Raw genomic sequence first — 57,671 nt, 5'->3', positions numbered from 1 at the left:
GGCACACGGGGCACAAGCCGCCCGGTCGCGTCGTCCAGGTCGTACCGGTAGACCGAGTCGGTGCCGAGGTCCACCGCGAGGAGCGGTGCCCGGCCGGCACCCGGCGAGACCATGTGGGCGTGCGCGCCGTCCTGGCGCTCCGGGTCGGGGCCGTGCCCCTCGTGCACGACCAGGTCGGTGCGCTCTCCGGGCACGCCCTGCGCGTCGAGCGGGAAGACCGCGACGCTGCCGCTGCCGTAGTTGGCCGCCACCAGGTGACCGCCGTCGGGCAGCACCGCCAGGTGACAGGGCTCCGCACCGCCGGTCGACCGGCTGCCGAGCGGGTCCAGCCTGCCCTCAGACCCGACCCGCCAGGCGCTGACCTCCCCGTCGGTCAGCTCGTTGACCGCGTAGAGCACCGGGTGGGTGGGGTGCCGCGCCAGGAAGGAGGGGGACGCGGTCACCGCCACCGTGCCGAGCGGGGTCAGTGCCCCCGTCGTCGGGTCGCGGTGTGCCGCGACGATGCCGCTGCCCCGCCCACCGCTCTGCGCGGTGTAACCCCCGATGTGGACAACCTCACCCTGACCACTCACGTCCGACTCCTCCGCTGGCGTCCCCCGCTGATCCAACCAGAGGCTGCCCGCGTTGCCCGGCCCTTAACCGGCTTTCCGGCCCGGATCTCAGGCCGCCGGCACCGGCTCCCCGCGCTGCCGGGCCACATGCTCGACCAGAGAGATCAACACCATCTTCCCGGACTGCCGGTCCCGGGCGTCGCAGAGCACCATCGGCACGTCCGGGTCCAGGTCTAGCGCCCGGCGTACGGTCTCCAGGTTGAACCGGCGCGAGTCGTCGAAGCAGTTCACCCCCACCACGAACGGGATGCCCCGCTGCTCGAAGTAGTCGATGGAGGGGAAGCAGTCCGCCAGTCGACGGGTGTCGGCGAGCACCACCGCACCGAGCGCACCGAAGGCCAGCTCGTCCCAGAGGAACCAGAACCGGTCCTGACCGGGGGTGCCGAACAGGTAGACCTGGAGGTCCTCGTTGATGGTGATCCGGCCGAAGTCCATCGCCACCGTGGTGGTCGACTTGCCCTCCACCCCGGAGATGTCGTCGGTGCCGATCCCGGCACCGGTCAGCACCTCCTCGGTCTGCAACGGGCGGACCTCGCTCAGGGCGCTCACCAACGTCGTCTTGCCAGCCCCGAAGCCTCCCGCGATGAGGATCTTCAGTGCCAGCGGGATCGTGGTGCTGGTGCCCACATGGTCATAGCGCACGGAGTCCACTGACCACCGCCTTGAGGATGTCGTCGTCGGGAAGGATGCCGGCTGCCGGCGGCTCGTGCACCGCGACCAGGCCTTCAGCCAGGAGATCACCGAGCAGGACCCGCACCACACCGACCGCGAGGTCCAGCTCGGATGCCAACTCGGCCACCGACACCGGCCGGCGGGACAACGTGACCAGCCGTCGGTGCTCCGGCAGCAGGTGCGGGTGGCTCGCCGCGTCGACGTCCGATCCGGCCAGCACGAACGCGACCAGGTTGAAACCGTCGACGGCGGAGCGTACCCGCCCTCTGGTGAGTGTGTACGGCCGCACTACCGGGCCGGCGTCGCTGTCCAGCCACTCGTGCTGCGGCCCGGGCGGCTCAGTCCGCATCACCGGTTCCCACCGACGATCGGGCCGGCGCGGCGAGGCTCTCCCCCACCCGGATGACCAGCATCGCCATCTCGTACGCGACCAGCCCGATGTCCGCGTCCGCGTCGCTCACCACCGCCAGGCAGGCACCCTGCCCGGCTGCGGTGACGAAGAGGTACGCCGATTCCATCTCCACGACGGTCTGGCGGACCGGGCCGCCGTCCACGTGACGGCTGGCGCCTCGGGCCAGGCTGGAGAAGCCGGCAGCGAGGGCACAGAGGTGCTCCGCGTCGGAGCGCTCCAACTCGGCCGAGCAGCCGAGCAGCAGACCGTCGGCGGAGAGCACGACCGCCTCCCGGGCGGCCGGGACCCGTTGCACCAGCTCGTCGAGCAACCAGTCGAGGCCGGCGCTCTGCTTCGTCGAATGCCGCACTAGGCGTCCCTCTCAGTCGCGGTTGGGGAGTTCGGCGGTCGTCGCCGGGTCGGTGGGGTCAGCGGTGGCCGCCGGGCCGCTCGGCGCCGGCGAGGTGATCACGGTGGCGCGTCCGCGTGCCGTGCCGGCCTGGAGGGCGGCCATCACTCGGCGGACCTCCTCCGGGGATCGGGGCGAGGGGGTGTCGGTGACGGTCGACCGGGGCTGGGCGACGGGAGTGTGGCGTCGCACCCGGCGGGGCAGGCCGTCCAGCCCGTCGTCGGCCGCACCGGCGGACGATTGCGCCCCCGCGTCGCCGGTCCCGTTCGGCGCGGACGCGCCCGAGGTCGCCGCCCCGGTGGTGGAGGCAGGTGACGGCGGGCCGGCGGGCGGTGTGGCGGCGGCGGGCGGGGACGTGGACGGGCGGGTGCGTGCGCGGGGCACGCTGCCGCGGCGTACCGGGCGCGCCAGCCGTCGACCCGCGTCGGCCGGGGCGGCACCCAGGGTGGCGGGGTCGGGGCCGGCCGGAGGCTCGGTGGTGACGAGGTCGCTGGGGATCAGGACCACCGCGGTCGTTCCACCCTTGCCGGAGGGTCGCAACCGCACCCGTACGTGGTGCCGGGCCGCCAGCCGGGCCACCACGAACAGCCCCAGTCGCGCGCTCTGCGCCGGGTCGAACTCGGGCGAGCTGGCCAGTCGGGTGTTGGCGGTCTCCAACGCCGCCTCGGACATGCCCAGCCCCTGGTCGGTGATCTCCAGGGCGTACCCGTTGGCCACCTGTTCCCCGACGATGGTGACCCGGGTGTCCGGCGGGGAGAAGGCGGTGGCGTTCTCGACCAGCTCGGCCAGCAGGTGGATGACGTCGCCGACGGCCCGGCCCAGCACTCCGGCCGACTGCGTGGCGGTGATGTCCACCCGGTCGTACGCCTCGACCTCGGAGATCGCGCCACGGACCAGGTCGACCATCGCGACGGGGTTGCGCCACCCTCGGCCGGGCGCGGAGCCAGCGAGGATGACCAGGTCCTCGGCGTGCCGGCGCAGGCGGGTCGCCAGGTGGTCGACCTGGAACAGCTCGGCCAGCTCGTCCGGGTCCTCCGCGCGCCGCTCCATCCGGTCGAGCAGGTGCAGCTGACGGTGCACCAGGCTCTGGCTGCGTCGGGCGATGTTGAGGAAGACCTCGTTGAGCCCGCGACGCAGGGTGACCTCGTCCACCGCGGCCTGGACGGCGGTGCGCTGCACCTCGGTGAAGGCGCGCCCGACCTCGCCGATCTCGTCGTTGCCGTATTCCAGTGGGGGCGCCTCCCGGGCGACGTCGACCTGCTCACCTCGGCGCAGTCGGGCCACCACGTCCGGCAGACGGTGCTCGGCCAGCTCCAGGGCGGCGGTGCGGACCCCGCTGAGCCGTCGGACCAGGGTGCGGCCGACCCGCACCGCCACCAGCACCGAGATCACCACGGCGGCGAGACCGAGCACCCCGGCGGCGGCCAGCCGGACCAGGATGCGGACCGCCATCGGCACCGAGCGGTCGGTGAGACCGTCGGCCTCGGCCAGCTCGAAGTCCCGCAGCTGCTGCTGTACGGCGTCGTGGCTGGCCTGCCACGACGCCGCGTCGACCGGTGGCCGGCCGGGCCTGCTGGCCGCGACCAGCGCGTCCTGCATGGCGCGCAGGCTGGTGAACGCGGGGCTCTCGGTCAGTCGCTGGTACGCGACGCGCCCGGCCTGGGGCAGGTCGGCCACGGCGTTCTCGGTGAGCCACCGTTGGTTGCCGATGGACTGCACGAGCTGGGCATGTTCCCCGTCGGCGAAGCGGCCGACGGTCAGCACGCCGGCCAGCATGGCGTCGGTCTGCCCGAGCATCTCCCGGGATCGGCCCAGCGCGGTGAGTGCCAGCGCCTGCCGGTTGATGTCGGGATCGGTCAGGGTGGCCATCGCGGAGAACGCCTGGAAGGCCGCGGTGACCATGCCGCTGTAGAGGCCGATCGCGCCGGGCCGGTCCATCATCCGGTCGTCGATGAAGTCCCGGCCGGTCGGCAGCGCCGCCAGGGCGGTGACCAGCCGGTCGACGCGGTCCTCCAGCAGGTCGTTGGCGGCGTCGCGCAACGCCTCGCCGTCGACCCGGCGACGCAGCTCGGCGACCGCGCGATCGGTGCGCTGACGCTGCTCGGCCAGGGCCGGCAGGTCGGTCCTGCCGGCGAGCTGCACCACCGAGAGGCGGCGTTCCCGCTGCAACTCGGTGACCACGGCCTCGCCGGGGCGGCCCAGGTCGTACAGCAGGGTGCGGGCGGAGAGCAGATTGAGGGCAGGACCGAAGGTCAGGGTGGTCGCGAAGATCCACAAAGCCAGGAGGGCGCTCACCGGCGCGACGACCAACGCGGTCAGCTTCGAGCGGATCGGCCAGTCGCGGGTTCTCATCAGACCTCGCCCGTACAGGGGTGGCAGGAGGGGTGCCGGCACCGCCGGGCAACGCGTCGGCCGGTTGCGTGCCCGGCGTCGACGTCGGGCACCAGCGCGGGCGCCTTGGGCAGGATACGTAATCAAGGCCCGTTGCACTACCGCCCGTCGCGTCTGGATCGACGCTCCGAGACACGCCCCGGCGAAGGGGGGTGCCCGGCCGGCAGACGGCGTACGCCCCGCTGGCGCACCGGCGGGGCGTACGTCGTGCTGGGCAAGGTCAGGCGTTGTCGGCGATGCCGAGCCCTTCGGCGACCCGCCGGCCGTAGGCGTCGTCGCACTGGCTGAAGTGCCAGACCATCTTCTCCTGGATCTGCTTGTCGCACTGACCCAGCAGGTTGATCATGTTCTTCACCAGGTCGTCGCGTTCCCACTGCGGCATGGTGCGGAAGCGCTCACCGGCCTGGGCGTAGTTGTTCTGCCGCTCGATGGGCGCTCGCATGACCCGACCCGAGACGAACGGCTGGTATTCCCGGTACGACTCGTCAGCCTGCTGGAGACCGGCCACCGTGGACGGCTCGAAGTTGATGTGTGGGTTGCCGCCCCGGCTGTCCACCCCGTACGCCATCTGACCACCGTCCTGGTTGGTGCTCACCTGGACGTCCTCGCGGGGCGCGTTGATCGGCAACTGGAGGTAGTTCGGGCCGACCCGGTAGCGCTGGGTGTCCGAGTAGGAGAAGGTGCGCCCGACCAGCATCTTGTCGTCGGAGAAGTCCAGGCCGTCGACCAGCACGCCGGTGCCGAACGCGATCTGCTCGTTCTCGTTGTGGAAATTGCTGACGTTGCGGTTGAGCGTCATCAGGCCGACCGGGCGCAGTGGGAACACGTCCTCGGGCCAGGTCTTGGTGTCGTCCAGCGGGTCGAAGTCCAGCTCCGGGTGCTCGTCGTCGCTCATGATCTGGACGTTCAGCTCCCACTGTGGGTACTCGCCGCGCTCGATCGCCTCGTAGAGGTCCTTGGAGGCGTGGCCCAGCTCGCTCGCCTGGATGGCGGCGGCCTGCTCCTCGGTCAGCGACTCGATGCCCTGCCGCGACTTCCAGTGGTACTTGACCAGCACGCCCTCGCCTGCGGCGTTGACCATGCGGTACGTGTTCACGCCGAAGCCGTCCTGCGTCCGGTAGTTGGCCGGGATGCCGCGCGGGCTGAACAGCCAGGTCAGCATGTGCATCGACTCGGGGGTGTTGGACATGAAGTCGAAGATCCGGTTCGGTTCCTGACGGAAGGTCACCGGGTCCGGCTTCAACGAGTGGATGACGTCGGGGAACTTGATCGCGTCCCGGATGAAGAAGACCGGCAGGTTGTTGCCGACCAGGTCCCAGTTGCCGTCCTCGGTGCGGAACTTCACCGCGAAGCCACGCGGGTCGCGGGTGGCCTCGGAGGAGTCCCGGCCGCCGATGACGGTGGAGAAGCGGAGGCTGACCGGGGTCTTCGTGCCCCGCGTCTGGAACAGCTTGGCCCGGGTGTAGGTCGCGGCCGGCTCGTCGCCGATCGTCCCGTACGCCTCGAACTCGCCGTGCGCGACGAAACCGCGCGCGTGCACCACCCGCTCGGGGATCCGCTCCCGGTCGAAGTGGCTGATCTTCTCCAGGAAGTGGTAGTTCTCCAGCGTCGCGGGCCCCCGGGAGCCAACCGTCCGCTGCTGCTGGTTGTTGTGCACGGGGTGACCCTGCCGGGTGGTGAGGATCGGCTTGCTGGTCTGTGGGTGCATCGCCCCACCCAACCGCCTTTTCTGGAATGAGTCAAGTTTCAGTGTGGTGGTGAACTGCGTCTCTCGTCAGGAAAGTGTCCCGGATCGGGATTGGCGATCAGTGTGCGGAGGGAATACCAGGTGACGAAGGAGGAGCCCATGTCGCCCACTCAGGTAATCGTCATCGTGCTCGTCGTGCTGGTGATCATCGCGGCGGCCGTGGCCGCCCGGTCACTCGGCCGCCGTCGCGCGCTGCGCAGCAAGTTCGGGCCGGAGTACGACCGGGTGGTGTCGGAGCAGGACAGCCGGACCGCCGCGGAGCGCGAGCTGCGCGATCGGGAACGCCGGCACGCCGAGCTCTCACTCACCCCGCTCAGCCCCGAGTCCCGGGCCCGCTACAGCGCCGCCTGGGAGGAACTCCAGATCCGCTTCATCGACTCGCCCGGCGAGACCGTCGGCGACGCGGACGAACTGGTCACCCGGCTCATCGAGGAGCGGGGCTACCCGACCGGCGACTTCTCCGACCAGATCGCCCACCTCTCCGTCGAGCACGCCCGCACGCTGACCAACTACCGGGACGCGCACGACATCCACCTGCGCAACACCCGGGGCGAGGCCAGCACCGAGGAGCTCCGGCAGGCGGTCGTCCACTACCGGGCACTCTTCGCCGACCTGCTCGGCGAGGAACCGCTCGGCCACAGCACTCCCGAACAGCGCCACCACCCGGACCACGACGCCACGAGCCGCTGAGGAGGCCACCGATGCGCCAGGAAGAGCAGCAGGTGAGCAACGACCACCCGGAGGCCGTCCGGTCCGCGCCCGTGCCGGTACCCCCGGCCGGCGACCGGGCCGGCCGCTCCGACGTACCGGAGGACGCCCTCGACGAGCGGGGCACCTTCGACGAGCGGGGCACCGACCCGGACTGGACGAACGACACCGACCGGACGAACGACGCCGAACGGGATGCCGCGTACGACCCGGTCGACGAGCGGGCCGACGACGCCGACCCACGCCACCGGCGGGACGGCCGGTCCACCGACGAGGGCGGTTTCCACGAGCCGGGGCCGCTGCCGACGGCGTTCGGCGCCACCACGGTGGCCGACGCGGTGGCCGCCTCCGCGCTGGCCAGCCCGCGTCCGCAGGACCAGCCGGACCCCCGGGCCGAGCGGACCGCCCAGCCGGGCGACGGCGCCGAGGACGGTGAGCGTGAGGGTCTGCGCGCCGACCCCACCGCCGAGCTGCACCGCCGCGACACGGATGTCGACGACGACGCGGACCTCGACGCCCGCGCCGACGCGGACACGTCCGCACGGACCGTCGTGGCGCCGGGCAGCACGGACGGCGCCCCCGAGCGGCGCGACGACCTGACCGGCGACCCGGACGTCGGCGCGGCCGGCTACGGCAGCGCCACGCCGGAGATGGTCGACCCGGACGCGGACGGCGAACCGGTCCCCGCCGACGGCACCAACACCTCGCTGGAGTCCGCCGGGACGTCGCGGCCCATCGGGTCGACCGTCGCGGCCGAGCCGGCCACGCTCCTGGACACGGACACCGCGCAGGGCTTCCGGGACCGCTGGCGGGACGTCCAGCTGCGCTTCGTCGACGATCCGCACGCGGCAGCCGGCGAGGCGCAGTCGCTGGTGGAGGAGGCCATCCAGGCCCTCTCCTCGGCGCTGGCCGCGCAGAAGAACACGCTGGGCGGGTGGCAGGACGCCGGCTCGGCCGACACCGAGCAACTGCGCATGGCGGTGCGCAACTACCGGGACTTCCTGGACCGCGTACTGGGTCGCTGAGTCTCACGATCGAGGAGGGCGCTCCGGCCGGACGGCCGGGGCGCCCTCTGTCGTCGGCAGCCTGCCAGAGCGCCCGAGCGGGGCCGAACACACCGAACCCGTCCGGCGGGAGTGAAACTGCCCCCCGGGGGTAATAGGGCGCGCGGCACACAGCGCGGGCGTTCGGGACGAGGGGTGACGGGATGGACGGCGACGGTCTTCGGCTCAACATGAACGGGTTGGACTACCTGATCCTGGCGCTGTACTTCGTCACCGTCCTCGGGGTCGGCTTCGCCGCGCGCCGGGCCATCAAGACCAGCGTCGACTTCTTCCTCTCCGGCCGGTCCCTGCCGGCCTGGGTGACCGGTCTCGCCTTCGTCTCGGCGAACCTGGGCGCGTTGGAGATCATCGGAATGGCCGCGAACGGGGCCCAGTACGGTGTGATGACGGTCCACTACTACTGGATCGGCGCGGTCCCGGCCATGGTCTTCCTGGGCATCGTGATGATGCCCTTCTACTACGGCTCCAAGGTCCGCAGCGTGCCGGAATACCTGCGGTTGCGGTTCAACCGCCCCACCCACCTGCTCAACGCGCTCAGCTTCGCCGTCGCCCAGGTGCTGATCGCCGGGGTGAACCTCTACGCGCTTGCCCTCGTCATGCAGGCGCTGCTCGGTTGGCCGCTCTGGACGGCGATCGTGGTCGGCGCGGCGATCGTGCTGGCGTACATCACCATCGGCGGCCTGTCCGGGGCGATCTACAACGAGGTGCTCCAGTTCTTCGTCATCCTGGCCGGTCTCATCCCGGTCACCGTGATCGGCCTGGTCAAGGTCGGCGGGTGGAACGGTCTGATGGACGCGGTCGGCGACACCAAACTCGGCGAGGCGGGCCTGCACGCGTGGCAGGACACCGGCAGCACCGCCAACCCGCTCGGCGCGCACTGGATCGGCATCGTCTTCGGCCTGGGCTTCGTGCTGTCGTTCGGCTACTGGACGACCAACTTCGCCGAGGTGCAGCGCGCGCTCTCGGCCAAGAACATGAGCGCCGCCCGGCGTACGCCGATCATCGCCGCGTACCCGAAGCTGTTCATCCCCCTGGTCACGGTGATCCCCGGCCTGGTGGCCCTGGTCACGGTCAAGGGGCTCGGCGCGGAGAGCGGCGACCTCCAGTACAACAACGCCATCCCGCTGCTGATGCGCGACCTGCTCCCCAACGGCGTGCTCGGGGTGGCGGTCACCGGCCTGCTCGCCTCGTTCATGGCCGGCATGGCGGCCAACGTGAGCGGCTTCAACACCGTCTTCACCTACGACATCTGGCAGGCGTACGTCCGGCCCGGGCGGTCCGACGAGCACTACCTGAAGGTCGGCCGGTGGGCGACGGTCGCCGCGGTGGTGATCGGGATCGGCACCGCGTTCATCGCGGCCGGGTTCAGCAACATCATGAACTACATCCAGGCGCTCTTCTCCGTCTTCAACGCGCCGCTGTTCGCCACCTTCATCATCGGCATGTTCTGGAAGCGGATGACGGCGCTGGCCGGCTTCTGGTCGCTGTTGCTGGGCACCCTGGTGTCGCTGAGCCTCTACCTGCTCTACAAGGGCGGAGTGATCCACTTCAACTCCGACCTGGAGGAGAGCTTCTGGGGTGCCGGCCTCGCATTCGTCACGGCGGTGGTGGTCGCCGCGATCATCACCCCGCTCACCGCGCCCAAGCGCGACGAGGAGCTGCGCGGGCTGGTCTACGGCATGGGTGGCATCGACCTGAAGGGCGACGTGCTCGCCGGCGACGCCGTCTGGTACCGCTCTCCCGTGCTCCTCGGCGTGATCGCGGTCGCGCTGGCCGCCCTCTTCTACATCCCGGTCTTCTAGGAAAGGGGTCGGCAGATGGACAACCACAGCCAGCCGGCACAGGACCCGCTGATCGACGAGTCGGAGGCGGAGCAACGGCGTTCCGCCGCGGCCCGGCTGTTCGACATCCGCCGGGTGATCGGTGGCCTCTTCGTGGCGTACGGGATCATCGTGACGCTGATCGGCGTCTTCGACAGCCGGGCCGAGATCGACAAGGCCGAGGGTGTACGGATCAACCTGTGGGCGGGGCTGTCGATGCTCGCCTTCGGCCTGCTCATGCTGCTCTGGCAGTGGCTGCGCCCCGCGGACCCGCCGGCCCCGAACGAGCAGCCCCCCGGGAGCTGACCTCCGGGCCACACGGCCGGACCGCATCCCACCGAGCACGGCCCGGCCTGACCGCCGGGCCGTGCGGCATGAGCGCGGCACCAGGGGGTACGCGAGGGAAACGACGTGTCGGACCCAGGAGGCAGCACCATGACGGATCGCGATCGCCAACCGCCGTTGGAGGACAGCCCGGAGGTGGCCTCGGCGGTGGATGATGACATCACCATCTCGCAGTTCCGCACCGGAGGTGGGCCCGACCAGGACACTCCGGGCTTCGCCGAGCCCCGCAGTCGACCGGACGACCTCGCACCGGACACCGACGAGCTGATCGGCGACCCGTACGCGGCCGGCACCGGCGCGACCGGGACGGGCACCGGCGCTGGCGGGGACAACATCCGCACCGGCGCGGAGCAGCCCTGGGAGCCGGAGGACCTGGTGATGGCCCGCGGCCAGGACCTCACACCGGAGAACCTGGAGAAGGCCCGCCGTGACCTGGCCGAGCAGGGACGGGCGGCGATCGAACGCACCGTGCCCTGACCCGGGCATGAGGGGGGTCCCCGACCCGACCAGAACGGTCGGGCCGGGGACCCGGGGGGAACCTGCCGCCGGCAGTGCCTCACCAACTGCCGGCGGCCGGTGGGTGTGGAGCGATCCGGTCAGAGCGCCGGGTACGCGTTACGCATGAGCTCCTGGAACTGGGCGGAGAACCACGCACCGGAGATCGGCGCGTCCCCGAGCGCCCCGGACGGGTTGTTGCCGTTGCGGGCGTTACCGCCGTACGTCGGGTCGCACATCCGGTCGAAGCCCTTGCCCTCGTTGTTCGGGATCTCCTTGCTGGAGCCGTCCGACTCGCCCGGAGGCTTCACCCAGACGTAGGCGTCGATGCCCGTCGCCGGGTTGGCCCGCGGCCGCTCGCCGAGGCCGGCGCCGGCCTGGTTGCACCAGTTGCCGAGGTGGGCCCGACGGTCGATGCGACCCCCGTTGACGTACGTGTCGACGCTGGTCGTGGCGCCCGGCCCGGTGGGTCGCGCGGAGCCGCCCCAACCGTTACGGGACGTGTCGATCAGCATCCCGATGTTGGAGTTGAAGCCGACCGAGACCAGCTTGGTACGGAACGCCTGGGCGAAGGACAGCTCATCGACGTAGAAGTTCCAGTCGACCCACTTGGACTGCCGCACCGTCTGACCGTTCACGTTGTCCGTGACCTTGAAGTACGGCTCAGTCAGCGCCGAGTAGTTCGCGGTGTTCGTGATGAACCCGTGCACGTTGTTGACCGTGCTGCCGGAGGCGACCGCGGCGGTCTTCAGGATGTCGGCGGTCGGGCCGAAGTTGGAGTCCCAGCCGAGCCAGCCGTGGTGTCCGGCGTCGATGTAGTTGTAGACGTTGCCGATCGCACCAAGCTTGGCGAGGGCGTAGCCAACCCCGTTGACGTACGCGCCGTTGGCCTTGACCGTGTCGCACATGACCGTGCCGCCGGGCTGACCGGACGTGTTGGTGACCAGGTTCGGCAGCGAGTCGATCTCGATGACGTTGATGATCCGCAGGCTGCTGTACTTCGACTCGCCCTGGATCGCGGCGATCGGGTCGATGTACTGGGCCTTGTACTTCGGCAGCTCGTCCGGGCCCAGCTCACCGTTGGAGGCGAGCGCGGAGCAGTCCCGGCCGGGCAGGTTGTAGATCACGAACTGGATGTAGCCGGCGCCCTGACGCAGCGCCTCGTCCAGGTGCTGCCGCACCCCGAAGGCGCCGTTGGAGCTGCTGTCCGGCGTGCCGTTGATCGCGGCGATCCGGTCCAGCCAGACGGCGGTGGGGTTGTTGGAGACGCGGCTTCCACCGGCCTCGGCGTCCGCCTTGGCCTTCCACTCCGGGTTCACGTAACCGCGTGCCCCGACGTACGGGTTGTCGACCTTGGTGCCCGGCGGGTTGGTGGGCGGGTCGGTCGGAGGATCGGTCGGCGGGTCGGTCGGCGGGTCCGTCGGAGGATCGGTCGGCGGGTCGGTCGGCGGGGTGGTGCCACCGTTGCAGACCACGCCGTTCAGGGTGAACGAGGTCGGCTTCGGGTTGCTGCCGCTCCACGCGCCGTTGAAGCCGATGCTCGTCGACGCACCGGTGGCGAGGGTGCCGTTGTAGGACAGGCTCCGGGCGGTCACCTGGCTGCCGGACTGGGTGAACGTCGCTGACCAGCCCTGCTGCACCCGCTGGCCGGAGTTGGGGAAGGTCCAGCCCAGCGTCCAGCCGTTGAGCGGGTCGCCGACGTTCTTGATGGTGACGCTGGCGGTGAAACCGCCGGGCCAGTCGTTGCTCGTGTAGGCGATGTCGCACTGCGTCGCGGCATGTGCCGCGGTAACCGGAATCGTCACCAACCCGCCTGCGACCAGGACACCCGCGCCGGCGAGCGCCATGGCCCGGCGTGGGCCGGACAGCCTTCTCCACACATTCATGCCACTGATCTCCTTGGGCGAGACCGGGCCCGCGTACGGCCCGGCGAGACGGCCCGGCGGGCGTCCTGCACGGACGGCCTCCGGCGCCAACGGGAATCTTTGGGAGCGCCCGACCCGGACGGGCGATGGTGGTGGTGGTGCGCGGCCGATGCGTCGGCCGGTCGATCGGCGGCGGGACGTCGCCCGGCGAACCGGTGCCCTCGACTCCCAGCCTGCGCGGTGTGGCTCACCTCACCGCGTTGGACGATTCTCGCATGGGAGCGCTTCCATGGCAATGGCTCGATGTGTTGCGCGCCCTGACCATCCCTCGATCCGTTTCGGACGATACCCCCGAGCACGCTCGGACAGCACGTCGCGGAGCGCAGCTGCCGCGACCGGGATGTCCGGCGCGGGCTGGGCACACGGAGGCCGGAACACCGTGCATCGCACGAGGGGGCGCCCCGCGCCTGAGACGACACTCAGCGCGGCGAAAGCCGCGTAGCACCCCTTCACCTCTTACTTGGATCAAAAGTTAAAACGCGAATCTTTCACTTCATAAGTCATGAAACCGTCTAACGTCGGTCTTAGCTCGGTTGTCGCCGAGCTCAGGACAACAGGGATGGAGTGACGCAGGTCATGGCTAAGAAGATGCTCGGGAAGGTCGTTGCGGGCGCCGCGCTCGGCGGCGCGTCGCTTCTGGTGTTCGCGCCGGGGATCGCGTTCGCCAACGGCCACGACGACGCTAAGGACCGCGACGGCAAGGTCTACGCCAAGCCGCACGTCGTCAAGGCTGGCGATGAGGTCAAGCTCCTCGAGATCTGCCCGGATCGGCAGGAGCACGCGTACGTGTGGTCCAAGGTCACCGGCAAGGTCAAGCTCAAGCCGGCCCACGAGGACCGGGGCGAGGACCGCGAGTGGCGCGAGGAGGAGAACTCCTCGGACCACGACAAGGGCAAGGACGAGCACGGCAAGGACGAGAACGGCAAGGACGACAAGGGCAAGGACGAGCACGGCAAGGACGACAAGGGCAAGGACCACGAGGGCAAGGACGAGAACGGCAAGGACGACAAGGGCAAGGACGAGCACGGCAAGGACGAGAACGGCAAGGGCGACGAGGGCAAGGACAAGTCGCAGCCCGGCGGCCAGGGTGGCGGCGCGGCCGCCGACGCCTACGGCGACGAGGGCAGCAAGGACTGGAAGGGCGAGGAGCACGGCCAGGACGCGGACGACAACCGCGACAAGAAGGACTGGGACTCCAAGGACGAAGGCAACAAGGACTGGGAGTCCAAGGACGAGCACGGCTCGGACTCCAAGGACGAGGGCGGCTACGGCTCGGACAAGGGCTGGGACTCCAAGGACGAGCACGGCTCCGACGAGGGCGGCTACGGCTCCGACAAGGGCTGGGAGTCCAAGGACGAGCACGGCTCCGACTCCAAGGACGAGGGCGGCTACGGCTCGGACAAGGGCTGGGACTCCAAGGACGAGCACGGCTCCGACGAGGGCGGCTACGGCTCGGACAAGGGCTGGGAGTCCAAGGACGAGCACGGCTCCGACTCCAAGGACGAGGGCGGCTACGGCTCGGACAAGGGCTGGGACTCCAAGGACGAGCACGGCTCCGACGAAGGCGGCTACGGCTCCGACAAGGGCTGGGACTCCAAGGACGAGCACGGCTCCGACGAAGGCGGCTACGGCTCCGACAAGGGCGGCAGCTACGGCTCGGACGAGCACGGCGGTTACGGCTCGGACGAGGGCCGTTCCGACGAGCGCGACTGGGAGAAGGAGCGCGAGTTCGTCTACTACGGCGAGGCCAAGGTCGACAAGGACGCGAAGCCGGGTCGCTACGAGCTCAAGGGCTCGTGCGGCGAGGGCGAGCTCGTCGTGCTGCCGCACGGCGGTGTCGACGGTGGTGACGGTGGCGCCAGCACCGGCACCGACCGTGGCCTGGCCACCGGCGGGGCGGGCCTGCTCGGCGCTGCCGCGCTGGGCGGGATCGTGCTGATGCGTCGTCGGCGGACCGATGGTTCGCTCGTCTGACGTGACGACGACACGGGCCGGCGGCCGTCACGGGAGACCGTGGCGCGCCGCCGGCGCGGCCGTCGTCGTCACCATGGCCATGATCGGCGCCGGGATGATCGGCGCCAGTCTGAAGGACACGCCCGCTCCCCGACCGCCGCAGCCGTTGGCCCAGGCCGGGCCCGAGGCCACCGGGCCGGCGACCACCGCCGACGACGCTCCGCCGGTCGACGGGCAGCCGGCCGGAGACGCGCCGGCGGGGCTGGCCCGTTCGGCGCCGACCAGCATCGAGATCCCCCGGATCGGTGTCGACGCGACGATCATGTCGTTGGGCACCAACCCGGACGGCACCGTCCAGGTTCCCCCGCTCGACCAGGCCGACAAGGCCGGTTGGTACGAGCCGGGTGCGAGTCCCGGCGAGACGGGCAACGCGGTCGTCGTCGGGCATGTGGACTCGGCGGTGCTCGGCCCGGCCGTCTTCTTCGACCTCGGCGCCCTGACTCCCGGCGACACCGTCACCGTGCGCCGGGCCGACGGAGTGCCGGCCACCTTCACCGTCGACTCGGTGAAGTCGTACCCGAAGACAGCCTTCCCCACCGAGTTGGTCTACGGGCCCAGCGACCGGCCCGGCCTGCGGGTGGTCACCTGCGGCGGCCAGTTCGACGAGGCCGCCAAGAGCTACCCGGACAACATCGTCGTCTTCGCCAGCCTGGTGGCGTGACCGGGGACGAGACGAGAACGCGCCGGCCGGTCGGGGTCACCCGACCGGCCGGACCGCGTCCGGCGTGCCTGACTCAGGCGGCTGCGGAGGTCCGCACCAGGGTGCGGATCTGGCGCAGCAGCACCGAGAGGGCGGCGAGGTCCGCCCGCGACTCGTCGAACTCCCCCATCGCCCGCCGCGCGCGGTGGATCGAGGTGGCGTTCGACTGCTCCCACTGCTGCACCCGCTCGTGCGGCGGCAGGTCGTCCGGGGTGGAGTCGAGCACCTCCGCGGTGAGCGCGGCCAGCGCGGCGTACAGGTCGTAGCGCAGCGCCATCCGGGCCAGCGTCTGCCAGCGGTCCTCCCGCGGCAGCAGGGAGATCTTCGACAGCAGCGAGTCCACCCGGAACAGGTCGGACAGCACGAAGTAGACCGAGGCCACCTCGCCGACGTCCCGTCCGCTGACGTTCGCGGTCTCCACCACGTCCATCAGACCGAAGCTGTACATCAGACGGGTCGCCCGCTCCGCCAGCTCGCGGGGCAGCCCACGCTCGGTCATCGAGTCCATGTGCGCGGCGATGCCCTGCCGCTCGTTGCCGTAGAACAGGTCCTCCAGACCCGGGAGCAACCGGGTCACCCCGTCCCGCAGCCTGGCGATCTCGGCCGGCACGTCGATCGGCGAACGCCGGTTGGAGACGAGCCACCGCACCGCCCGGTCGAGCAGCCGGCGGGTGTCCAGGTAGACGCTGGTCTGCAACTCCGGCGCGACCTTGTTGTCCAACGCCTCCACGGCGTCCCACAGGTCCCGCAGGCCGAACACCTCGCTGACCACCACGTACGCCCGGATCACGTCCGCCGCGCTGGCCGCGGTCTCCTCGACCACCCGGAAGATGAACGAGATGCCACCCCGGTTGATCGCCTCGTTGACGAGCACGGTGGTGACGATGTCCCGGCGCAGGCGGTGCCGGCCCATCCGGTCGGCGAACCGGTCGCGCATCGGCGTCGGGAAGTAGTTGACCAGGACCTCGGTCGTCCACTCCTCGTCGGCCAGGCCCTCGGTGAGGATCTCCCGCTCCAGGACGATCTTCACGTACGCGAGCAGCACCGCGAACTCCGGTGCCGTCAGGCCCGATTCGCTGCGGACCGCCAGCTCCTCGTCCGGAGGCAGCGCCTCCAGCGCCCGGTCCAACCCGCCCGACCGCTCCAGCTCGTTGATCATCCGGCGGTGCACCGGCAACAGCGAGGCGGCCTGGGCCTGGGCGTTGTTGATCGCCCGCGCCTGGTCGTAGTTGTCCCGCAGCACCAGGTCGGCGACCTCGTCGGTCATCCCGGCCAGCAGCTCGTCCCGCTCCGCCGTGGTCAACTCGCCGTCGGCGACCGCGGTGTTCAGCAGGATCTTGATGTTCACCTCGTGGTCGGAGGTGTCCACCCCGGCCGCGTTGTCGATGAAGTCCGTGTAGATCCGGCCACCGGTCAACGCGTACTCGATCCGGCCCAGCTGGGTCCAGCCCAGGTTGCCGCCCTCGCCCGCCACCCGGCAGCGCAGGCTGCGCCCGTCCACCCGGATCGCGTCGTTGGACTTGTCGCCCACCTCGGCGTTGGTCTGGGTGGACGCCTTGACGTAGGTGCCGATACCGCCGTTCCAGAAGAGATCCACCGGGGCGGTCACGATCGCCTTCATCAACTCCTGCGGCGACAACTGCGTGACGTCGTCGTCCAGGCCGATCGCCGCCCGGACCTGCGGCGTGATCGGGATGGACTTCGCGGTACGCGGGAAGATGCCGCCACCGGCCGAGATCAGCTCCGGGTTGTAGTCCTCCCACGACGAACGGGGCAGATCGAACAGCCGCCGCCGCTCCGCGTACGAGGTGGCCGCGTCGGGCTCGGGGTCGAGGAAGATGTGCCGGTGGTCGAAGGCGGCCACCAGCCGGATGTGCTCGGAGAGCAGCATCCCGTTGCCGAACACGTCACCGGACATGTCGCCGACGCCGACCACCGTGAAGTCCTGGGTCTGGGTGTCCAGGCCCAGCTCCCGGAAGTGCCGCTTGACCGACTCCCAGGCGCCCCGGGCGGTGATGCCCATCTTCTTGTGGTCGTAGCCCGCCGAACCACCGGAGGCGAACGCGTCACCCATCCAGAAGTTGTGGGTCTTGGAGATCTCGTTGGCGATGTCGGAGAACGTCGCCGTGCCCTTGTCGGCGGCCACCACCAGGTACGGGTCGTCGCCGTCGTGCCGGACCACGTCCTCGGGAGGCACGATCTGACCGCTGACGATGTTGTCGGTGACGTCCAGCATCGCGCCGACGAACTCCTGGTAGCAGGCGACCGCCTCGTCCCGGTCACCCGGCTTCTGCTTCAGCACGAAGCCGCCCTTGGCGCCCACCGGCACGATCACGGTGTTCTTCACCATCTGCGCCTTGACCAGGCCGAGCACCTCGGTCCGGAAGTCCTCCCGACGGTCGGACCAGCGCAACCCGCCCCGGGCCACCGGCCCGAAGCGCAGGTGGACACCCTCGAAGCGGGGCGAGTACACGAAGATCTCGAACTTCGGCCGCGGCGCCGGCAGGTCCGGGATGGCCTGCGGGTCGAGCTTGAACGCCACGTACGCCTTCGGCCGCCCGTCGGCGCGCTTCTGGTAGAAGCTGGTCCGCAGGGTCGCCTCGATCAGCGTCAGGTACGAGCGCAGGATCCGATCCTGGTCGAGGCTGGCCACGTCGTCCAGCGCCTCGCGGATCATCTCCACCAGCTCACCGCTGCGCTGCTGCCGCTGCTCGGTCGTCTGCTCACCCGGCGCGAACCGGGTCTCGAACAGCTCCACCAGCAACGCGGCGAGCTTCGGGTACGCGATGAAGGTCTGCTCCATGTAGTCCTGCGAGAAGACCGTGCCGGCCTGCCGCAGGTACTTCGCGTACGCCCGCAGCACCACCACCTGCCGCCAGGTCAACCCGCCGCGCAGCACCAGCTCGTTGAACCGGTCCACCTCGGCCTCGCCGCGCCAGGCCGCCGCGAACGCGTTCTCCACGTGCGGGCGCACCTCGGACAGCTCGTGGTGCCCCTCGGGCAGCATGAGGCCGAAGTCGTACAGGTAGACCCGACCGTCGATCCGGTCCACCTCGTACGGGTGCTCGTCGACCACCCGCACACCGAGTGAGTGCAGCACCGGCAGCACGGCGGAGAGCATCATCGGTTCGCCGTACCGGTAGACCTTGAACCGGACGTCCATGGCCTCGGCGAGGTCCGCACCGGGCACCCGCGTGCCCGGCCGGGGCACGAGCTGCTTGCGGAACAGGTGCATCTCCAGCTGGCCGGGCTCCTCCAGCAGCTCCAGCTTCGCCAGGTCCTTCATCGCCTCGTACGGCGTGTGCCCGTCCTTGTAGCCCTCCGGGAACGCGTCGGCGTACCGGGTGAACAGGTGCTTGGCCTGCTCGTCGCCGAGCTTGCGCTCCAGCACCAGCCGGTAGTCGTCGTCCCACAGCCGCGTCGCGTCGGCCAGTTCCTCGGCCAGCAGGTCGGCGTCGATGTCGCCGGGCGGCCGGGTCGGGTCGGTGCGCACGATGAAGTGCACCCGGGCCAGCATCGACTCGGTGACCCGGGTGGTGTAGTCCACCCCGACACCGTTCAGCTCACGCAGCAGGATGTCCTGCATACGAAGGCGGTTCTGCGTGGTGAACCGGTCGCGGGGAAGGTAGATCAGGCAGGAGATGAACCGCCCGTACGCGTCCCGGCGCAGGAAGACCCGCAGCTGCCGGCGGCCGGCCATCCGCAGCACACCGATCACCGCGTGGTACAGGTCGTCGGTCTTGATCTGGAACAACTCGTCGCGCGGGTACGTCTCCAGGATCTGGATCAGATCCTTGCCGGAGTGGCTGCGCTGGCTCAGGCCGGAGCGGTCCAGCACCTCGGCCACCTTGCGGCGGACCACCGGCAGCTCGCGCACGCTGGTCCGGTACGCGGCGGTGGAGAACAGGCCCAGGAACCGCCGCTCGCCGATCACCTCGCCGTCCGAGTTGAAGATCTTGAAGCCGATGTAGTCGAGGTAGGCCGAGCGGTGCACGGTGGCCCGCGAGTTGGCCTTGGTGATGATGAGGAGGCGCTTCTCCAGCACCTTCTCGTGCGCCTCGGGCGTCATCGACGACAGCGACCGCGCGTCCGGCGAGTCCGAGCGAAGGATGCCCAGCCCGGTGCCGAGCACCGCCTCCAACGCCTTGCCGTCGACCGGGTCCGTGACGTCGCCCCCGGGGACGTCCACCAGCCGGTACTCGCGGTAGCCGAGGAAGGTGAAGTGGTCGTGGGCGAGCCACCGCAGCAGCTCCACCGAGTCCGTGATGTCCTTCTCCGGCACCGGTGGGCGATTGTCGGAGGTGCGGGCCGAGGCCAGCTCGTCGGCGAGCGCGAGGGCGCGCTGACGCATCTTCGGCCAGTCCTCGACCGCCTCGCGCACATCGGTGAGCACCCGCTGCAACTCGCGGCGCAGCCGGTCGCGCTCCGCCGCGTCCCGGACCGGGTCGATCTCGATCCGCATCCAGCTCTCGATGATGTCGCCGGAGATCGCGTCATCCGGCTCCACGTCCGCGGAGACCTCGGTGAGCCGCCCCAGCGGCTCACGCCGGACCACCACGAGCGGGTGCACCAGCAGGTGCACGTCGAGGTGGTACGAGTTGAGCAGCGCGGTGACCGAGTCGACCAGGAACGGCATGTCGTCCGTGACGATCTCGACGACGGTGTGGTGCTGGTCCGCGTGCGGTTCGTGGATCCGCAGCTTCAACTCGCCGGGAACCCGCTGCTGGGCGAGGTCCCGGTGTGCCCGGGCCGCGTCGAGCATCTCCTCTGCCGTGAAACCGACCAGTTCCTCGTCCGGTGCGAACCGCCAGAAACGGCCGACAAGTGTCGCCGCGTCGTGGTCGTCCCCGGCGAGCGCGACAGCCTGGGCCACCAGGCGCTCCGCGTTGGGAACGGGTTCGTCGAGCTCGGCGTCCTCCACGTCGTCGGCCAACGCCTCGGTCGGCAGGCCCAGATCGTAGATGGTGTCGATGCTCGACCCGGTCAGCCCGGTGACTCCCGTGTCGAGCCGGCCGTAGCCGTCCCCGTCGGTCGCCGAATCGAAGCTGTCGTCGTCCCGGCCGGAGTCATCCTGCCGGAGGTCGGGTTCCGGTTTGATCGCCGGACGCCGGTCCATCGGTGCCACTCCCCTCGACCCACCGCGTTGTGGGTCACTCTGCCGCCCAGCCTAGGCCCTGCCGTTCTTCGCCTTCGTCGGCGGACCACTGGCCAGACGTCCGGATCGGGACTTTGTCCTTTCACCCGTTGCGGGTCCGAGGTTGGCCGGCTGCGGGATACCCCGCCACGCGATGTTCATCACACCGGCGCGGCCCGTCTTTACCCGCGCTCGCGCGCCTGGGGGACGTTGGGGACGGCGTCGGCGTACTACCGTGCGGGGGCAGTCTGAGATCGGAAGGACCAGCTCCATGCCCTTGTCGTACCCCCGGCCCCACCGGCCGAACCACGCCCGCCGCCTGACCGCCGCCCTCACCACGGCGGTGCTGACGGCCGGCGTTCTCGCCGGCTGCTCGGGTGACGACGGGCCGGAGCGCACCGTCGACGCCTTCCTCAGCGGCTGGCGCAGCGGCGATCTCCAGGCGGTCGGCCTGATCGACCCGACCGGCACCAAGCTGCCGTCGACCGAGGTGACCCGCGAGATCAAGGAGCTGTCCGGTGAGCTGACGGCCACCCCGCCCACGCTGAAGCGTCGCGGCGAGCCGAAGGTCACGGCGGACATCGCGACCGCGACGGTCCAGGTGGAGTGGAACCTGCCCGGTCAGACCCGCTGGGCGTACGACCGGGAGGTACGCCTCGCCCACGGCGACGACGACCAGTGGCAGGTGATCTGGGAGCCAAAGGTGATGCACGAGCAGCTCACCAAGGGTGACCGGTTGGCGCTGCGCCGCGACGCCGGTGCCCGGGCCGGGGTGCTGGACGCCGCCGGGCAACCGCTCGTGACACCGCGCCCGGTGGTCCGGGTGGGCGTGCAGCCCGACGGGGTCACCGACATCAAGAAGCTGGTCAAGGATCTCGACGCGGCGTTCAAGGCGATCCGCCCGGCGCTGGTGCCCGCCGTCGACCTGGCCGACCTGCCCGAGCGGGTCGCCAAGGCCGAGCCGGGCGCCTTCGTCGAGGTGGTGTCGCTGCGCGAAGAGGCGTACCTCCAGATCAAGCCCCGGATCTACGACCTGGACGGCACCAAGTTCATCTCCGCCAAGGTCGACCTGGCACCGACCCGGGAGTTCGCCCGGGCGGTGCTCGGCACTGTCGACCCGGCGCAGGCGGACGACCTGACCGCGCACCCGGACCGGTACGTCGCCGGTGACCTGGTCGGCCACGGCGGGTTGCAGGGCCGCTACGACGAACGGCTGCGCGGCGCCCCCGGGCTGACCGTGGTGGTCGAGCGCCCCACCGAGGGCGGCAAGCTGGAGCCCACCGGCACGGAGCTGTTCCGTCGGGAGCCGCAGCCGGGCCAGACGCTGAAGACCACGCTGGACGTCGCCGTCCAGAACGCGGCCGACGGGGCGCTGCGCGCCGAGACCCGCCGCTCCGCCCTGGTGGCACTCCGGGTCAGCGACGGCGCGGTGCTCGCCGCGGCGAACGGCCCCGGGCCGGCCGGGGAAAACCTGGCCTTCACCGCCCAGGTGCCGCCGGGCTCCACGTTCAAGATGGTCAGCACGCTGGGCCTGCTCGACCGGGGCGCGGTCACCTTGGACGGCCCGGTGGCCTGCCCGAAGACCTTCACCGTCGACGGTCGGTCCTTCAAGAACTCCGACAACTTCGAGCTGGGCTCGGTGCCGTTCCGCACCGACTTCGCCAAGTCCTGCAACACCGCGTTCGCCTCGCTGGCCCCGAAGCTCGGCGGTGACGGGTTGGCCGCTGCCGGCCGCATCTTGGGCTTGGAGGGTCAGTGGGACCTCGGCACCGACGCCTTCACCGGCAAGGTGTCGACGGGCGGCAGCCCGGCCGAGCAGGCCGCGGCATCGTTCGGGCAGGGCACCACGCTGGTCAGCCCTCTGGCCATGGCCGGCGCCACCGCCGCCGTCGCCCGAGGCCGGTTCGAGCAGCCGAAGCTGCTGCTCGACCCGGCGCCGGCCAAGCCAGCCGCAGCGGGTGAGCAGCTCAAGCCGGAATCGGTCGCGGCGCTGCGGTCGATGATGCGCGAGGTGGTCACCAGCGGCACCGGCAGCGCGCTCAAGGATGTGCCGGGCGAGGTGTACGGCAAGACCGGCACCGCCGAGTACGACGACGACCCGGCCCACACCCACGCCTGGTTCGTCGGTTGGCGGGGCGACGTGGCGTTCGCCGTGTTCGTGGAGAAGGGCGGGGCCAGCACGGCCTCGGCCGTCCCGATCGCCGAGCGCTTCCTCCGCGCCCTCCCGCCTGCCTGACACCCGCGCGGCGAGTGCCCCTCGCACCGCGCACCACTCGCACCGCACACCACTCAACCCCGCGCATCGCTCGCACCGCGCATCACTCAACCCCGCGCACCGCTCGCACCGCGCACCCTCGGCGTTGATCGACTCGGGTTCTTGGAAACTGCGGTATCCGAGCCACCCGGATACACCGACTTCCGTGAAGCCGAGTCGATCACGGCCCGGTGGGCGCGAGACGGGTCAGGCGGTGGTCGATCACGGCCCGGTGGGCGTGAGACGGGTCAGGCGGTGGTCGATCACGGCCCGGTGGGCGTGAGACGGGTCAGGCGGTGTCGGCTTTGTGGTGGTCCGAGGGGGTCTGAGCTGGCGCGGAAGGTCGCCGGAGCAGACCTGGGCCGGCCGACGCGGGCGGGCCGACCGGCTCCCGCTCGACCGCGGTCGCGATGTCCGCCGCGACGCCCGACTGCTCGGAGCGGTCCTGACCATCGGAGCGGTCCTGACCATCGGAGCGGGCCTGACCATCGGAGCGGGCCTGACCATTGGTGGCGGCTGGTTCCCTCTCGGCGAGGAGGTCGCGGGGCACCGCGCCCAGAGGACGGCCGTCGGAAGAACCAACGCCGGCAGCCCCGAAACCCGGGGACGCGACGCCGGCAGCCCCGACATCGGAGGTTCCGGCCTCCGCCAGCGACCCGGCATCGATGGACGGGCCCCACGGGGAACCGTCGGCGAACGACTCCTCGCCATCGGTCGCGCTCGGCAACGCGTCCAGCCGCTCGGCGTCATCGATCCCGTCGAACCGCTCGCTCCGAGCCAGCCCATCGAGCCCATCGCGCCGCTCGCTCCGACCCAGCCCATCGAGCCCATCGCGCCGCTCGGCACGATCCAGCCCGTCGAGCCGACCCAGCCCGTCCAGCGCATCGCGCCGCTCGGCACGACCCAGCCCGTCCAGCCCATCGAGCGCATCGCGCCGCTCGGCACGATCCAGCCCGTCGAGCCGCTGGGAGCGGTCGGGTCGTTCGGTTGCGGCCGGGGTCCGGCCGTTGCCGCGCCGGGGGCCGGGGGCCGGCCGGGCCGACAGCAGTCGGGGCGGCACCGCTTCCGGTGCGCTGACCGGGGCCAGGCCGGCGACCACGGTGTTGACGATCTCGGCGGCGTACGAACCGTCCGGGTCGTAGTCGGGGTCGAAGACGGTCAGCTCCACACCGAGGCAGTGCGGGGTGTCGACCAGGCCGGCGAGCAGGATCTCCAGCTCGGCGAAGGCGATGCCGCCCGGGTCGGGAGCGTCCACGGCGGGCATCACCGCGGGGTCGAGCACGTCGACGTCGATGTGCACCCAGTAGCCCGCGCAGTCGGCGAGCTGCTCGTGCGCCCACTGGGCCGTGCGGGCGGCGCCTTCGGCGCGCAGCGCGGGGACCGGTCGGGTGGTGATGCCGGCGGCCTGGAGGTCGAGCCGGTACTCGTCCTGCGCGCGGATGCCGAGCACCACCACGTCGATGTCGCGGAAGTAGGGCCGGCGGCCCTCTAGGGCGGCCAGGTCGGCCTGCCCGCGCCCGGTGACGAGGGCAAGGTCCTCGCCAGCGGCCGCGCCGACGTAGGAGGCGTTGCCGGGGTGCCGGAAGTCGGAGTGCCCGTCGACGAAGACCAGCCCGATCCGCCCGCCGACGGCCTCACCGAGGCGGTGCATGGCGAGCGCCGACCCGAGCAGAACGGAGCAGTCGCCGCCCAGCACCACCGGGAACTCCCCCCGGTCGATGATCGAGCCGATCCGCTCGGCGAGCGCCAGCGAGTAGTCGGCGATCTCCCGGGCGTGGCACACGCCGTCGCCGGGCCGCCAGTCTCCGGGGTCGTACCGGGGCGGGGTGACGCAGCCGGCGTCGCGGGCGCGCAGCCGGGCCAGCAGGTCGTGGTCGCGCAGCGCGCCGGGTGCCTTGCCACAACCGGGGACCGACGTGGTCGTCGGTGGCCGCAGGCCAAGGTTTGTCGGCGCGTCGAGGACGGCGATCCGGCGCATCATGAGCTCCCGTCCTCGGTGGTCGGGCGGGCCGGCCGGAACGCCGGCCCGCGCTGGCGTGCTACGAACTCAGAACAGGGCGCTGGCCAGGGCCCGGCGCGCCGAGGCGACCGCCGGGTCGTCCGGGCCGGCGATGGAGAAGAGCGAGACCAGGTGTTGGCGTACGGTCTCGCGGTCCTCGCCGGCGGTGCGCCGGACCAGACCGACGAGCCGGGCGTACGCCTGCTCGGCCAGGCCGCTGAGCACCTCGATGTCGGCGGCCAGCAGTTGGGCGGCGACGTCGTCGGGGGCGCTCTCGGCGGCGGCCAGTGCGGCGCTGGGGTCCGCGCCGGCCACCCGGCGGGCGACCCCGACCTGAGCCAGCCCCGCCGTGGCGGCGGCGTCCGCGGGCGCGTCGGCCAGGATCTTGCGGTACGCCTGCTCGGCGGCGTCCAGATCGCCGCTCATCAGCGCGTCGTCCGCCTCGTCGAGGCGGGGGTCCTCCGGCTCGGCCACGGCCACGCCGCCGGCCTTGAGCACGGCTTGGATCCACTGCCGAAGCTGTGCCTCGGGCACCACGCCGGAGAAGGCGTCGACGGGCTGCCCGCCGACGACCGCGTAGACCATGGGGATGCCCTGGACCCGGAACATCTGGGCGATTCGCGGGTTTTCCTGCACGTCGACCCGTGCCAGCACCCAGGTGCCGTCGCCCTCGGCGTTGAGCCGCTCCAGCACCGGGGCGAACTCGTCGCTCTCCGGGAAGCCGGCGGCGCCGAAGAACACGACGACGGGCGTGGCCATCGAGCGTTCGAGCACGTCGGACTGGATTGTCGCCTCGGTGACGTCCACGATGGCGGTGTTGGTGCCTGCGGTGGGCGCGCCGGGGGCGCCGTTGGACGGGCCGCCCTGCGGGGGCGTGCCGGGGCGGGAACTTGCTGGTGCGGGGCCACGCAGCGTGCTGAGGTCGACCGCGCCGCGGGTGAAGATCGACGAGGTGATCCGTGGGTCGCTCATGGTTACCTAGTCTCGCACGTGAGCCCCCGATCTCAGCTCACCCGCAACCCCGACGTTGCAACTCTCACGCCCCACCCCCACCCCCGGCGATCGGGCATTTCTGCCGCCGGAAGCGGGCGGCGGGTGCCTGATCGACGGGGGTGGTGGTATGGGTCAGAAGCGGGCGGGTTCCCGGTAGGTGCCCCATTCGGCGCGCAGCGCGTCGCAGATCTCCCCCAGGGTCGCTTCGGCGCGGACCGCGTCGAGCATGGCGGGGATCATGTTCTCGTCGGTGCGGCTGGCGTCGACCATCCGGGCCACCGCCGCGCGGACCGCCGACTCGTCCCGGGCACCCTTGCGCTCGGCGAGCACCCGACGCTGCTCCAGCTCCACCTCGTGCGAGATGCGCAGGATCTCCAGCTCCTTGGCGACCGTGCCGGTGTGGCAGTTGACCCCGACGATCTTCTTGTCGCCCTTTTCGAGTGCCTGCTGGTAGACGAAGGCCGACTCGGCGATGTGTCCGGTGAACCAGCCGTCCTCGATGCCGCGCAGGATGCCCGAGGTCATCGGGCCGATCTGGTGCGGCCCGTCGCCGGCGAGTTGCCGGATCCGGGCGAAGATCTCCTCCGCCTCGGCCTCGATCTTGTCGGTCAGCGCCTCGACGTACCAGGAGCCGCCGAGCGGGTCGGCCACGTTGACCACACCGGTCTCCTCCATCAGCACCTGCTGGGTACGCAGGGCGATCTCGGCGGACTCGTCGGTGGGCAGCGCCAGGGTCTCGTCCAGCGCGTTGGTGTGCAGCGAGTTGGTGCCGCCGAGCACCGCCGCGAGGGCCTCGACGGCCGTGCGTACGACGTTGTTGACCGGCTGCTGCGCGGTCAGCGACACGCCGGCGGTCTGCGTGTGGAACCGCAGCCAGAGGGCCTTCTCGCTGGTCGCGCCGTAGACGTCGCGCAGCCAGCGGGCCCAGATCCGGCGGGCGGCCCGGAACTTGGCGATCTCCTCGAAGAAGTCGAGGTGCGAGTCGAAGAAGAAGCTCAGCCCCGGCGCGAACACGTTCACGTCCAGCCCGCGCGAGAGCCCCAGCTCCACGTAGCCGAAACCGTCGGCCAGGGTGTACGCCAGTTCCTGCGCGGCGGTCGAGCCGGCCTCACGGATGTGGTAGCCGGAGACCGACAGCGGCTTGTAGCGCGGGATCTCGGCGGCGCAGTATTCCATCAGGTCGCCGATCAGGCGCAGGTGCGGCTCCGGGTCGAAGAGCCACTCCTTCTGCGCGATGTACTCCTTGAAGATGTCGGTCTGGAGCGTGCCGTCCAGCTTGGACAGGTCGGCGCCCTGCCGCTCGGCGGCGACCAGGTACATGCAGAACACCGGCACGGCCGGGCCGGAGATGGTCATCGAGGTGGTGACGTCGGCCAGGTCGATGCCGTCGAAGAGCGCCTGCATGTCGGTGGCGGTGTCGATGGCGACGCCGCAGTGGCCGACCTCGCCGAGCGCCTGCGGGTCGTCCGAGTCGCGGCCCATCAGCGTCGGCATGTCGAACGCGACCGAGAGGCCGCCGCCACCGGCGCCGAGGATCATCTTGTAACGCTCGTTGGTCTGCTGGGCGTTGCCGAAGCCGGCGAACTGCCGGATCGTCCAGGTCCGTCCGCGGTATCCGGTCGGATACAGACCCCGGGTGTACGGATATTCGCCCGGCCAGCCGATCCGCTCGAAACCGGGATAGGTGGCGCCCTCCGGCGGCCCGTAGACCGGTTCGACCGGCATTCCGGAGAGCGTGGTGAAGTCGGCGTCCCGCTTGCGCGCGGCGTCGTAGCGGGCCTGCCAGCGCGCGCGTCCGGCGTCGATCTCGTCGGCGTCCATGAGCAGGGCTCCTCCTCGGGTCCTCGACAGCACGTCGAGTGTAAGGCCCTGACCTGAACGATCGCTAAGTCACGTCGTACCGACCGGTAACGTGACCTGGCCGGAATCGACGCCTCAGACTGCGGCTGGCCCCGGCTGGTTCAGCTCGATGTCGTCCACCGTGACGTTGACCTGGGTGACCGTCAGGCCGTACTTCTCCACGGCCTCGATCACCGCGGCCCGCACCGCCTCGGTCACGTCGACCACGACGTGCCCGGCGTCGATCACCAGGACCACGTTGACGACGGCCGAGTTGCCCTTCACGTCGGCCGAGACGCCCCGGCGGGCGTCGCCCACCTCGTCCAGGCCGACCTTGTCCAGGATGCTGTTGAAGAACCGGGCCACGTCACCACCGAGATCGGCGACGCCGGGCACCGCACGGGCGGCAGCTCCGGCGATCTTCTCCACGACCTCGTCGGAGACGGACGTGACACCTCGGGCCGCGCCCGTCGCGGGCTGCACTGCACCGGCGTTCTCCACCGCGTCCGTCATGATCGCATCTCCCCTGGTCCCGACGCACATTGTGGACCGACCGGCTCGTCAGCCCGCATCGCGGAAGCCTCGCTCCCGGTCACGCGCAGCGAGCCTACTAAAACGGGAACGACCTTCGCTTCCCGGCAACCGACGCGCTGCGGTCGACCGTGGACCGACCACTGCGGACATCCCAGCGCGGGCCTGCCGACGTGCCGTCAACGGGTCAGCGGGCGAGCTGGGTGAGCAACTCGTCGGCCGCCGTGTACGGGTCGATCGCGCCCTCGGCCACCTTGGTGGCCAGCGTGGCCAACTCCGTACCGTCGCGCAGTGAGCCGATCCGGGCGCGGAGGATGCCCAGCGCGATCGCCTCGATCTCGGCGGCGGCCCGCGCCTCCTGGCGGCGGCGCAGCTCGCCGTGCTCGACCAGCCAGCCCCGGTGCTTGTCGATGGCGGCGGCGATGTCGTCGATGCCCTCGCCCCGCGAGGCGACCGAGCGGACCACCTGCGGCCGCCACTGCCCGGGGCCGCGCTCGCCGAGCGCGATCATGCCCTGGATGTCGCGGACGGTGGCGTCGACGCCGTCGCGGTCGGCCTTGTTGACCACGAAGACGTCGGCGATCTCCAGGATGCCGGCCTTGACCGCCTGGATCGCGTCGCCCATCCCGGGTGCGAGCAGCACCAGCGTGGTGTCGGCCAGCGAGGCCACCTCGACCTCGGCCTGCCCGACGCCGACGGTCTCCACCAGCACCACGTCGCAGCCGGCACCCTCCAGCACCCGGACCGCCTGCGGCGTCGCCGCGGACAACCCGCCGAGGTGCCCCCGGCTGGACATGGACCGGATGTAGACGCCCGGGTCGGTGGCGTGGTCCTGCATCCGCACCCGGTCGCCGAGGATCGCGCCACCGGTGAACGGGCTGGACGGGTCCACCGCCAGCACGCCGACCCGGTGCCCTCGTGCGCGCAGCGCGCGGACCAGCTCGTTCGTGGTGGTCGACTTGCCCACCCCGGGCGAGCCGGTCAACCCGACCACCTGGGCCTGCCCGGCGTACGGCGCCAGCGCCGCGGCGACCGCCGGCAGCAGCGGGTCGCCGTTCTCCACCAGTGTGATCAACCGGGCCACCGCGCGGGGGTCGCCCGCGCGGGCCCGATCAACCAGCTGCGGTACGTCCCGACTGCGGCGCACCGACGTGGCGCCCGCTGCCGGAACCTGCTCGGCCGCCTCGCTCACCGTGCCGCCGCTGCGCTTCCCGGCACATGGATGATCAGCGCGTCGCCCTGGCCACCGCCGCCGCAGAGGGCCGCCGCGCCGGTGCCGCCACCGCGCCGCTTCAGCTCCAGGGCGAGAGTGAGGACGAGACGCGCGCCGGACATGCCGATCGGGTGCCCCAGCGCGATCGCGCCGCCGTTGACGTTGACCTTGTCCGGGCTGATGCCGAGGTCCCGAGTGGACTGCACGCCGACCTGGGCGAACGCCTCGTTGATCTCGATGAGGTCCAGGTCCGCGACGCTCAGGCCGCCCTTCTTCAGGGCGTGGTTGATCGCGTTGGACGGCTGGGAGTGCAGGGAGTTGTCCGGGCCCGCCACGTTGCCGTGCGCGCCGATCTCGGCCAGCCAGGTCAGCCCCAGCTCGGTGGCCTTGGCCTTGCTCATCACGACCACGGCGGCGGCACCGTCGGAGATCGGCGACGAGCTGCCGGCGGTGATGGTGCCGTCCTTGGCGAAGGCGGGGCGCAGCTTGGCCAGCGACTCGACTGTGGTGTCCGGGCGGATGCCCTCGTCCTCGCTGATGACCAGCGGGTCACCCTTGCGCTGCGGGATCACCACCGGGGCGATCTCGTCGGCGAAGTGGCCGTTCTTCTGCGCGGCGGCGGCCCGCTGGTGGCTGGCGGCGGCGAAGGCGTCCTGCTCGGCGCGGGTGATGCCGTGCTTGGTGCCGAGGCGCTCGGTCGACTCACCCATCGAGCAGCAGTCCCAGGCGTCGCTGAGCCCGTCGTGCGCCATGTGGTCCTTGACCACCACGTCGCCGTACTTGTAGCCGGTGCGCTGGCCCATCAGCAGGTGCGGCGCGTTGGTCATCGACTCCATGCCGCCGGCCACCACGATGTCGAACTCGCCGGCGCGGATCAGCTGGTCGGCCAGGGCGATCGCGTCCAGGCCGGAGAGGCAGACCTTGTTGATGGTCAGCGCCGGCACCGACATCGGCACGCCGGCCTCGACCGCCGCCTGCCGGGCCGGGATCTGACCGGCGCCGGCCTGGAGCACCTGCCCCATGATCACGTACTGGACCTGGTCCGGGCTGACGCCGGCCCGCTCCAGCGCCGCCTTAATGGCGATGCCGCCGAGCTTCGTGGCCGGGAGGTCCTTGAGGTTGCCCAGCAGCCGCCCCATCGGGGTCCGCGCGCCGCTGATGATCACCGAAGCCATGCCTGCCTCCGAAGGGGGTGCCGAGCTGTTCGAGGGGGGTGCCGAGCTGTACGCCTTAACGCTTGTTCGGCCAGACTAACGCCATGACTGAGAACTCCCCCGCCGAGCCCGGTGAGGACTACGTCACGGACATCGGGCTTCGCAAGATTGACCACGTCGGGATCGCGGTCGCCGACCTGGACGCCGCGATCGACTTCTACCAGCGGACGTTCGGGATGCGCTGCGTACACGTCGAGACCAACGCCGAGCAGGGCGTGCGGGAGGCGATGCTGTCCGTCGGCCCGACCACCGAGGGCGGCTGCGTGCAGTTGCTCGCCCCGCTGACGCCGGAGTCGACGATCGCCAAGTTCCTGGACCGCAACGGGCCGGGCGTGCAGCAGGTCGCGTACACCGTTGTGGACATCGACGCGGCCTGCGCGGCACTGCGCGAGCGGGGAATGCGGCTGCTCTTCGAGACCCCGAGGCGCGGCACCGCGGACAGCCGCATCAACTTCGTCCACCCGAAGGACGCCGGAGGCGTCCTCGTGGAACTGGTAGAACCCGCCCCCACCCCGACCCCCCACTGACCCCCGCCCCCCGCCCTGCCCCTGCCCCTGCCCCCCACCCACCCGCACGCCCTGTTGATCAAGAGGTTTGCGTCATCCTGCGGCTCGCAGGTGACCGAAAGCTCTTGATCAGCGGGGCGTGTGTCGTGGGGCCCGCGGCACGGGTTGGGGGTTGGGGCGCACGTCAGTGCTCGGTTGGTGGGGTGGCCGGACACCTTCACGCATCGGCGGATGCAGTTTTTCACAGAGGACTTCCCGGTCTAGCTACCGTTCAGTAACGTCCGGCCCCACAGGAGCGCGACCGGGGTCGGATGTGTCGAATGCCGACATGGTGGTCGTGCCCCACCGGCGCCGACGATGGCAGCACCCCGGCCCACTCGGGTGCGGACGAACCGGAGGTCACCGTGCAGGACATCCTCGAAGCGATCATGGCGGCGGAGGAATCGAACGATCCGGACCGCGAGCTCGCCGGCCTCGCCGGGCTGCCCGTACCGAAGAGCTACCGGGGCGTGGTGGTGCGCGCCGAGGAGTCCCGGATGTTCGACGGCATGGCCACCCGGGACAAGGACCCGCGCAAGGCGCTGCACGTGCAGGAGGTGCCGACGCCGGAGCTGGCACCGGGCGAGGCACTGATCGCGGTGATGGCCAGCGCGATCAACTACAACACGGTGTGGACCAGCATCTTCGAACCGCTGCCCACCTTCAAGTTCCTCCAGCGCTACGGCCGGGTCTCCGAGCTGACCCGCCGGCACGACCTGCCGTACCACGTGGTCGGCTCGGACGCCGCGGGCGTGGTGCTGCGCACCGGCCCCGGGGTGACCCGTTGGGCACCCGGCGACGAGGTGGTCGCGCACTGCCTCTCCGTCGAGCTGGAGGACGCCGCCGGACACGACGACACCATGCTCGACCCGCAGCAGCGGATCTGGGGCTTCGAGACCAACTTCGGCGGGCTGGCCGAGATGGCGGTGGTCAAGGCCAACCAGCTGATGCCGAAGCCTCGACACCTGAGCTGGGAGGAGGCCGCCAGCCCCGGGCTGGTCAACTCCACCGCGTACCGGCAGCTCGTGTCGCACCACGGGGCCAACATGAAGCAGGGCGACGTGGTGCTGATCTGGGGCGCCTCCGGCGGCCTCGGCGGGTACGCCACCCAGATGGCGCTCAACGGCGGCGCGATCCCGGTCTGCGTCGTCTCCTCGCCGGAGAAGGCCGAGCTGTGCCGCAAGATGGGCGCGGAGCTGGTCATCGACCGGGCCGCCGAGGGTTTCCGCTTCTGGAAGGACGAGGAGACCCAGGACCCGGACGAGTGGCGGCGCTTCGGCGAGCGGATCCGCGAGCTGACCGGCGGCGAGGACCCGGACATCGTCTTCGAGCACCCGGGTCGGGAGACGTTCGGCGCCAGCGTCTTCGTGGCCCGGCGCGGTGGCACCATCGTCACCTGCGCGTCCACCAGCGGTTTCCAGCACCAGTACGACAACCGCTACCTGTGGATGCACCTCAAGCGGATCGTCGGCAGCCACTTCGCCAACTACCACGAGGCATGGCAGGCCAACCGCCTGGTCGCGCTGGGCAAGGTGCACCCGACGGTGTCCCGCACCTACCCGCTGGAGGGGACCGGTCAGGCCGCGTACGAGGTGCACCGCAACGCCCACCAGGGCAAGGTCGGGGTGCGCTGCCTGGCGCCCACCGACGGGTTGGGCGTACGCGACGAGGAGCTGCGAGCCCAGCACGAGGACGCGATCAACCGGTTCCGGGGGCACTGACCGGCGGACGCCGGCTCCGGAGGCACTGACCGGCGGACGCCGGCTCCGGAGGCACTGACCGGCGTACACCGGCTCCAAGGGCACTGACCGGCGGACGCCGGCTCCGGGGCACTGACCGGCGCGCTGACCTGGACACCAGCCGGACGGACGAGCGGTGGTTGGCCAATGCGGTGATCGGCCATTGTTCTTCCAACCCGATTAGCGCGCGGTTGCTCGGATCGAACAAAGGGCCTCGGGGTAACCCGGGGCCCTTTTCCGGATCACGCAGCATGGCGTCCGTCCCGCCCGGGACCTGCCAAGATCGCCGATTGGTCCGGCTCCGCCGATCGCGGAAGTTGACCATGTAAACAGGGCACGAAAGCTCCGCACCGCTCTTGCGAAGCACCCTGGGGCGTCTGCCAGTATGTCCCAATGCCCCAGCAGCAGTCCTCCCCTCTCGCGTTCTTCGATAACGCGAACTCGCAGCCAGATTTCACCGTAGGCCTACGCGGATACAACACTCACCAGGTCGACGACTTCCTCGGCCGGATGACCGCCGCGCTGACCCAGTCCGAGCAGGCCCGTGCCGAGGCCGAGCAGCGGATGAACGACGCCCAGCGTCGACTCCGCCAGGCCGAGCAGCGCATGAGTGCGCTGGAGCAGAAGCTCACCGACACGAACAAGCAGCTCGAAGAGAACAGCCGGCCCACCCTCTCGGGGCTCGGCACCCGGGTCGAGCAGATCCTCCGGCTCGCCGAGGAGCAGGCCAACGACCACCGCAACGAGGCCAAGCGTGAGTCGGAGGGCATCCTCTCCGCCGCCCGCCTCGAGGCTCGCGAGATCACCGACAAGGCACGTGCCGAGGCCGCGGCCATGAAGGCCAGCGCCGAGCGCGAGGCCGGCAACCTGCGTACCGCCGCCGAGCGTGAGGCTGCCGAGGTCCGGGTGCAGGCGCGCCGCGAGGCCGACACGCTGCGCGCGGACGCCGACCGCGAGACCAAGCAGCTTCGCACCGTCACCGCGCACGAGGTGGCCGAGCTGAAGTCGACCGTCGAGCGGGAGGTGGCCACCCTCCGTGCCACCGCCGAGCGCGAGATCACCCAGCAGCGGGCCAAGGCCGCACGCGAGGCTGAGGAGAAGCGCGCCGAGGCGACCAAGCTGCTCACCGACGCGCGGGACAAGCGCGACAAGGACCTTCAGGCCCTGGAGCTGCAACTGGCCGAGCGTCGGGAGAAGGCCGAGCGCGAGGAGTCCGAGCGCCACGCCGCTCAGGTCGCGCAGACCCAGAAGCTGGTCAGCGAGGCCGAGCAGCGTGCACGGGCCGCGCAGGAGCGGGCCAAGGAGATCGAGCAGCGCGCCGAGGCCCGGCGGGTCGAGTCGGAGCGCAACGCCGCCGAGACGGTCGACAAGGCCAAGGCGCACTCCGAGAAGACGCTCAACGAGGCCAAGGCCGAGTCGCAGCGCCTGCTCACCGAGGCCCGCACCGAGGCGGAGCTGACCACTCAGGCCGCCCGCCGCGAGGTCGAGGACCTCACCCGGCAGAAGGACGCGGTCACGTCGCAGCTGGGCCAGATGCTCTCCGGGCTCGCCGGCATCGTTCCGGGAATGCCGGCCGCTGCCGCTCCCGCTGCCAAGCCGGAGGCCAAGAAGACCGAGGGCGGTCAGGACCGGGTTCCCGCGGAGTCCGCTGGCTGACGCGAGGCGTCAGATCGGGGCATCGAACGGCGCGAGGTGACACCGGGTGACCGGTCGCACCTCGCGCCGTACACGTTTCCCAGCCCGTGGAATCTCCCGCTCGCAGCGGAGTGAAGTAGCTCGCACAAGGCCCGTCCGTATCGCCCCAGCAGGGCCCGTTGCGTGTGAGGATGGGGGCATGTCGCACGGCGAGGAACTGTTCGCTCTCGGCGGGGACGTGACGACGGAGCCCAGCTTCGAGTCCGCTCTGCGGGGGTACGAGAAGAAACAGGTCGACCGGTATGTCGCGCGTGCCGAGCACGAGATCGCGACCCTCGCGTCCGAACGGGAACAGGCGTACACACAGATCCACAAGCTCGCCGGCCAGGTCGAGGTGCTGCAACGCGACCTGAGTCAGGTGCGCAAGCAGATGAACGTGGTGGACCGCGCCTCGTTCCGGCACCTCGGTCCGCGGGTCGAGTCGATCCTCGCTCTCGCGGAGGAGCAGGCCGAGCAGATCCTGTCCGACGCGAACGGGGAGATCGAGGCCCGCCGCGCCGCCGCCGAGCACATCATCGAGGAGGCCCGCGAGCAGGCCTCACGGGCTCTGAAGGACTTCGAGATCGCCCTCGCCGCGCGCCGCGCGGAGGAGGAGCGGCACAGCAGCGCCAAGCGGGCCGAGGCGGACGCGACCCTGCGGGCTGCCAAGGACGAGTCGGCACAGCTACGTAAGACGGCGCAGGACGCGTTGGCGAAGGCCCAGCAGGAGGCCACCCAGCTCCGCGACACCGCCAAGGAGATCCACACCCGGGCCCAGCAGGAGTCGACCAAGCTGCGCGAGTCGGCCCGTGAGGCGCTGACCAATGCCCGGCAGGAGGCCAGCGACCTGCGGGATGCGGCCAAGGAGGTGCACGCCAAGGCCCTCCAGGAGGCCAAGCGGCTCACCGACACCGCGACCGAGGCCGGCCGTGCCACGCACGCGAAGGCGCAGCAGGAGGCCAAGCAGATCATCGACGACGCGTCGATGGCTGGCCGTGCCACCCGCGCCAAGGCACAGCAGGAGGCGGAGCGGCTGACCACGCAGGCCTCCGAGTCGGCCAAGCGCAGCCGCGCCGAGACCGAGGCGTACGTGCAGCGGATGCGCGCCGAGACCGAGGAGTACGTCAAGCACTCCCGGGCGCAGACCCAGCAGGAGCTGGGCGCGTGGCGGGCCGGCGTGGAGCAGGAGGTCAACTCCCGGCGGGAGGCGGCCGACCGGGAGCTGGCGCAGCGACGGGCCGCAGCCGAGCAGGAGTACGCCAAGCGCCGCGACGAGCTGGACAAGCAGCACCAGTCCCGCCAGCAGGAGCTGGAGACCGCGTTCACGGGCCGTCAGCAGGAGCTGGAGTCGGGTTTCACCGCCCGCCACGACGAGCTGGAAGCCGAATACTCCGGCCGCAGGGACGAGCTGGAGACCACCTACTCCGCACGCAAGAACGAGCTGGAAACCGAGTACACGGCCCGCAAGGACGAGATCGAGCAGGGCGCGGCCGGGGTTCGGCAGGCGGCCGAGCAGGACGCGGCGTCGCTGCGGCAGCGCTCCGAGTCGGAGGCCGCGGAGCTGCTGAGCCGGGCCGAGACCGAGGCCGGCAACAAGCGCCGCGAGGCCGACGAGCACGTCGCGGCCTCCCGCCGGCAGTTCGAGGAGTACGCGGCCACCACGCAGCAGCACCTGGCCACCACCCAGCAGCACCTGGCGGCCACCCAGCAGGAGTCGGCGGCGGGCCGGCAGCAACTCGCCCAGGTGATGCTGGAGATCGCCCAGGCCCAGCAGCAGCTCGCGGACCTGCGGCAGGAGACGTGGAAGTCCCGCCAGGAGTCCGACGAGCTCCAGCGGCAGATGGCCGAGCTGCGGTTGCAGAGCGTCGCGGGGCCGATCGACGGCCCGACCGCGCCGGTCACCGGTGACGGTGCGAGCCGGAGCGCGGCCGGCGACGGTGACGACGGCGTGACCGTCTCCGGTGCAGCGACCGTCGACGCGGGCACGTCGCCCGGGTCGGGTGCGGCCAGCAGCCTCAAGACCGAGCCCACCGACACCCGGCAGCCGGTGAACGCCGGGGCTGAGGGCGCCGGGCAGTCCACGACCCGACCGGTGGCCGAGCCGGTGACCACCGTGGACGGAGGCGCGGCCAGCGCCGGGGTGGACGGGGAGCCGACCGTGGCCGCCGTTCCGGGCGAGGGTGGCCGGGGCGCCAAGCCGACCAAGATCACCAGCACCGGTGAGAACGGCAAGCGCCCCAGCAAGCCGACCACCGACGAGCGCAGCGCCAAGCCCAGCAAGGTCACCATCGAGAAGGACTGACGGGTACGCCGCCAGCGCTGACCCACGCGAGCATCGAGATCTTGGACAGTTTCCGTCAACGCGTGACGGAAACTGTCCAAGATCTATTTGTGCGTCGGACGGCGCTGGGACCGGGTGGGGCTCCAGCCCGCTGCGACGAGGGCCCGCCGGACGGTGTCGGCGACCTCGTCGGGGTGGGCGCGGACCAGCCAGGCCGGAAAGCGCAGGATCCGGTCGCCGCTGGTCCAGACGTCGTTCTGCCGACGCATGTCGTCCGCCCACTGCCGGGCGTCCATGTGGTGCGCGCCATCGATCTCGACCTGCACCCGCCACTGTCGCCAGTACGCGTCCAGCCAGCGGTTGCGGCCCGCCGCGTCGACCCGATGTTCCTGAAGGTCAGGCACGGGCAGCCGGTGCCGGCGGCAGAGGCGCAGGAAGTCGATCTCGGAGAGCGCCTGCGCGCCCCCGGCGATGTCACGGACGGTCTGTTGGATCAGGTGCCGGCGGGGCGCTCGGGGAAGGACGTCGAGCACCGTCTGCAACTCCTCGGGCAGCACCCGCCGCTGCTGACAACCGGCCGCCAGCACGCCCTGCGCCTCGTCCACACCGACCGCCCATCCCGCCGCGTCGATGAGCGCTCTGGCGGTCGTGGTGCGTGGTGGACGGGCGAGTTGCCGGTGCGAGTCCGGCAGCACCGACGTGCGATGCACCAGCACCGCGGGCATGTCGATCGGGAGGCGACGCAGGGAGGTCCGAGCGGCACGACGGGCGGCCGGCACCAGCACGTGCAGTGGCTCACGGCGCAGCCCTCGTACTCCGGCTTCGGTGGCGGCCGTTACCCCGGCCAGCACCGCGCCTGGTCCGGCTGCCAGCACCGCGACCCAGAGCTGTTGGTCGCGACTCAGGCGACCGTTGCCGGTCAGCAGGATGCCGCGGCAGATGGACCGCCACCGGCCGGAGCGGATTCGCCCGCGCACCGTTCCCTCGCTGAGCAGGCCGGAGACCTGCGCGGTCGTCAGGACGCCCGCCTGCTCGAAGGCCAGCCAGTCGAGTGCGTCGGCGTCGTCCGTGGGCATCATCCGAGCAGCTTTCACCGCCGGAACGCCACCGCACCACCAGATCTTGGACAGTTTCCGTTACGCCCTGACGGAAACTGTCCAAGATCTACCCGTCGGCGAGGTCGAGGCGATGTCGGGTGGGGGGTCGAGGCCCGGACGACGGCTGGGTGGGGCACCTTGAACACCCGATTGACGGCCTTGTGGTCGATAGCGACCATGAAGTGGCTACGCTGCTGACGCGCTGGGAGATGATCAGAAAAGGCGCGCCGCCAGCAGTCGATCGAGCTGATGAAGGAAGTCGTGACGTCATGGACCTGACCGGTACACGCTGGCGCACGTCCATCCGCAGCGGGAACAGCACGTGCACTCGCAGCGGGAACAGTCAGGGCGTCGCTGTCGCCGGTCGTCCGACGGCCTGAGCCGGGAGGTCCCAGGTGCCACAGCACGACCCGCCGGCCGACCACCCGCCGAACGACGATCCGCCGAACGACCACCCGCCGACCGACGACCCGGACGCGACGCCCGGCCCCCCGTCGGCGGACACACCGGCGCCGGTGCCGGTCCCCGCCCCGGGGGTCGACCCGGACGAACCGCCGGCGGTCCCGTCCGGGAAGTTCGGCACTCCGGGCCGCCCGCTGCGCCGCAGCAGCTTCCTGCTCGGCTTCACCGGGGCGTTGGGCGTGCTCCTGGCGTACACGCTCTATCTGGGGATTCGCAATGCCGGCGGCATCCTGGTGCTGGTGGTGATCGCGCTCTTCCTGGCGGTCGGTCTCAACCCGGCGGTGGTCCGACTACGCCGCTGGGGCGTGCCGCACGGCCTGGCGGTGGCGGGGGTCGCGTTGACCGTGGTGCTGCTGCTCTGTGGCGGCGTGGTCGCGCTGGTCCCGCCGATCGTCACCCAGTCGGGGCAGTTCATCGATCAGATCCCGAGCCTGTTGGACGAGCTGCGCCGCAACCCGACGGTCAACGACCTGGTGGAACGGTACGACGTGGTGGAGCGGGTGCAGGGCGCCGCCAACGCGGAGACCATCGGGCGGGCCCTCGGCGGGGTGCTCGGCGGTGCTCAACTGATCTTCGGCACGGTGTTCCGGACGCTGACCGTGCTGGTGCTGACGATCTACTTCCTCGCCTACTTCAACAAGCTGCGCTCGCTGGGCTACTCGTTGGTGCCCCGGTCACGGCGGGAGCGGGTGCAACTGATCGGCGACGAGATCCTCGCCAAGGTGGGCGCCTACATGGTCGGCGCGCTGAGCATCGCGGTGCTGGCCGGCGCGACCACCTTCGTGTTCGCGTTGATCGTCGGCCTGCCGTACCCGTTCGCACTGGCCGTGGTGGTCGCGGTGACCGACCTGATCCCGCAGATCGGCGCCACCCTGGGCGCGGTGATCGTGAGCCTGGTCGGCTTCGCCGCCGACCTGCCCACCGGCATCGCCTGCGCGGTCTTCTTCCTGATCTACCAGCAGGTGGAGAACTACCTGATCTACCCGAAGGTGATGCGGCGCTCGGTGGAGGTCAACGAGGTCGCCGCCCTGCTCGCCGCCCTGCTCGGGGTGGCGCTGCTGGGCGTGGTGGGTGCACTGATCGCCATCCCGACGGTGGCCGCGCTGCAACTGATCCTGCGCGAGGTGGTGCTGCCCCGCCAGGAGACCCGCTGACCCGCCGCGCGGCGGGTCGGTGCGTCCCGGGTCGACCGGGTCAGTCCGCCTTGGTGGCGGCCGGCCCGGGGACGGGCGTGTCCGCGAAAGAGGCCACCGTCCGGTCGGCGTACGCGCTGACGTCACCGGCCTCCATCGGGCCGTCCCAGGTCGTCGGCAGCGGCACCTCGACGGCCGGGTTGACCCGCCGGACGATCTCGTCGAGCACCGTCTCCGCGTCGCCCACCCAGAGGTGCTTGGCACCCGGGACGCCGACCACCTCGGCCTGCGGCACCGCCGCGAACCGCTCCCGTGCCTCGGTCGGGCGCAGGTAGTCGTCGAACTCGGGCACCAGCGCCGCCAGCGGCCGACCCGAGGCGGCCCAGGTGGCCAGGTCTTCCGGGGCCGAGAAGCGCAGCGGCGGGGAGAGCAGGATCGCACCGGTGATCGCCGGGTCGCAGCCGTACTTCAACGCCAGGTCCGTGCCGAACGACCAGCCGACGAGCCAGATGTTGGGCAGCTCGGCGAACTCCGCGTACTCGATGGCGGCGGCCACGTCGTACCGCTCCCCCACCGCGCCGTCGAACGCACCCTCGCTGGTGCCGCGCAGGCTGCTGGTGCCACGGGTGTTGAACCGCAGCACGGCCAGGTCGGCCAGCGCGGGCAGCCGCCAGGCCGCCTTGCGGAACACGTGGCTGTCCATCATCCCACCGTGGGTGGGCAACGGGTGCAGGCAGACCAGGGTGGCCACCGGCGGCCGGTCGGCCGGTAGGGCCAACTCGCCGACCAGCCGGAGACCGTCGGCGGTGTGCAACTCGATGTCCTCCCGGCGGCCGGGCAGGATCGACGACGCGCGGATCGCTGTGCTCACCGCCCAAGTCTGTCGCGAAGTTGCCGCCGCCGCCCGCCCAGGCCGCAACAGGGTGATCCAGGTCGCTCAGCCGCCCCGGGCGGTCGCTCAGTAGCGCGGGGTGCCCCGGCCGCGCTGCACCGCCGGCCCACGCCGCTCGCGGGCCCGCCAGCAGCCGCTGTGCCAGTGCCGCCGGTCGGTCAGGTCACCCAGGCCGTCGGCCGGCCAGGCCACCAGGTGCGCCACCCCGGGTCGGATCTCCTGGTCACAGCCGGGGCAGCGGTACGTCTTGACCGACGCGCCCGCCCCGATGCCGCGCACCTGCCAGGCGCCGTCGGTCCACTGCTGCACCGAGGCGACGCCCTGCCGGACGCGGTCGGCGTCCAGGTTGGCGTTCTCGTCCCGGCGAGGGCGATTGCGACGGGGGCTCACAGTCACCAAGCGTACGGTCCGTTCGGCGGGACGGGCCGGGGCGGTCACCAGGACGCGGGCTCGTCCAGCGGCTCGGCGACGCGCGCCCCTGCCAGGACCGTTGCCGCGTCCTCCTCGGAGAAACCCTGAAACGGCAAGCCGAAGTCGGCGGTCAGATGGGCCTTCGGAAAGCCGAGCAGCTCCAGCGCGTCCCCCTGGGGGGTGCGGTAGGCCGGTTTACCGGCGATCGTCCGATTTCCCCTGGTGCGCTCCTCTGCGATGGCGACCGCGTAGCTCAACCCGACCCGGAGACCGGACACCGCGGGCCTCCCGAGCGTCAGCAGCACGTCGAGCCCGGCCGGAAAACGCTCCACCGACACCTCACAGTTGGTGACCCGGGCATCCGTCGGCAGCGCGGTGAGCCGCAACGGCCCGCCGCAGTGGTAGGCCCGATCGAGCCGCAACCCGGCGGCCACAGCAGCCAAGTCCCGCTGATCCTGGGCGACCACGCTGGCCCGGGCGTACACCCCAGGAGTTGGTTGCCAGTGCCGCAACCAGACCGGCTTCCCGTTGAACGTGTCAGCCTGCGACACCGATCCGTCGAAGACACCCTTTTTCGTCGGCACGTATATGCCCCCAGGCAGGCCCTGGGCGTACCGCGGGAACGCTTCGGCGGATGCGGCCAACTCCAGGGTGACCGACCGTCCGCCCATGTCGAGCCGCGCCATCTCCACGCCACCCTCCACCGACCAGGAGAGATACCGAGGCCCCCCCGGGGTGAAGCCGAAATGCAGCACGTTCGGGTCGGCGCCGACCAGGTCGGGTCGCGCGGAGGCACCCGGCACCCCGTCGGCCAGGGGCGGTGCTGCTGGCACGACAGCACTGGCCGGCCGCGCCGGCCCGGTCGGGACGGCGTCGGAGCCGAACAGGTCCGCCGGCCCGATGGCCACGCCCGCACCGAGCACGGCCACCATGCCCAGCGCGGTGCCGACGGCGGTACGCCGACGGCGGACCCGTACACGGCCCCGGGAGACCGCGCCGGCCAACAGCAGGCCTGCATCGACGCTCCCCTCGGCGTGTTCCCGCAGCGTCAGGACGATCCGCTGGTCGAGATCTGTCACGGTCGGCTCCCGTTCGTGGCCGGGGCGCCACAGCGAGCCCGGAGGTTGGCGAGCGCCCGCATCGCGTGGGTGCGGACGGTGACCGGCGAGCAGTCCAGGATCTGGGCGATCGTCGCGTCGTCGAGGTCCTCGTAGTAACGCAGCACCAGCACGGCCCGCTGACGGTCGGGCAGACCGAGGATCAGCCGCCACATCTCGTCCCGGTCGGCCGCCTCGCGGCCGAGGTCACCACGCTGCGCCCGCTCGGCGAAGGTGTCGACGACAAGCTCGCGGCTGGACCGGCGTCGCCACCAGGAGTTGTTGGCGTTGACCAGCATCCGACGTACGTACAAGTCAGGCTGGTCCGCCCGCGAGATCTTGCGCCAGTGCACGTACGCCCGGGACAGCACCTCCTGGGTGAGGTCCTCGGCCCGGTGCTCGTCACCGGTGAGCAGCCGGGCCAGCCGGATCAGGGCCGGGCCCCGACTGCCGACGTACTCCTCGAAGGTCACACCCCTCTGACGCCGTCGGTGCCCTCCGGCGTTGACCCGGTCAGCGGTGCGAGTGGTCGCGGAAGCCGCGGCGGGTCTTGCGGCCCAGGTAGCCGGCCGTGACGAGGTGCTCCAGCAGCGGCGCGGGCGCGAAGCCCGGCTCGCGCAGCTCCAGGTACAGCTCGCGCTGGATCGCCAGCGAGACGTCCAGCCCGACCACGTCGAGCAGCTCGAACGGACCCATCGGGTAGCCGCAGCCCAGCTTCATCGCGTGGTCGATGTCGTCGGCCGTCGAGTAGCTGGCCTCCAGCATCTTCACCGCGTCGTTGAGGTAGGGGAAGAGCAGCGCGTTGACGATGAACCCGGACCGGTCACCGCAGACCACGCCGGTCTTGCCGAGGGCCGCGCAGACGGCGCGGGCGGTGGCGGTGGCCTCCGGGGAGGTGCGGATGGTGCGGACCACCTCGACCAGCGGCATGACCGGCGCCGGGTTGAAGAAGTGCAGCCCCACCACGTCGGCCGGCCGGTGGGTGGCCATCGCCACGTCGATCACCGGCAGCGAGGAGGTGGTGGTGGCCAGCACGACGCCCGGCTTGCAGATCTCGTCGAGGCTCGCGAAGAGGGCCTTCTTGACGCTCAGCTCCTCGACCACCGCCTCGACCACCAGGTCGACGTCGGCGAGGTGGTCGAGCGTGGCCGACCAGCTGATCCGGCCGAGCGCGGCGTCCCGGTCGGCCTCGGCGAGCTTGCCCCGCACCACGCCCTTGTTCAGCGAGGTCTTCACCGCCTCGCAGACCTTCGCGGACTTCTCCATGCCGCGGGTCACCGAGACGACCTCGTAGCCGGCCTTGGCGAAGACCTCGATGATCCCGGTGGCCATCGTCCCGGAGCCCACCACGCCGACCTTGGTGATGGCCCGCGCGCCGTCGGCGAGCGCGGCCTCCGTCGCCAGCGGCGTCGCCTCGTCCGGTACGACCACCGGCGAGCCGGGCCGCTCGTAGGTGTAGAAGCCCCGACCCGACTTCCGGCCGAGCAGCCCTGCCGTCACCATCTGCTTGAGCAGCGGCACCGGGGCATGTCGGCGGTCCCGGCCACCGCGCCGGTACATGGTGTCCAGGATCTCGTACGCGGTGTCCAGGCCGATCAGGTCCATCAGCGCCAGCGGGCCCATCGGCAGGCCGCAGCCGAGCTTCATCGCGGCGTCGATGTCCTCCCGGGTCGCGTAGTGCGCCTCGAACATGCCGACCGCGTGGTTGAGGTAGCCGAACAGCAGCGCGTTGGCGATGAAACCGGCCCGGTCGTTGATGGTGACGTCGACCTTGCCGAGCCGGGCGCACAACGCCTCGACGTCGGCGACCACCTCGGGTGAGGTGACGACGGTGCGGACCACCTCGACCAGCTTCATCACGGGCGCGGGGTTGAAGAAGTGGATGCCGATCACCTGGTTGGGCCGGCTGGTGGCAACCGAGATCTCGGTGACGCTCAACGACGAGGTGTTGGTGGCGAGGATGGTCTCCGGTCGGCAGACCCGGTCCAGCTCCGCGAAGATCCGCTGCTTGAGGTCCAGGTGCTCGGGCACCGCCTCGATGACCAGGTCGACGGAGTGCAGCGCGTCCAGCCCGACCGCGAAGTGCACCCGCTCGTGCAGGGCGTCACGGTCGGCGGCGGCGAGCTTGCCCTTGGCGACCGCACGGTCGGTGGAGCCGCTGAGGGTGGCCCGGCCGCGCTCCAGCGCCGGCTCGGAGATCTCGACGGCCACCACGTCGATGCCGTTGCGGGCGAAGACCTCGACGATGCCGGCACCCATGGTGCCCAGCCCCACCACGCCCACCGTGCTGAAATCGCGCGCCACGACCGGCCTCCCCAGAGACTCCGCACGACCACTGAACGGCCGCTAAGGTTATGCGCGCGAGTCTGCCACGTGACGCTGGGTTGTCGAGACGCCGTGGCATATTTCACCCACGCCTGAGCGGGTCTCAGGAGGCGGTGGGCACGGTGGTCACGCCGCCGTCAGGCGGTGGGCACGGTGGTCAGGGCCAGCAGCTCCGCGACGAACTCCGCCGGGCGCTCCAGGTGCGGGCTGTGACCGCAGCCGGGCAGCACCACCTCGTGGTACGCGCCGCCGGCCGCCGCGTACCGCTCCAGCACCGCCCGGGTCTGGCCGACCATCGGCTGCGGTGGGCAGGCGTCCTCGCCCGGCCAGCCGGGCACGAAGTCCAGCGAGCCCAGGTACGCGAGGTCGAACAGCGAGGTGTCCGAGACGATGACGTCGGCGTCGCCGCGTACCCAGGCGACCGGGGGCTTCTCGGTGACTGCCACCAGCTCGTCGGCGAGCCGGAAGTAGGTCGGCGCGAGCGCGTTGAGCACGCCCCGCTCCCCCGGTGCGGTGCCCGGCCAGTTCTGCGAGGGCACCGCCGTGCCCGGGTAGTTGTCGTCCCCGGTGGCGGTGGAGAGCACGGTGTCCAGCAGCAGATCCTCGTTCTCGCCCAGCGAGGCGGGATCGGCCACATAGGTGGCTCGCAGCACGGCGCGCGGGCTGGCCGGGGCGTCCGCGCTGCGGTCACCGGCCGCGAGCCGGGCGACGAAGTCCGGGTTGGCCGTGCCGGCGCCGGTGCCGGCGAAGTCGGGGGTGGTCGGCGTGCCGGTCAGGTCGCGGGTGCCGCCGAACCCGTACGGGGAGACGGGTGCCGCGAGCAGCAAACCGGCCACCCGGTGCGGATGGTCGACAAGCAGTTGCATCGCCACTCCGCCACCGAGGGAGTGCCCGACCACCACCGGCCGGGCGTCGGCACCGAAGAGCGTCGGGTCGTCCAGCAGGGCGGCCACGTCGTCGGCGAAGTCCCGCAGACCACGGGTGGCGTCCACCGGCGCCGTCTCGGAGTGGCCGTACCCCCGCAGGTCGGGGGCGACCACCCGCAGCGTCGGCGGCAGCCGACGCACCAGCGGCTCCCAGAACAGCGCGGACGAGCAGTTGCCATGGATCAGCAGGACCGGCGTGCCGTCCGGCGGGCCGGCCACCCGTACCGCCTGGGTGATGCCGTTCGCCGTCACGGTCCGCTGCTCGGTCTCCATCCGCGGCATGTTGCCACGCGGGCCCCCGCTGGTCCAGGTGTCCGCCAGCCACCCGGGGTGCGCCCCGGGTGTGGGCGACAGTCAGCACCCGACGTGCGCCGAGTGCGACGGAAAGGGCTCCTCCCGTCTCAGCGGCGCCGGCTCGGTGGCGCGGCCAACGGCAGCGGCAGCGTCGGTCGGACGTCCCGCCGGGACGGCCCGAAGCTGAGCCCCACCGGGTCGGTGAGCGCCACACCGGGATCGAACAGGCGCAGCTCGGTCCGGCCGAGCCGGATCACGTCGCCGTCGGAGAGCAGCTCGACCTCGCTGATCCGTCGGTCGTTGAGCCACGTGCCGTTGGTGGAGCCCAGGTCCCGCAGGGACGGGCCCTCCGGGGTCAGCCACACCTCAGCGTGCCGTCGACTCAGATGCGGGTCGGCGATGACCACGTGGCCGGTCGGTGCCCGACCGATCACCTGCGGCTCGCCCCGCAGTCGAAAGCTCGCACCGCGCATCGGCCCACCCGCGACCGTCAGCAGCGGCATCAGTTCCGGATGTTCCTCCATGGACAGTCAGCCCTCCACCCCACACCGTCACTCCGCGCGTCAGCCTGCCATCAGACGGTAATCGTCAATACCGACCGGCCGGTCAGCCTCTCGTCACCTCCCGGCCACCTGCCGTTCGACGATTCGGGCGGACCGCACAGGCCATCGCTGCCCTGACCTGCACTGATCAACGATCGGTCGGGGTAGAGCGACTCCCGTCCCGCCACCTCGGATCGGGACCTACCGGCGAGTAATTCTCGGGTCTAGACTTCCGCCATGACGGCTGTGCATGTTCCGGGTACCCCGGTCATCGAGGCGGGCCTGCTGGTTTCGACCAGCCCGGCCACCGGCATCGAGGCCGGTCGCCTCCCGCTCGCCACCGACGCCGACGTGCGGCAGGCCGTCGACAGCGCCCGAGCCGCCGGCGAGTGGTGGGCCGGGCTCGGCTTCGCCGGCCGGCGCGACCGGCTGCTGCGGTGGCGCGCGCTGCTCGCCAAGCGCATCGAGCAGTTGGCCGAGCTGGTGCACGTCGAGGGCGGCAAGCCGGTCGCCGACGCGATCGTCGAGATCGTCACCGCGATCGAGCACATCGACTGGGCCGCCCGCAACGCCGGCCGGGTGCTCGGCCCACGCCGGGTGCGGTCCCGGCTCATCCTCGCCGAGTTCTCCGGTCACCTGGAATACCAGCCGCACGGCGTGGTCGGCGTGATCGGGCCGTGGAACTATCCCGTCTTCACGCCGATCGGCTCCGCCGCGTACGCGCTGGCCGCCGGCAACGCCGTGGTGCTCAAGCCCAGCGAGTACACGCCCGCCGTCGGTCAGTGGCTGGTGGACAGCTTCGCCGAGGTGGTGCCCGAGCAGCCGGTGTTCACCGCCGTGCACGGGCTGGGCGACGTGGGTGCCGCCCTGTGCCGCTCCGGGGTCGACAAGCTGGCCTTCACCGGCTCCACCGCGACCGCCCGCAAGGTGATGGCCGCGTGCGCCGAGACGCTGACCCCGGTGCTGATCGAGGGCGGCGGCAAGGACGCCATGATCGTCGACAGTGACGCCGACCTGGACGCCGCCGCGGAGGCATGCGTCTGGGGCGGCATGACCAACGCGGGCCAGACGTGCATCGGCATCGAGCGGGTCTACGCCGTCGACTCGGTCTTCGACGCCTTCGTCGACAAGGTGGTGGCCCGTGCCGGTCAGCTGACCGTCGGGCCGGAGGGCACCGACATCGGCCCGATCACCATGCCCCGGCAGATCGACGTGATCCGCCGGCACATCGACGCCGCGATCATCTCCGGCGGGCGCGCCGTGCTCGGTGGCCCGAGCGCGGTTCAGCCGCCGTACGTCCACCCGACCGTGCTGGTGGACGTGCCGGAGGACTCGGCCGCCGTCCAGGAGGAGACCTTCGGCCCCACGTTGACCATCAGCCGGGTCCGCGACGCCGACGAGGCCGTCACCCGCGCCAACGCCCTGCCGTACGGCCTGGGCGGCTCGGTCTTCGGCCGGCGGCGCGCGGTGGCCATCGCCCGGCGGCTGCGCTCCGGGATGGCGTCGGTCAACTCCACCCTGACCTTCGCCGGCATGTCCACCCTGCCGTTCGGCGGGGTGGGCGACTCCGGCTTCGGGCGGATCCACGGCGAGGACGGGCTGCGCGAGTTCGGCCGGGCCAAGGCGATCACCCGGCGTCGTGCCAGGTCGCTGCTGCCGTCGATGACCTTCGAACGGACGCCGACCGACGTGGCTCGGCTCGTGAAAGCGATCAAGGTGATGTACGGAAGGTGAGTGTCAGATAGCCGATCTTCGAGGAAGATCGGCGAATCGACATGTGTGTACGGGTGGTTACGGCGGTACATTGCGTTAAATGGGCCCCAATCGATTGCGCTACCGCCTTGTCGACAGTGACCAGTCGTGGAGCGCCCGGCGACGTCAGCATCGCTCGGACTGGTTGGCGCGCACCTTCCCCGACATCGGCGACATGCACGTTGTCGATCTCGGTGGGCGGCTCGGCACCTGGCACCGCGCCACCGTCCGGCCGGCTCGGGTGACCGTCGTCAACCTGGAAAAACCCCCGGCCGTCGTGCCGGAGTGGGCCCACGTCGAGCAGGCCGACGCCTGCGACCTGCCTGCGCGCCTCGCCGGGGGCAGCTTCGACATGGTCTTCTCGAACTCCGTGCTGGAGCACGTGGGCGGGCACGAACGCCGGTTGCGCTTCGCCGCGGCCGTCCGCTCGCTGGCCGACCGGCACTGGGTGCAGACGCCGTACCGCTACTTCCCCATCGAGCCACACTGGATCGCGCCGGGCATGCAGTTCCTGCCGGTGCGGCTGCGCACCGCGTTCGCCCGCCGGTGGCCGTTGGGGCACAAGCCGACCCGCAGCCACGACGCCGCCATCCACCAGGTGCTCTGGACGGAGCTGCTGGACCGCTCGCAGATGCGCCACTACTTCCCGGACTCGACCATGCTGGTCGAGCGGGTGTTCGGCCTGCCCAAGTCGCTGATCGCGGTGCGGACCGGAAGCTGAGCCGATCAGACTCACCGAAGGCTGAGGCCGATCAGAACAGCGTCAGCTCGTCCTTCTCGATGCCCCGCAGCTTGTCGTAGTTCACGACCACGCACCGGATGCCCCGGTCGGCGGCGAGCACCCGGGCCTGCGGCTTGATCTCCTGCGCGGCGAAGACCCCGACCACCGGGCTGAGCAGCGGGTCACGGTTCATCAACTCGAGGTATCGGGTCAGCTGCTCCACCCCGTCGATGTCGCCACGCCGCTTGACCTCGACGGCCACCGCACCGGAGTTGGCGTCCCGGCAGAGCAGGTCGACCGGGCCGATCGCGGTCATGTACTCGCGGCGGACCAGCGTGAACCCCTCACCCAGGGTGCCGGGGTTCGCGGCCAGCAACTCCTGGAGGTGCGCCTCCACCCCGTCCTTGCGCAGGCCGGGGTCGACACCCAGCTCGTACGAGGTGTCCTGGAAGATCTCCTCCAGGGTGATCCGCAACTCCTCGCCAGCCTTGTTGACGACCCGCCACACACCGGGGGCCTCCTCCAGCCGACAGGGCGGGCTCATCCAGTTCAACGGCTTGTACGCCCGGTCGTCGGCATGAATCGACACCGACCCGTCCGCCTTCACCATGAGCAACCGGGTGGCCAGCGGCAGGTGAGCCGAGAGCCGTCCGACGTAGTCCACCGAGCACTTCGCAATGACCAACCGCACCCGACGAGGGTAGCCGAGCACCCCCCGGTCGCCAGCGAGCGGCACTGGCGCGTCGATGCGATGCTGAGACCGTGTTCGAAGTTCTCACCGGCACCGGCCTCGCCGCCTCAGCGGGGCTGAACGCCTACATACCCCTGCTCATCCTCGGTCTCCTCGGCCGTTACACCGATCTGATCGACCTGCCCAGTGGCTGGACCTGGCTCGGCAACGGCTGGGTCATCCTCATCATGGCCGTGCTGCTCGCCGTCGAGATGGTGGCCGACAAGGTGCCCGTCGTCGACCACATCAACGACGTGGTGCAGACCGTGGTCCGGCCCACCGCCGGTGGCCTGGCCTTCGGTGCCGGTTCCTCGTCGGAGACGGTGACGGTCAGCGACCCGGAGAGTTTCTTCTCGACCCACCAGTGGGTGCCGGTCGTCACCGGCGTGCTGCTGGCACTGGGCGTACACCTGCTCAAGTCCGCGGCACGCCCCGTCATCAACGCGACCACCGGCGGGTTGGGCGCACCGGTCGCGAGCACCGCGGAGGACGCCACCAGCGTGGTGGTCTCCCTGGTGGCGGTCATCCTGCCGGTGCTGGTGCTGGTTTTCCTGGTCGGTCTGGTCCTCTTCGTCTTCTGGTTCTTCCGGCGACGCTCCGAACGTCGCCGGGAACGCGAGGCGGCCCGCGCCGCCGGCTTCCGCGTCTGACGCCGGGTCAGGGCAGGTCGTTGGCGCGTCGGATGACGGTGACCAGGTCGTCGATGATGCCGGTGAGGGCGAAGTCCTTCGGGGTGAAGACCCGGGCGACCCCGGCGGCCCGGAGCGTGTCCGCGTCGCCGGCGGGGATGATGCCGCCCACCACCACCGGCAGGTCCGCCCGGCCGGCGGCGCGCAGCCCGTCGAGCACCGCCGGCACGGCGGCCAGGTGCGACCCGGACAGCACCGACAGCCCGACCAGGTCGACGTCCTCCTCGACGGCGGCGGCGACGATCTGCCCCGCCGTCAGCCGGATGCCCTGGTAGACGACCTCGAAGCCGGCGTCGCGGGCGCGTACCGCGATCTGCTCGGCGCCGTTGGAGTGCCCGTCCAGGCCGGGTTTGCCGACCAGCAGCCGCAGCCGGCCGCTGCCCAGCTCCCGGGCGGTGGCGGCGACCCGCTCGCGGACGGCGGCCAGGCCCGGGTCGCCACCGCTGCCGGTGGCGCCGGCCAGGCCGGTCGGCGCGCGGTACTCGCCGAAGACCTGGCGCAGCGCGCCAGCCCACTCGCCGGTGGTCACCCCGACCCGCACGCACTCCAGGGTGGCCGGCATCAGGTTCGTGGTGGTCGCGGCGTCCGCGCGGAGCCGGGCGAGGGCCGCGTCGACGCCGGCCGCGTCCCGGTCGGCCCGCCACCGGTGTACGCCCTCGGTGGCGGCCGCCTCGACCGCGGGATCGACCTGCTCGACGGCTTCCGCACCGGCGGCGGTCAGCGGGGAGGCTTCGGTCTCGGTGTAGCGGTTGACCCCGACCACCACGTCGGCACCGGACTCCATCCGCCCGCGGCGTGCGGCCAGCGACCCGACCAGCGCGCTCTTCAGGTAGCCGGTCTCCACGGCGGCCACCACCCCGCCCAGCTCCAGCACCTTGTCCAGCTCGACCCGTGCCCCGGTGACGATCTCGTCGACCAGCGCGGTCATCACGTGCGAGCCGGCGAAGAGGTCGGGGTATTCGAGCAGATCCGACTCGTACGCCAGGACCTGCTGCATCCGCAACGACCACTGCTGGTCCCAGGGGCGGGGCAGGCCGAGCGCCTCGTTCCAGGCGGGCAGCTGCACCGCGCGGGCCCGGGCGTCGCGGGACATCGTCACGCCGAGCATCTCCAGCACGATGCGCTGGATGTTGTTCTCCGGCTGCGCCTCGGTGAGGCCCAGCGAGTTGACCTGCACGCCGTAGCGGAACCGGCGTTGCCTGGCGTCGGTGACCCCGTACCGCTCCCGGGTGATCTCGTCCCAGAGCACGCCGAACGCGCGCATCTTGGCGATCTCCTCGACGAATCGCACCCCGGCGTTGACGAAGAACGAGATCCGCTGCACCACGTCGCCCATCCGCTCCGCCGGCACCTGACCGGAGTCACGGACCGCGTCCAGCACGGCGACCGCGGTGGCCAGCGCGAAGCCGACCTCCTGCACGGGCGTGGCCCCGGCCTCCTGGAGGTGGTACGAGCAGATGTTGACCGGGTTCCACCGCGGCATCTCCCGCAGCGTGTACGCCACCACGTCGGCGGTCAGCCGCAGTGACGCCGCCGGCGGGAAGATGTACGTCCCCCGGGACAGGTACTCCTTGATGATGTCGTTCTGGGTGGTGCCCGAGCAGCGCGTCAACTCGGCGCCCTGCTCCGTCGCCACGGTCCCGTAGAGGGCGAGCAGCCACATCGCCGGGGCGTTGATGGTCATCGAGGTGTTCATCTCGGCGAGCGGGATGCCGTCGAAGAGCGCCCGCATGTCGCCGAGGTGCGCCACCGGCACGCCGACCCGGCCGACCTCGCCGGAGGCCAGCTCGTGGTCCGGGTCGTACCCGGTCTGGGTGGGCAGGTCGAAGGCGACCGAGAGGCCGGTCTGCCCCTTCGCCAGGTTGCGGCGAAAGAGGGCGTTGGTCGCGGTCGCCGACGAGTGGCCGGCGTAGGTGCGCATCACCCACGGGCGGTCCCGCTCGGGCAGCCGCCCCGGAAATGCCGTCTCGTCCATGGCCGGAGTTTAAGTTACCGCCCAGTAAAAGGGGCTGTGGAAAACCACACAGGTCCATGTCGGGGACGTCCGGGTGCGAAGTGCCCGCAGTGGCGCGCACCGCCACACCCCGGGCACCGGGCCGGCCGGGTCAGGACGCACACTGGACGGCATGGATGACGAGCTGGCCATCTCCGTCCGAGGGCTGCGCAAGGCGTACGGCGACAACGTGGCGGTGGCGGGCGTGGATCTCGACGTGCACCGTGGTGAGGTGTTCGCGTTGCTCGGCCCGAACGGCGCCGGCAAGACCACCACCGTGGAGATCCTGGAGGGTTACCGGCACCGGGATGCCGGCGAGGTCTCCGTGCTCGGGGCGGACCCGGCCCACCCGGACGCCGACTGGCGCTCCCGGGTCGGCATCGTGCTCCAGGGCACCGGCGAGTTCGACGAGCTGACCGTGGCCGAGGTGATCCGGCACTTCTCCGGCTTCTACCCGGACGCCGACGACCCGGACAAGGTGATCGAGCGGGTCGGGCTGGCCGACAAGGCGAAGGCTCGTACGCACACCCTCTCCGGAGGGCAGAAGCGCCGCCTGGACGTGGCGCTGGGCATCATCGGTCGCCCCGAGTTGCTCTTCCTGGACGAGCCGACCACCGGCTTCGACCCGGAGGCCCGCCGCGAGTTCTGGGAGCTCATCCGCGACCTCGCCGCGGCCGGCACCACCATCGTGCTGACCACGCACTATCTGGACGAGGCGGAGGCGCTCGCCGACCGGGTCGGTGTGATCGCCGGCGGCCGGCTGGTCGAGGTGGCCGCCCCGAACCGGCTGGGCAACCGGCAGGAGGCCCTCGCGACGGTCTCCTGGCGTACCCCGGACGGGACGCTGGAAAGCGCGCAGAGCGCGACGCCGACGGCCCTCGTGGCCGACCTGGCCACGCGCTTCGGCGGCGAGGTCCCCGGCCTCACGGTGACCCGGCCGACCCTGGAGGACGTCTACCTGAAGATGATCGGACACGCGCGATGACGACCACGACAAAACCGGCCTCCGCGGTCGCCGCGCCTCGGGGGCAGCGGCCGAACGCCGGCGCTCTCGCCCTTCGCCAGGGCCGACTGGAGATCACCCAGTTCCTGCGCAGCCGGGAGTCCGTGGTCTTCACGATGGGCTTCCCCATCATCATGATCCTGATCTTCGCGTCGATCTTCGACGGCACGATCGGCGGCGGGGTCAAGTTCACCCAGTACTTCATCACCGGCATGATCGCGACCGGCCTGATGACGGTGAGCTTCCAGAACCTCGGCATCTGGATCCCGATCGAACGGGACCGGGGCGTGCTCAAGCGCTACCGGGGCACCCCGATGCCGAAGTGGGTCTGGTTCGCCGGCAAGGTGATCATGGTGGTGGCGATCGGCATCGCCGAGACCGCGCTGCTGCTGGCCGTCGCGGTGGCGCTGTTCGACCTCGACCTGCCGGGCACCGCCGGGAAGTGGTTCACCTTCGGCTGGGTCGCCGTGCTCGGCGTGACCGCCTGCACCCTGTGCGGCATCGCCATCTCGTCGCTGGCCCGCACGGCCCGCAGCGGCTCGGCGGTGGTCACCCCGGTCGCCCTGGTGCTCCAGTTCATCTCCGGGGTGTTCTTCGTCTTCACCGACCTGCCCACCTGGATGCAGCAGGTGGCGGCGCTGTTCCCGCTCAAGTGGATGTGCCAGGGGCTCCGGTCGGTCTTCCTGCCCGAGAGCTTCGGGGCGCAGGAGCCGGGCGGCTCGTTCGAGCTGGGTCGGGTCGCGGTGGTGCTGGCCCTGTGGTGCGTGATCGGCGTGGTGCTCTGCCTGACCACCTTCCGCTGGACCACCAAGCGCGACGGCTGACCTTTTTCCGGGGCCCCGATCCGCACCGGAGCCTGCCAGACTCTGACGATGGCTGCCCGACCGACCAGGCGTGGTCTTCTGCTCGCGGGGGCAGGGGCGACGGCGCTGACGGTCGGGCTCGGCTGGGCGGCCCGTGACCTGGTCCGTCCCTCACCGGCCCGGCCGGTGCCCCCGGACGCGCCGGCGGGCGACGAGCGGCTGACCCGCCGTTCCTCCGCCGCGCGTGGTCGCTCGGTCGACTTCTACACCGCCGTGCCGCACGGGCACGGCGACGGTCGGGGCCTGCCAGTCTGCCTGGTGCTGCACGGCGCGTCCACCACCGCACGGGACTTCCCCGGCCTCGGCCTGGGTCGCTTCCTGACCGACGCGGTGCGTCGGGGCGCGCCGCCGTTCGTGCTCGCCGGGGCAACCGGCGACCGCCTCTCCTGGCGCCCCTCCGACCGGGACGACCCGCAACGGATGGTGCGGGAGGAGCTGCCGGCCTGGTGCGCCGAGCAGGGCTTTGACACCAACCGGCTGGCGGCCTGGGGCTGGTCCATGGGGGGCTTCGGTTCACTGCTGCTCGCCGAGGCCTGGCCCGGGCTGCTCCGCGCGGTCGCGGCCCTCTCCCCCGCCGTCGCGCCCGGCGACGCCGTCTTCGCCGGGGTCGACCGGCTGCGCGGCACTCCGCTGGGTCTCTGGTGCGGTCACCAGGACGACTTCCTGAACGACGTGCAGGCGCTGGAGCGGGCCCTTCCCGAGCCGGCGGCCCGCACCGAGTACGCCGACGGTCGGCACGACTTCCGATACTGGGGGCGGGTCATACCCGACGCCCTCGACTTCGTCGCGGCGGCGCTGGCCGCCCCGCCCCGGCCGTCCGGCCCGACCTGACCCCGGGGCCCGCGAACGGGTCCCGGGGCCGCGCGCCTCAGTAGGTGTAGAAGCCCTTGCCGGTCTTGCGGCCCAGGTCGCCCGCGGTGACCATGCGCTGGAGCAGCTCCGGCGGGAAGAACTTCTCGTCGGCCGTGTCGGTGTAGATGTTCTTCGAGGCGTGCAGAAGCACGTCCACACCGGTCAGGTCGGTGGTGGCCAGCGGACCCATCGCGTGCCCGAAGCCGAGGCGGCAGGCCGTGTCCAGGTCCTCGGCGGACACCACGCCGGACTCCACCAGCTTGACCGCCTCCATCACCAGGGCGGAGATCAGCCGGGTCGTGACGAAGCCGGCGATGTCCCGGTTGACCACCACCACCGTCTTGCCGATCTCCTCGGCGAAGGCCCGGGCGGTGTCCAGCGTGGCGTCGCTGGTCTTGTAGCCGCGTACCAGCTCACAGAGCTGCATCATCGGCACCGGGGAGAAGAAGTGGGTGCCGACGACCGCCTCGGGTCGCTCGGTCACCGCGGCAATCTGGGTGACCGGGATGGCAGAGGTGTTGGTGGCGAGCACCGCGTCGGCCTTGCAGATCTTGTCCAGGGCGCGGAACACCTCGTGCTTGATCTCCAGCCGCTCGAAGACCGCCTCGACCACGATGTCCGCGTCCGCCGCCGCCTCCAGGTCGGTGGTCGGCGTGATCCGAGCCAGGGTCGCCTCGACCTCGGACGCCTCGATCTTGCCCTTCTCGGCGAACTTCTCCAACGACTTCCGGATGCCGCCCAGCCCTCGGGTGGTGGCCGCGTCGTCCAGGTCGCGCAACGTCACCTGCCAGCCGGCCTGCGCCGCCACCTGAGCGATGCCGGAGCCCATCAGCCCGGCCCCGACGACCGCGAGTCGACCCGCCATCTACTTCTCCCTCGCTGCGATTGAGTGCCTGCAAACACCCTAGTCGGCGAGACTGAACGATGGCTAAGGGGCGGTCGGGCGGCGCTCTGGTGAACGAGGCGGAGCTTTCTGAGCCGGCCTGCGGCCTCCCGGCGGGTCAGATCTCCAGGGACGGTTCCTCCGGTGCGGTGCCCCGCTCGACCGCCACCCCGAGTGCGCGCAGGTCGGCTACGAAGTCCGGGTAACCCCGGTCGACGTGGTGCACGTGGGAGACCTCGGTGACCCCCTGCGCGCAGAGCCCGGCGATGATCAGCCCGGCGCCGGCGCGGATGTCGGTGGCCCGCACCGGCGCACCGGAGAGCCGGGCCCGCCCACGGACGACCGCGTGGTGCCCGTCGGTCTTGATGTCCGCGCCGAGCCGCATCATCTCGTTGGCGAACATGAACCGACCGTCGAAGATGTTCTCGGTGATCAGGGATGCGCCGTCGCTGACCGCGGCCAGCCCGATCGCCATCGGCAGCAGATCGGTGGCGAAGCCGGGGTACGGCAGCGTCACCACGTCCACCGCCCGGGGCCGCTCGTCCATCCGTACGCGGAAGCCGTCCCCCCTGGTCTCCACCAGGCCACCGGCCGCCACCACCTTGTCCAGCGCGACCTCCAGGTACGCCGGGTCCAGCCCGGTCACCGTCACGTCGCCCCGGGTCATCGCCGCGCCGAACGCCCAGGTGCCGGCGACGATCCGGTCCCCCACCGTGGCGTGTCCCACCGGGCGCAGACCGGGAACCCCGGTGATCCGCAACGTGGACGTGCCCGCGCCGACGATCCGCGCGCCCATCTCGTTGAGCATCGTGCAGATGTCCACGATCTCCGGCTCGCGGGCCGCGTTGTCGATCATCGTGGTGCCCTGGGCGAGCACTGCCGCCATCACCAGGTTCTCGGTCGCGCCGACGCTGGGGAAGTCCAACACGATGTCCGCGCCGTGCAGCCCGTGCGGGGCGGAGGCGATGACGAACCCGTGCTCACCGGAGATCTCCGCGCCCATCCGGGTCAGTCCGGAGATGTGCATGTCCAGCCCCCGTGACCCGATGGCGTCGCCGCCGGGATGGGCCACCCGCACGTACCCCCGGCGGGCCAGCAGCGGGCCGAGCACACAGATCGACGCGCGCAACCGCCGGACCAGGTCGTAGTCGGCCTCGGCGCCCGGCTGCTCGGGCACGTCGATGGTCACCGAGCGGGACCGGGCCACCCCACCACGGGCGACCATCGGGTCGACCGGGTCGTCCGCGTCGAACCGGACGTCGCAACCCAGCCGGCGCAGCACCTCGCCCATGATCGCGATGTCGGTGATCCGCGGGACGTTCGTGATCACGCTGCGGCCCGGCGCGAGCAGCGCGGCGGCCATCAGCTTCAGCGCCGAGTTCTTGGCACCGACCACGTGCACGGTGCCGGCCAGTCGGGCGTCACCGTGGACCCGGATGACGTCGACGTCGCTGACCGCCGTGTCGCCCGCGTCGCCGGGGCCCACCACCACCGGCCAACTGGCGGAGCTGTCCGGCCGCGCCGGGATCGTCAGGTCGGGAATCCGTAGGCTGTGCGTCATGGCCGTCCACCTCACGCGCATCTACACCAAGGCCGGCGATGCCGGCATGACCAGGCTGAGCAACAACGAGCAGGTGCCGAAGACCGATCCACGCATCGCCGCGTACGCGGACGTCGACGAGTGCAACGCGGCCATCGGAGTCGCGATCGCCATGGGCGAGCTCGACGAGGTGTTGCGGGGAGTGCTGGGGTCGGTGCAGAACGACCTGTTCGACGTCGGCGCCGACCTGTCCACCCCGGTCGAGCCGGAGCCGAAGTACCCGCCGCTGCGGGTGACCGAGGAGTACGTCGAGCGCCTGGAAGGCTGGTGCGACGAGTACAACGCACGCCTGAGCAAGCTCGACTCCTTCATCCTCCCCGGCGGCACCGCGGGTGCGGCGCTGCTGCATGTGGCGAGAACCATCGCCCGGCGTGCCGAACGGGCGGCGTGGGCGCTGGTCGCCCACGATCCGGACCGAACCAGCACGCTCCCGGCAAAGTATCTCAATCGGCTCTCCGATCTGCTCTTTATCCTGTCAAGAACGGCAAATCCGGCGGGAGATGTGCTATGGGTGCCAGGCGGCAAGCGCTGACCTAAAGGGCTCTGCACCACGTCGAGCAGCGCTTTCCCGATCTGGCCGCCCCCACGCCTACCCAAACCAAGCGGGCGACGCGGACAGACGCGGACAGACGCGGGCGGCGCCGGCGAGCGCGGCGCGGGCGACGCCGGCGAGCGCGGCGCGGGCGACGCCGGCGAGCG

At 71.2% G+C, this 57,671-nt stretch carries 45 protein-coding genes and 1 pseudogene (1 of these 46 running past the window's edge); 20 read left to right on the top strand and 26 right to left on the bottom strand.

The genetic code is table 11. The features are described from left to right. The 6 genes from LADH09A_RS06900 to LADH09A_RS06875 all read right to left on the bottom strand — a co-directional run. Positions 1-572: the 5' portion of a lactonase family protein gene (locus LADH09A_RS06900; RefSeq protein ID WP_238644034.1), read on the bottom strand. The gene continues 466 nt to the left of window position 1, outside the view; only the first 572 of its 1,038 coding nucleotides appear in the window; its start codon is at positions 570-572; its stop codon lies off the left edge, out of view. 87 nt (positions 573-659) lie between these two features. After that, positions 660-1,262: a GTP-binding protein gene (locus LADH09A_RS06895; RefSeq protein ID WP_238644033.1), complete on the bottom strand. Its 603-nt coding sequence runs from the start codon at positions 1,260-1,262 to the stop codon at positions 660-662. Beyond that, on the bottom strand, positions 1,243-1,632 hold the full coding sequence (locus tag LADH09A_RS06890; RefSeq protein ID WP_238644032.1) for a DUF742 domain-containing protein: 390 nt from the start codon (positions 1,630-1,632) through the stop codon (positions 1,243-1,245). The genes LADH09A_RS06895 and LADH09A_RS06890 overlap by 20 nt, the downstream gene beginning before the upstream one ends. Then, on the bottom strand, positions 1,622-2,044 hold the full coding sequence (locus tag LADH09A_RS06885) for a roadblock/LC7 domain-containing protein (RefSeq protein WP_179780696.1): 423 nt from the start codon (positions 2,042-2,044) through the stop codon (positions 1,622-1,624). Before LADH09A_RS06885 ends, LADH09A_RS06890 begins: the two co-directional genes overlap by 11 nt. 12 nt (positions 2,045-2,056) lie before the next feature. Then, positions 2,057-4,435, bottom strand: a complete 2,379-nt coding sequence (locus LADH09A_RS06880; RefSeq protein WP_238644031.1) for a sensor histidine kinase — start codon at positions 4,433-4,435, stop codon at positions 2,057-2,059. A gap of 259 nt (positions 4,436-4,694) precedes the next feature. Continuing rightward, positions 4,695-6,182: a catalase gene (locus tag LADH09A_RS06875; RefSeq protein ID WP_238644030.1), complete on the bottom strand. Its 1,488-nt coding sequence runs from the start codon at positions 6,180-6,182 to the stop codon at positions 4,695-4,697. A gap of 138 nt (positions 6,183-6,320) precedes the next feature. On the opposite strand from LADH09A_RS06875, the gene LADH09A_RS06870 reads away from it, so the two are divergent. From LADH09A_RS06870 to LADH09A_RS06850, 5 genes are all read left to right on the top strand, one after another. Then, the gene (locus tag LADH09A_RS06870; RefSeq protein ID WP_238644029.1) at positions 6,321-6,911 is read left to right on the top strand and encodes a hypothetical protein; all 591 of its coding nucleotides are present in this window, start codon (positions 6,321-6,323) and stop codon (positions 6,909-6,911) included. A gap of 11 nt (positions 6,912-6,922) precedes the next feature. Continuing rightward, complete coding sequence (locus LADH09A_RS32045) at positions 6,923-7,954, top strand: hypothetical protein (protein WP_238644028.1); 1,032 nt, start codon at positions 6,923-6,925, stop codon at positions 7,952-7,954. A 182-nt stretch (positions 7,955-8,136) separates the two neighbouring features. Next, positions 8,137-9,795, top strand: a complete 1,659-nt coding sequence (locus tag LADH09A_RS06860; protein WP_238644026.1) for a sodium:solute symporter family protein — start codon at positions 8,137-8,139, stop codon at positions 9,793-9,795. Between the two features lie 15 nt (positions 9,796-9,810). Further along, entirely contained in the window at positions 9,811-10,119 is a 309-nt protein-coding gene (locus LADH09A_RS06855) for a hypothetical protein (protein ID WP_238644024.1), read from the top strand. 129 nt (positions 10,120-10,248) lie between these two features. Continuing rightward, the gene (locus tag LADH09A_RS06850) at positions 10,249-10,635 is read left to right on the top strand and encodes a hypothetical protein (protein ID WP_238644022.1); all 387 of its coding nucleotides are present in this window, start codon (positions 10,249-10,251) and stop codon (positions 10,633-10,635) included. A 119-nt stretch (positions 10,636-10,754) separates the two neighbouring features. On the opposite strand, the gene LADH09A_RS06845 is transcribed toward LADH09A_RS06850, so the two are convergent. Then, positions 10,755-12,539 (bottom strand): glycoside hydrolase family 6 protein, encoded by a 1,785-nt coding sequence (locus LADH09A_RS06845; protein WP_238644020.1) that lies wholly within the window; start codon positions 12,537-12,539, stop codon positions 10,755-10,757. 615 nt (positions 12,540-13,154) lie between these two features. On the opposite strand from LADH09A_RS06845, the gene LADH09A_RS06840 reads away from it, so the two are divergent. Both LADH09A_RS06840 and LADH09A_RS06835 read left to right on the top strand, forming a co-directional pair. Next, entirely contained in the window at positions 13,155-14,552 is a 1,398-nt protein-coding gene (locus tag LADH09A_RS06840) for a putative sodium/potassium/calcium exchanger (RefSeq protein ID WP_238644019.1), read from the top strand. Between the two features lies 1 nt (position 14,553). Beyond that, a complete protein-coding gene (locus LADH09A_RS06835; RefSeq protein WP_238644017.1) occupies positions 14,554-15,252 on the top strand; it encodes a class F sortase in 699 nt (232 codons plus the stop codon). 73 nt (positions 15,253-15,325) lie between these two features. Here LADH09A_RS06835 and LADH09A_RS06830 read toward each other — a convergent pair whose 3' ends face one another. Continuing rightward, complete coding sequence (locus LADH09A_RS06830) at positions 15,326-20,407, bottom strand: NAD-glutamate dehydrogenase (protein WP_238644016.1); 5,082 nt, start codon at positions 20,405-20,407, stop codon at positions 15,326-15,328. A 289-nt stretch (positions 20,408-20,696) separates the two neighbouring features. On the opposite strand from LADH09A_RS06830, the gene LADH09A_RS06825 reads away from it, so the two are divergent. Further along, positions 20,697-22,661, top strand: a complete 1,965-nt coding sequence (locus LADH09A_RS06825) for a penicillin-binding transpeptidase domain-containing protein (RefSeq protein ID WP_238644015.1) — start codon at positions 20,697-20,699, stop codon at positions 22,659-22,661. Positions 22,662-23,655: 994 nt separating this feature from the next. Here the strand turns inward: LADH09A_RS06825 and LADH09A_RS06820 are convergent. The 6 genes and pseudogenes from LADH09A_RS06820 to LADH09A_RS06795 form a co-directional block, all read right to left on the bottom strand. Continuing rightward, positions 23,656-24,660, bottom strand: a pseudogene (locus LADH09A_RS06820) (arginase family protein); the annotation flags it as partial. A gap of 66 nt (positions 24,661-24,726) precedes the next feature. Next, positions 24,727-25,650 carry a tetratricopeptide repeat protein gene (locus LADH09A_RS06815; RefSeq protein ID WP_238644014.1) on the bottom strand — a complete coding sequence of 308 codons (924 nt, stop codon included), beginning with the start codon at positions 25,648-25,650 and terminating at the stop codon, positions 24,727-24,729. A 153-nt stretch (positions 25,651-25,803) separates the two neighbouring features. After that, entirely contained in the window at positions 25,804-27,492 is a 1,689-nt protein-coding gene (gene icmA / locus LADH09A_RS06810) for a coenzyme B12-dependent isobutyryl-CoA mutase large subunit (protein ID WP_238644012.1), read from the bottom strand. 114 nt (positions 27,493-27,606) lie between these two features. Then, positions 27,607-28,023 (bottom strand): Asp23/Gls24 family envelope stress response protein, encoded by a 417-nt coding sequence (locus LADH09A_RS06805; protein ID WP_238644010.1) that lies wholly within the window; start codon positions 28,021-28,023, stop codon positions 27,607-27,609. 205 nt (positions 28,024-28,228) lie between these two features. After that, entirely contained in the window at positions 28,229-29,233 is a 1,005-nt protein-coding gene (gene meaB / locus LADH09A_RS06800) for a methylmalonyl Co-A mutase-associated GTPase MeaB (RefSeq protein WP_238644009.1), read from the bottom strand. Beyond that, on the bottom strand, positions 29,230-30,429 hold the full coding sequence (locus tag LADH09A_RS06795) for an acetyl-CoA C-acetyltransferase (protein ID WP_238644007.1): 1,200 nt from the start codon (positions 30,427-30,429) through the stop codon (positions 29,230-29,232). Before LADH09A_RS06795 ends, meaB begins: the two co-directional genes overlap by 4 nt. Before the next feature lie 83 nt (positions 30,430-30,512). On the opposite strand from LADH09A_RS06795, the gene mce reads away from it, so the two are divergent. The 4 genes from mce to LADH09A_RS06775 all read left to right on the top strand — a co-directional run bounded on the left by mce (position 30,513) and on the right by LADH09A_RS06775 (position 36,728). Continuing rightward, positions 30,513-30,995: a methylmalonyl-CoA epimerase gene (gene mce, locus LADH09A_RS06790; RefSeq protein ID WP_238644005.1), complete on the top strand. Its 483-nt coding sequence runs from the start codon at positions 30,513-30,515 to the stop codon at positions 30,993-30,995. A gap of 383 nt (positions 30,996-31,378) precedes the next feature. Beyond that, positions 31,379-32,734: a crotonyl-CoA carboxylase/reductase gene (gene ccrA, locus LADH09A_RS06785; RefSeq protein WP_238644138.1), complete on the top strand. Its 1,356-nt coding sequence runs from the start codon at positions 31,379-31,381 to the stop codon at positions 32,732-32,734. A 411-nt stretch (positions 32,735-33,145) separates the two neighbouring features. After that, entirely contained in the window at positions 33,146-34,408 is a 1,263-nt protein-coding gene (locus LADH09A_RS06780) for a DivIVA domain-containing protein (RefSeq protein WP_179780718.1), read from the top strand. A gap of 178 nt (positions 34,409-34,586) precedes the next feature. Next, positions 34,587-36,728 (top strand): coiled-coil domain-containing protein, encoded by a 2,142-nt coding sequence (locus LADH09A_RS06775; protein WP_238644003.1) that lies wholly within the window; start codon positions 34,587-34,589, stop codon positions 36,726-36,728. Positions 36,729-36,811: 83 nt separating this feature from the next. Here the strand turns inward: LADH09A_RS06775 and LADH09A_RS06770 are convergent, their stop codons facing one another. After that, a complete protein-coding gene (locus LADH09A_RS06770) occupies positions 36,812-37,786 on the bottom strand; it encodes an endonuclease domain-containing protein (protein ID WP_308194485.1) in 975 nt (324 codons plus the stop codon). 533 nt (positions 37,787-38,319) lie between these two features. On the opposite strand from LADH09A_RS06770, the gene LADH09A_RS06765 reads away from it, so the two are divergent. Beyond that, complete coding sequence (locus tag LADH09A_RS06765; protein ID WP_238644136.1) at positions 38,320-39,420, top strand: AI-2E family transporter; 1,101 nt, start codon at positions 38,320-38,322, stop codon at positions 39,418-39,420. A 40-nt stretch (positions 39,421-39,460) separates the two neighbouring features. Here LADH09A_RS06765 and LADH09A_RS06760 read toward each other — a convergent pair whose 3' ends face one another. From LADH09A_RS06760 to LADH09A_RS06730, 7 genes are all read right to left on the bottom strand, one after another. Continuing rightward, positions 39,461-40,270: an alpha/beta hydrolase gene (locus tag LADH09A_RS06760; protein ID WP_238644002.1), complete on the bottom strand. Its 810-nt coding sequence runs from the start codon at positions 40,268-40,270 to the stop codon at positions 39,461-39,463. An 87-nt stretch (positions 40,271-40,357) separates the two neighbouring features. After that, positions 40,358-40,681, bottom strand: a complete 324-nt coding sequence (locus LADH09A_RS06755) for an Rv1322 family protein (protein ID WP_231640156.1) — start codon at positions 40,679-40,681, stop codon at positions 40,358-40,360. A 44-nt stretch (positions 40,682-40,725) separates the two neighbouring features. Then, entirely contained in the window at positions 40,726-41,781 is a 1,056-nt protein-coding gene (locus tag LADH09A_RS06750; protein ID WP_238644001.1) for a hypothetical protein, read from the bottom strand. After that, entirely contained in the window at positions 41,778-42,272 is a 495-nt protein-coding gene (locus tag LADH09A_RS06745) for a SigE family RNA polymerase sigma factor (RefSeq protein ID WP_238644000.1), read from the bottom strand. Before LADH09A_RS06745 ends, LADH09A_RS06750 begins: the two co-directional genes overlap by 4 nt. 40 nt (positions 42,273-42,312) lie before the next feature. Next, complete coding sequence (locus tag LADH09A_RS06740) at positions 42,313-44,103, bottom strand: 3-hydroxyacyl-CoA dehydrogenase family protein (protein ID WP_238643998.1); 1,791 nt, start codon at positions 44,101-44,103, stop codon at positions 42,313-42,315. Positions 44,104-44,261: 158 nt separating this feature from the next. Next, complete coding sequence (locus LADH09A_RS06735; RefSeq protein ID WP_372492236.1) at positions 44,262-45,332, bottom strand: alpha/beta hydrolase; 1,071 nt, start codon at positions 45,330-45,332, stop codon at positions 44,262-44,264. A 119-nt stretch (positions 45,333-45,451) separates the two neighbouring features. Beyond that, positions 45,452-45,868 carry an FHA domain-containing protein gene (locus LADH09A_RS06730; protein WP_238643995.1) on the bottom strand — a complete coding sequence of 139 codons (417 nt, stop codon included), beginning with the start codon at positions 45,866-45,868 and terminating at the stop codon, positions 45,452-45,454. Between the two features lie 255 nt (positions 45,869-46,123). Between LADH09A_RS06730 and LADH09A_RS06725 the strand changes: the two genes are divergently transcribed. Further along, positions 46,124-47,620: an aldehyde dehydrogenase family protein gene (locus LADH09A_RS06725; protein WP_238643994.1), complete on the top strand. Its 1,497-nt coding sequence runs from the start codon at positions 46,124-46,126 to the stop codon at positions 47,618-47,620. A 79-nt stretch (positions 47,621-47,699) separates the two neighbouring features. After that, positions 47,700-48,359 (top strand): methyltransferase domain-containing protein, encoded by a 660-nt coding sequence (locus LADH09A_RS06720; protein WP_210925274.1) that lies wholly within the window; start codon positions 47,700-47,702, stop codon positions 48,357-48,359. Positions 48,360-48,390: 31 nt separating this feature from the next. Here LADH09A_RS06720 and nucS read toward each other — a convergent pair whose 3' ends face one another. Next, positions 48,391-49,050, bottom strand: coding sequence for an endonuclease NucS (gene nucS / locus LADH09A_RS06715; RefSeq protein WP_238643993.1), 660 nt, complete (start codon positions 49,048-49,050; stop codon positions 48,391-48,393). A 71-nt stretch (positions 49,051-49,121) separates the two neighbouring features. On the opposite strand from nucS, the gene LADH09A_RS06710 reads away from it, so the two are divergent. Further along, positions 49,122-49,739: a DUF4126 domain-containing protein gene (locus tag LADH09A_RS06710; RefSeq protein ID WP_238643991.1), complete on the top strand. Its 618-nt coding sequence runs from the start codon at positions 49,122-49,124 to the stop codon at positions 49,737-49,739. Between the two features lie 7 nt (positions 49,740-49,746). Here LADH09A_RS06710 and LADH09A_RS06705 read toward each other — a convergent pair whose 3' ends face one another. Next, entirely contained in the window at positions 49,747-51,753 is a 2,007-nt protein-coding gene (locus tag LADH09A_RS06705; RefSeq protein WP_238643990.1) for an ethylmalonyl-CoA mutase, read from the bottom strand. 151 nt (positions 51,754-51,904) lie between these two features. Here LADH09A_RS06705 and LADH09A_RS06700 point away from each other — a divergent pair, with 151 nt between their 5' ends. The 3 genes from LADH09A_RS06700 to LADH09A_RS06690 are packed head-to-tail and all read left to right on the top strand — an operon-like array spanning position 51,905 to position 54,468. Then, complete coding sequence (locus tag LADH09A_RS06700) at positions 51,905-52,756, top strand: ABC transporter ATP-binding protein (RefSeq protein WP_238643989.1); 852 nt, start codon at positions 51,905-51,907, stop codon at positions 52,754-52,756. After that, entirely contained in the window at positions 52,753-53,598 is an 846-nt protein-coding gene (locus tag LADH09A_RS06695; protein ID WP_238643988.1) for an ABC transporter permease, read from the top strand. Before LADH09A_RS06700 ends, LADH09A_RS06695 begins: the two co-directional genes overlap by 4 nt. Positions 53,599-53,646: 48 nt before the next feature. Continuing rightward, positions 53,647-54,468 (top strand): alpha/beta hydrolase, encoded by an 822-nt coding sequence (locus LADH09A_RS06690; RefSeq protein ID WP_238643987.1) that lies wholly within the window; start codon positions 53,647-53,649, stop codon positions 54,466-54,468. A 37-nt stretch (positions 54,469-54,505) separates the two neighbouring features. On the opposite strand, the gene LADH09A_RS06685 is transcribed toward LADH09A_RS06690, so the two are convergent. Both LADH09A_RS06685 and murA read right to left on the bottom strand, forming a co-directional pair. Continuing rightward, positions 54,506-55,354, bottom strand: coding sequence for a 3-hydroxyacyl-CoA dehydrogenase family protein (locus tag LADH09A_RS06685; protein WP_204941783.1), 849 nt, complete (start codon positions 55,352-55,354; stop codon positions 54,506-54,508). Positions 55,355-55,490: 136 nt separating this feature from the next. Beyond that, positions 55,491-56,933 (bottom strand): UDP-N-acetylglucosamine 1-carboxyvinyltransferase, encoded by a 1,443-nt coding sequence (gene murA / locus LADH09A_RS06680; protein WP_238643986.1) that lies wholly within the window; start codon positions 56,931-56,933, stop codon positions 55,491-55,493. On the opposite strand from murA, the gene LADH09A_RS06675 reads away from it, so the two are divergent. Continuing rightward, on the top strand, positions 56,932-57,504 hold the full coding sequence (locus tag LADH09A_RS06675) for a cob(I)yrinic acid a,c-diamide adenosyltransferase (protein ID WP_088949907.1): 573 nt from the start codon (positions 56,932-56,934) through the stop codon (positions 57,502-57,504). The genes murA and LADH09A_RS06675 overlap by 2 nt on opposite strands. Positions 57,505-57,671 lie beyond the last annotated feature (167 nt).

It is taken from the genome of Micromonospora cabrerizensis (assembly GCF_022230955.1).
In the GTDB taxonomy this organism is placed as follows: Bacteria; Actinomycetota; Actinomycetes; order Mycobacteriales; family Micromonosporaceae; genus Micromonospora; species Micromonospora cabrerizensis.
This window is presented reverse-complemented; position numbering and strand designations above follow the sequence as displayed.

Excerpts from the sequence above, each read along its gene's own strand:
- LADH09A_RS06890 (WP_238644032.1), bottom strand. The coding sequence starts at position 1,632 with ATGCGGACTGAGCCGCCCGGGCCGCAGCACGAGTGGCTGGACAGCGAC.
- LADH09A_RS06880 (WP_238644031.1), bottom strand. The coding sequence starts at position 4,435 with ATGAGAACCCGCGACTGGCCGATCCGCTCGAAGCTGACCGCGTTGGTC.
- LADH09A_RS06875 (WP_238644030.1), bottom strand. The coding sequence starts at position 6,182 with ATGCACCCACAGACCAGCAAGCCGATCCTCACCACCCGGCAGGGTCAC.
- LADH09A_RS06870 (WP_238644029.1), top strand. The coding sequence starts at position 6,321 with ATGTCGCCCACTCAGGTAATCGTCATCGTGCTCGTCGTGCTGGTGATC.
- LADH09A_RS32045 (WP_238644028.1), top strand. The coding sequence starts at position 6,923 with ATGCGCCAGGAAGAGCAGCAGGTGAGCAACGACCACCCGGAGGCCGTC.
- LADH09A_RS06860 (WP_238644026.1), top strand. The coding sequence starts at position 8,137 with ATGGACGGCGACGGTCTTCGGCTCAACATGAACGGGTTGGACTACCTG.
- LADH09A_RS06855 (WP_238644024.1), top strand. The coding sequence starts at position 9,811 with ATGGACAACCACAGCCAGCCGGCACAGGACCCGCTGATCGACGAGTCG.
- LADH09A_RS06850 (WP_238644022.1), top strand. The coding sequence starts at position 10,249 with ATGACGGATCGCGATCGCCAACCGCCGTTGGAGGACAGCCCGGAGGTG.
- LADH09A_RS06845 (WP_238644020.1), bottom strand. The coding sequence starts at position 12,539 with ATGAATGTGTGGAGAAGGCTGTCCGGCCCACGCCGGGCCATGGCGCTC.
- LADH09A_RS06840 (WP_238644019.1), top strand. The coding sequence starts at position 13,155 with ATGGCTAAGAAGATGCTCGGGAAGGTCGTTGCGGGCGCCGCGCTCGGC.
- LADH09A_RS06830 (WP_238644016.1), bottom strand. The coding sequence starts at position 20,407 with ATGGACCGGCGTCCGGCGATCAAACCGGAACCCGACCTCCGGCAGGAT.
- LADH09A_RS06825 (WP_238644015.1), top strand. The coding sequence starts at position 20,697 with ATGCCCTTGTCGTACCCCCGGCCCCACCGGCCGAACCACGCCCGCCGC.
- LADH09A_RS06815 (WP_238644014.1), bottom strand. The coding sequence starts at position 25,650 with ATGAGCGACCCACGGATCACCTCGTCGATCTTCACCCGCGGCGCGGTC.
- icmA (WP_238644012.1), bottom strand. The coding sequence starts at position 27,492 with ATGGACGCCGACGAGATCGACGCCGGACGCGCGCGCTGGCAGGCCCGC.
- LADH09A_RS06805 (WP_238644010.1), bottom strand. The coding sequence starts at position 28,023 with ATGACGGACGCGGTGGAGAACGCCGGTGCAGTGCAGCCCGCGACGGGC.
- LADH09A_RS06795 (WP_238644007.1), bottom strand. The coding sequence starts at position 30,429 with ATGGCTTCGGTGATCATCAGCGGCGCGCGGACCCCGATGGGGCGGCTG.
- mce (WP_238644005.1), top strand. The coding sequence starts at position 30,513 with ATGACTGAGAACTCCCCCGCCGAGCCCGGTGAGGACTACGTCACGGAC.
- LADH09A_RS06780 (WP_179780718.1), top strand. The coding sequence starts at position 33,146 with ATGCCCCAGCAGCAGTCCTCCCCTCTCGCGTTCTTCGATAACGCGAAC.
- LADH09A_RS06775 (WP_238644003.1), top strand. The coding sequence starts at position 34,587 with ATGTCGCACGGCGAGGAACTGTTCGCTCTCGGCGGGGACGTGACGACG.
- LADH09A_RS06770 (WP_308194485.1), bottom strand. The coding sequence starts at position 37,786 with ATGATGCCCACGGACGACGCCGACGCACTCGACTGGCTGGCCTTCGAG.
- LADH09A_RS06735 (WP_372492236.1), bottom strand. The coding sequence starts at position 45,332 with ATGCCGCGGATGGAGACCGAGCAGCGGACCGTGACGGCGAACGGCATC.
- LADH09A_RS06730 (WP_238643995.1), bottom strand. The coding sequence starts at position 45,868 with ATGGAGGAACATCCGGAACTGATGCCGCTGCTGACGGTCGCGGGTGGG.
- LADH09A_RS06725 (WP_238643994.1), top strand. The coding sequence starts at position 46,124 with ATGACGGCTGTGCATGTTCCGGGTACCCCGGTCATCGAGGCGGGCCTG.
- LADH09A_RS06720 (WP_210925274.1), top strand. The coding sequence starts at position 47,700 with ATGGGCCCCAATCGATTGCGCTACCGCCTTGTCGACAGTGACCAGTCG.
- LADH09A_RS06705 (WP_238643990.1), bottom strand. The coding sequence starts at position 51,753 with ATGGACGAGACGGCATTTCCGGGGCGGCTGCCCGAGCGGGACCGCCCG.
- LADH09A_RS06700 (WP_238643989.1), top strand. The coding sequence starts at position 51,905 with ATGGATGACGAGCTGGCCATCTCCGTCCGAGGGCTGCGCAAGGCGTAC.
- LADH09A_RS06695 (WP_238643988.1), top strand. The coding sequence starts at position 52,753 with ATGACGACCACGACAAAACCGGCCTCCGCGGTCGCCGCGCCTCGGGGG.
- LADH09A_RS06690 (WP_238643987.1), top strand. The coding sequence starts at position 53,647 with ATGGCTGCCCGACCGACCAGGCGTGGTCTTCTGCTCGCGGGGGCAGGG.
- LADH09A_RS06685 (WP_204941783.1), bottom strand. The coding sequence starts at position 55,354 with ATGGCGGGTCGACTCGCGGTCGTCGGGGCCGGGCTGATGGGCTCCGGC.
- LADH09A_RS06675 (WP_088949907.1), top strand. The coding sequence starts at position 56,932 with ATGGCCGTCCACCTCACGCGCATCTACACCAAGGCCGGCGATGCCGGC.
- murA (WP_238643986.1), bottom strand. The coding sequence starts at position 56,933 with ATGACGCACAGCCTACGGATTCCCGACCTGACGATCCCGGCGCGGCCG.